We start from the raw sequence: 55,100 nt of genomic DNA on the forward strand, positions 1-55,100 counted from the left end.
GAAGCGCCGCCAGTTGGCCCAGAGGCCACTGCCGCGGCGGAAAATCGGCCCGGCGAATGGCAGCAGCAAGATAAACGCAATTGCCCAGCGCAGGAAGTTGAGCAGGATCGGCGGCACGTCGTGTGCCACCAGGCGCCCGACGATCGCATTCCCTGCCCAAAGCAGTGGCGGTATGGTCAGGAGTATCGCTGTGCGGGCTTTCATTGTGCCCGCAAGGATACGCTATTTCTGAACTAACCGCGCTTGGCCTTCTGTTTTGCCCCGCCACCCGCGCCCTCGTCGCTACCGGCCTTGGTGCGGGACTGCTCGTTCTTCGTGTTGCGCTTGGCGGTGTTCCTGTTGCCCGTCTGGTCGGACTCGACGTTCTGCACCGCTTGGCGGTTCTGTTTGCTGAGTTGTTTGCTCTGGGTCATGGCGGTCTCCTTTGCCGAATCGAGCCGTCACTGTCGCTTGCGCACAGTTGCAAGTCTGTGCGCTGGCAAACCGGCGCGTGGTTCCGCGCCCACGCCCGGGGAAGATTCACTTGTCGGCGGACTGGGCAGCAGTGACAATGGGGGCGCAGCACGAGGCCTAAACAACAATATTAAGAAGGTATCCATGAAACGACTGCTCCCAGCCATCACCCTCATCCTTCCCTTCGCCGCTTCGGCGCAAACCCAGGTCACGATCTACGGCGTGGTCGACGCCTTCGCCGGCCGCACCGCGACTGCCAGCGCGCCGCAGGCCGTGAACGCGGTCAACAGCGGCGGCATGATCACCTCCTATTACGGCTTTTCCGGCACGGAAGCGCTGGGCGGCGGCCTGAAAGCCCAGTTCCAGATCGAAGGCTTCTTCCGCGGCGATACAGGCGAGGCAGGCCGCTTCCCCGGCGAGGCAATATTTGCACGTAATGCCAACGTCGGCCTGGCCGGCGATTTTGGTCTGGTGCGCCTGGGGCGCATTGCCAACCCCCTGTTTGTCGCCGCCGGCCAGATCAACCCGTTCGGGCCCTCGACCCGCTTTTCGCCGCTGATCAACCAGATTTATACCGCGGTCGGCGGCAACGCGACCCTGGGCGATACCGGCTGGAGCAACTCGATCCAATATGCTTCCAACCCGGTATATGACACTACGTTCGTCGCCCAGTACTCGCTTGGCGAACAGCCCGGTGCCCATAACAACAACTGGGCGGCAGTCGCCAAACATGCCGGCAAGGAACTGGCTGTGACGGTGGGTGCAGTGAACGTGCGCTTTGGACCAGGCCTGAGCGCTGCAGTGCCGGAACAACGGACCTACCTGGCCGCGGCTTCCTATGACTTCAAGGCAATCAAGCTGTTCGCTTCCTATTCCGACCACCAGGCCAAGGTCAGCGAACGCGACGCCCATTCGGTGCACGCCGGCTTCACCATCCCAACCCATGGCGGCGCGGGACGCTGGATGGTGGCCTGGTCACGCCTGACGGAGAAAGCCAAAGTCGTGCCGGAATTCCACCGCGACACCGGCGCCGCCGGCTACGATTACAACGTTTCGCCGCGCACCGACCTGTATGCGGTGCTGATGTACGACAAGATTAGCAACGCTAGCAAGGGAAATACCTACGTAGCTGGCATCCGGCATCGTTTCTGACGAGAAAAGACGGTAAAATGTCCGTTGCTGAACCCAGTTATTTTCACAATATGAAATTCCTCAAGCAGAATCACAAATACGAGTCCGACCATACCTTGTTCATCAAGGACCTGAAGGCCAAGAACCCGCAAATGGAAGCTGGCCAGCAAGCCGGCCGCGCCATCCTGTGGGACAAGCCAATGACTTCGCTGGACGAACAGGCCCGTAACAAGGCTTCGACCGTCAAGCAACAGGCTTACGTGTACCAGAACAAGGTATAAGAGCCGGGACGGCACACAGCATGTCGCCAAAAGACGCGGTGGACGAACAGGCCGAACAGGCAGAACTGGCCGTCGCCGCGGATTTGCCGCCTGATGCAGGCGGACCAGGCAGCGGCGCGGACGACGCGCCACCCGACGCGAGCGCCCCGGCGGAAGCCGAAGGCGCCGCATTTGCACGCCTGTACGGCGAGCCGGTGCTCAAACTGCCGAACGACCTCTACATCCCGCCCGATGCGCTGGAAGTCATCCTCGAAGCGTTTGAAGGCCCGCTGGACTTGCTGCTGTACCTGATCCGCAAGCAGAACTTCAACATCCTCGACATCCCGATGGCCCAGGTAACGCTGCAATACCTGAGCTACGTGGAGGAAATCCGCAAGTCGAACCTGGAGCTGGCCGCCGAATACCTGCTGATGGCGGCCATGCTGATCGAGATCAAGTCGCGCATGCTGCTACCGCAGCGCCAGCACGACCTCGACGTGGAGGCGGAAGACCCGCGTGCGGAACTGGTGCGCCGCCTGCTCGAATACGAACAGATCAAGCTGGCCGCCTACGACCTGAACACCCTGCCCCAGGTCGGCCGCGACTTCGTGCGCACCCAGATCTTCATCGAACAAAGCCTGGTGCCCACCTGGCCGGAAGTGGCCGTGGTCGACTTGCAGGACGCCTGGCGCACGCTGATGAAGCGCGCCACGCTGAAGCAGCACCACAAGATCACCCGCGAAGAGCTATCGGTGCGCGAGCACATGACCTCCATCCTGCGCAAGCTCCAATCGAGCCGCTTCATCGAATTTACCGAGTTGTTCAACCCGGAATCGCCGCCGCCGGTGGTGGTGGTGAACTTCGTGGCGATGCTGGAGCTGGCCAAGGAAACCCTGATTGAAATTACCCAGGCGGAGCCGTTCGCACCGATTTACGTGCGCCTTGCTTATTCGCCTGCCTGAAAAAAACTATGAAAATCATCTCCAATATCGAAGAACTGCGCGACCAGCTGAGTGGCCAGTTACGTACCGCTTTCGTGCCAACCATGGGCAACCTGCATGAAGGCCACCTGTCGCTGATGCGCCTGGCGCGCAAGCACGGCGACCCGGTGGTGGCTTCCATTTTCGTGAACCGCCTGCAGTTCGGCCCGAACGAAGACTTCGACAAGTATCCGCGCACCTTCCAGGCCGACGTGGAAAAGCTGGAGAAGGAAGGCGTGTACGTGCTGTTCGCGCCAACCGAAAAGGATATGTATCCGGAACCGCAGGAGTACCGCGTACAGCCGCCAGACGGCCTGGGCAATACGCTGGAAGGCGAGTTCCGCCCGGGATTCTTCGGTGGCGTGTGCACCGTGGTGACCAAGCTGTTCTCCTGCGTGCAGCCAAAAGTGGCTGTGTTCGGCAAGAAGGACTACCAGCAACTCATGATCGTCCGTAACATGGCACGCCAGCTTGGCATGCCGACCGAGATCGTCGCTGCCGAGACCTACCGCGCCGACGACGGCCTGGCCCTGTCCTCGCGCAATATGTACCTGTCGGCCGACGAACGCGCCGAAGCGCCTGCGCTGTACCGCGCGCTGAACCAGGTGGCAGATGAAGTACGCGGCGGCCACCTCGACGTGTTCCAGCTGGAGCACAAGGCGATGGACGAACTGGCAGCGCGCGGCTGGAAGCCTGACTACATCTCGATCCGCAAGCGCAACGACTTGCAGCCGCCAAACGCCGGCGACCTGGCGCAAGGCGAAAAGCTGGTGGTGCTTGCCGCAGCCAAACTCGGCACCACCCGCCTGATCGACAACCTCGAAATCTGAACCGGCACCGCCGGTCAGCGCAAGGCTTCGGCGACCTGGTCGCCGAATTCCACTCCGCGCAACTGCGAAGCGAGCTGGACTGTGCGCAGCGCGCATAGTTCGGCCGCAGGCAAACCAGGCTGCTGCATGCAGCGCGCCTGATGCAGTGCTGCAAACTCATCGGCCTGGGCATTGCTGCCATGGGCCGATGCCAGCGCCGCAAGCAGCGCGATGCCAATTGCCATTTGCACCTTGAGTGGCAAGGTCCAGCAGTAACGGATGAAGAACATGGCCCCCCCCTCAAAGCTAGCCTGTTCTTGATGCTACGCAGACAATATTTCCGCTTAATGACTTTGAATGTTGATTTGACGCAACTGGCCGCCTAGCGACTTCACTCACCCCTATCAGAAAATTCCCACAATAGCTTGCTTTATTGTACGATGCTCCACTTGTGAATTTTCACTTGCAGACTGAACTTCAGTAATAGGAAAGAACAGGATGGAATTCCGGTTGGGCGCTAGCGCCATTACCACGGGCGACAGCAGCCACGACCGAAGCAGCAACGCATCCCTTTATGCAAAGGTGTTGTGCGTCGCCATCCTGGTCATTGCCGCCGGCGTCGAGGCGAGGCGCTGGTTCAATGCACGCCCTGCCAACCCGGCCATGCTGGTCGCGCCGCCCCAGCACGGTAATGTCAGCTTCATTCCCCGCAGCGCCACACTGCTTCCCACCCCACCCAACGCGCCGATGGCGCATTCCAGCGCGATGACGCCACTGCCCGGCGGCCGCATGGCTGCCTTCTGGTGGGCCGGCAGCCGCGAAAGCGGGCCGGACGTGAAGGTCTATGCTTCGCACTGGAACGGCCATACATGGGCCCAGCCGTGGGAAGTGGCGAGCCGCGAGTCCCTCTCGGCCGCCCTCGGCTACGGCGTGCGCCGCGTCGGCAATCCGGTGGCCTGGGCCTCGCCGGAAGGGCATATCAACCTGTTTGTGGTGGCTACTGGCCTTGGCGGATGGGCCGCATCGCGTGTGGTCCAGATGGTGTCCGATGACCTGGGCAAGAGCTTCACGGTCAAGCGCGTGCTGCCGATGTCGCCACTGTTCAATACCAGCATGCTGGTCCGCACGACACCGGTCGGCCTGGCCGACGGCGGCTGGCTGCTGCCTGCCTATTTCGAGATGGGCATCAAATACCCGCTGATGCTGGCCTTTGACTCAAACGGCGACCCGCGCTGGATTTCGCGCATCGGCAGCCGCATCACGACGCTGCAGCCAACCATTGTTCCCTTCTCCTCGTCCGAAGTGCACGCCTGGATGCGCGATGCGAGCCGCGAGCAGCGGGTGCAGCATGCGCGCAGCAGCGACGGCGGCGTCAGCTGGGACGACCTGCCTGCGCTGTCGCTGCCGAACCAGAGCACCTCCCTCAGCGCGCTGCGCCTTAGCAACGGCAGTATCGCCCTGTTGCATAACCACGTGCTGCCCGGTGGCTCCGACCGCAATGTGCTGCGCCTGTCGACCACGAAGGACGGCCGCCATTGGACTCAGGTGACCGACATTGCCCACGGCAGCGCCGGGGAAGAGTTTTCCTATCCCGACCTGCACCAGGTCGGCGATGAACTGCACATCACCTACACCTCGCGCCGCGAAGCAATTGCCCACCATGTGATCGAGCTGGATTTCGATGGGGGTTCTGAATGACCCTTCCCGACCTGCTCCTGCAGAACGCTTATGGCAAGCTGGCTTGGGGGATCGTGCTCGCAGCCCTGGTTGCTGCGTTGATCCCCGCTTCCCGCCAGCTGTCGCGCCGCGCCTCGGCCCTGCTCCTGGGCTGCATGGTGATCCTGACGCTGCTGCCCGGGCAGTTATCGCCCGCTTACTGGATTGCCCTTGCGCTGCAGTGGCCGAGCGGCTTGCTGGCTGGTCTTTGCCTGGTGCGGCTGGCCCACCCCTGGTGGCCAGCTCCGGCCCAGGGCGTCTTGCCGCCTGTTCTCGCCAGCGTCATCGCGCTCCTTGGTACAATCCTCTATCTCGACGCGCTGGGCCTGGTCTCGCTCGGCATGTATTTCTGGGGCTTCGGCCCGCGCGCGGCACCACTGTGTGCGCTGGCTGCAATGGCGCTCTGCGTGGCCTGGATCATCCAGGGCCGTTCGCGTCCGCAAGCCTTTGCTGCGTTGGGCGCCCTCGCCCTTTTCACCTTGTTGCGCCTGCCCACCGGGAACCTGTGGGATGCGCTGCTCGATCCCATGCTGTGGATCTGGGCCGTGCTGACGCTCGCGATGCGGGCCTGGCGCAAGCGGGAACGCAATTCTGCATCAGACAAAATCAATGAAGGAGTAGTTCAGTGGTAAATCGTAAATGGTATTCGCATCCGGTCCTGTTGACCGGCATCGCCATCAATCTTTTCGCACTGATACTGGCTGTGTCGGTAAAGGGATCGCCGGAACAACTGATGCGCGTACTGACTGAAGACGGCATCGTCGAATGGCTGCAGTTCCTGTGCTTCGCCATGACTGCGGGCCTGCTGGTATTTGCCGGCGTCGAACGCTGGAAACGCAGCGGCTTTGACCTGGCCACCCTCGGCATGCTTGGCCTGGGCCTGCTGGTGGCGGCCGCGGCAATGGAAGAGATCAGCTGGTTCCAGCGCATCCTGCACGTTCAGTCTTCCGAGTTCTTCGCCCACAACAACCGCCAGGGCGAAACCAACCTGCATAACCTGGCCATCGGCAAAAGCGGCAGCATCCACAAGACCATCATGCTGAAGATGATCCTGCTGGCCGGCCTGACCCATAACGTGATCCTGCCGCTGCTGGCACGCACCCGCCCTGCCGTGCGCAACTTCGTGGAAAAATTCGGCGTGTACCTGCCGCCGCTGCCGGTCTCCCTGGTTTACCTGGTGCTGGTGGCCCTGTCGCATGTGCTGATCGACCATCCGCGCAAGGGCGAACTGGGCGAACTGTTCGGCGCCGTGCACTACATGTCCACCATCTTTGCCGCCTATTTCCTCGGCTTCGGCTACAACCAGCCTGCAGTGTTCCAGCAGACCGCGGAAGCGCGCCTGGTGGACAAGCTGTTCAGCTGCGTGATGGTATTCCTGCTGCTGACCGCCTGGCTGCTCAGCGCCGGCGCCGGCGCCATGATGGGCTAAGAATATGAACCGGACTGCAGCCCGCCTCGCGCGCCTGACCCAATGGGCAGGTCCTTACGCCACCCTGGTGCAGATGGTGTTCGCCGGCCTGGTGATCCTGTCGCTGTCGCGCATTGGCCTGGTGGCCTGGCAGTGGGAGCGCGTCAGCGCCACCGGCATCCTGGGCGAAATCCTGGTGCAAGGCGTGCGCGCCGACCTGATCCTGCTCGGCTACCTGCTGGCGCTGCCAGTCGTGCTGGCGCCCTTCCTGGCCCAGCGCTATTCGGCGCGCGCGTGGCAGCTGTTCAGCGTCACCTGGGCCGGCCTGGCGCTGCTGTTCATCATCTTCATGGAACTGTCCACGCCGCAGTTCATCATGCAGTACGATTTCAGGCCCAACCGCCTGTTCATCGAATACCTGTCCTATCCAAAGGAAGTCGCCGCCACCCTGTGGAACGGCTTCCGCCTGGCGGTCATTCTTGGCATCGGCGGTACCGCCCTGCTGACCGTGCTGGTATTCCGCATGCTGAAGTCGGCTTCCGCCGGCACCGGAATGTGGTCGCCCAAGCTGGTGCTGCTGACCTGGCCGCTGCTGGTGCTGCTGGTGGGCTTCCAGATCCGCTCCACCACGGAGCACCGCCCCGCCAATCCGGCCACGTTCGCGCTGACCGGCGACGCCATGGTGAACTCGCTGATCATCAACTCGCCGTGGTCGGTGATCGATGCGATCACCTCGATGCGCAAGGAAGCCAACTCATCGGAAATCTACGGCAAATTCCCGCGCGAGAAGGTCTTCCCGATCGTGACGTCCGCACCATGGCTGCACGACTACCAGTTCACGCAGCCGGAGCTGCCCACCCTGCATGCGCAGCAAGCCGCCATCCAGCGCGCCAAGCCGCTCAACCTGGTGATCGTGCTGGAGGAAAGCCTGGGCGCCACCTTCGTGCAATCGCTGGGCGGCCTGCCCGTCACGCCGGAGTTGGAAAAACTGAAGAATGAAGGCTGGTGGTTCGAGCAGCTGTACGCCACCGGCACCCGTTCCGTGCGCGGCATCGAGGCGGTGGTCGCGGGCTATGCGCCGACGCCGGCGCGCAGCGTCGTCAAGCTCTCGCTGGCGCAGCAGAACTTCTATACCCTGGCGCTGGGCCTGGGCAAGCAGGGCTACCACACCGAATTCGTGTATGGCGGCGAAGCGCACTTCGACAATATGCGCAGCTTCTTCACCGGCAACGGCTTCCAGAACGTGGTGGACCGCAGCGAAATGCAGCCCAAGTTCGTCGGCAGCTGGGGCGCATCCGATGAAGACCTGTTCGACAAATCACTGGAGCGGCTCAAGCACCTGCACGCGCAGAACAAGCCGTTCTTCAGCCTGATCTTCAGCTCCTCCAACCACGAGCCATTTGAATTCCCGGATGGGAAGATCGAGCTGCACGACCCGGCCAAGCAAACCGTCAACAACGCCGTCAAATACGCCGACTACGCACTGGGCAAATTCATTGCGGAGGCGAAGAAGCAGGACTACTGGAAAGATACGGTGTTCCTGATCGTGGCCGACCATGACAACCGCGTGTACGGCAACAGCCTGATGCCGATCAAGAAGTTCCACATCCCGGGCCTGATCCTGGGCGCGGACGTGGCGCCAAAGCGCATCACCACCCTGGCCAGCCAGATCGACCTGGGCCCTACCCTGCTGTCGATGATCGGCGTCTCGAGCACCCACCCGATGATCGGGCGCGACTTCGTCAAGGACAGCACCACGCCGGGCCGCGCGATCATGCAGTTCGATAATTACTTCACCTGGCTCGAAGGCGATACCGCGACCATCCTGCGTCCGAGCCAGGAGCCGCTGATTGGCCGTTACGACTTTGCCAAAGGCGAGTTGCAGCTGAACGAGACCAGGCCGACGCAAGCCCAATTCGAGCAGGCAATGGCGCACGTGATCGCACCTTCGCTGCTCTACCGCGAACAGCGCTACCGCCTGGCTAAATAAGCACAAACAGGTAGCAAGCAAGACAACGAGGGGCAAGCAACAGCTTGCCCCTCGTTGCATGGATCGTATCGAGGGACGCGCCCGCCAGCGGGCGCCGGGATGATCAGGTGGTGACGTTCTGGGTCCAGGCCAGGGCCGACAGGTGGGCCTTGTTGACGTCTTCCGGCGACAGGGAGAGCGAATCGGCCAGCGAGCTGACCAGGTTCGAATTCAGTTCGCAGGCCTCGGCCAACGCCAGGAACGGGCCGTATTTGCCGCCGCGCGTGAGCAGCGCCTTCACCACTTCGTCATTCAACTGGATCTCTTGCAGCACATCCTTCATCGGGATGCCCAGCAGGCGGTCCAGCAGCGAGAACATGCCGGCCACGAAGATATTCTCCGCATCGGCCTTGCCCAGCGCTTTCTGGCCCAGCAATTCAGCCAGGCGGCCGCGCACCACGGCAGTTTCCAGCAGCACCGGCGAGAAGCCGGAGGTGGAAGCGGTTGCCAGCAGCAGGGTCAGCCAGCGGTACATCGGCTGGTAGCCCAGCAGCTGGATGGCCTGTTTCAGCGACTGCACTTCACGCCCGGCGCCGAAGCCGGCCGAGTTGATGTACTTCAGCAGCTTGTACGACAGGGCAGCATCGCGCTTCAACACGCTTTCCAGCTGCGCCACGTCGGCATTGGCGTTCACCATCTGCATCAGCTGCAGGATGATGGTTTGCGAGGGATTCAGCCCCTGCCCTTCGCTGCCCGGACGCGGCGTCAGGTGCAGCTTGCCGACAAAGGCGTCCAGCCCGAGGGCGGCGCAGGCGTCGAAATCGGCCCAGGTGGTGACCGGACGGCCCACCATGCGGATACTGGATGTCTTCAGCAGCGAATAGGCGCGCGCCTGCGCGGCCACATCGGCCCCGGTAAAGCGTACTTCGACGTACGAACAAATGGTGCCCAGGCGGCTGCCCACGCGCGCCAGGTCGGCTTCGCGCAGCAGGATGCCGACGCCGCCGGCACGCAAGCCCTGCACCGCAGCCAGCGTGGTCGGATTGGCCAGTTCGGAAGTTTTCAGCGACAGCACGGTGTGCTCGGGCGGCAGGTCGAACATCGAATCGGTCGACAGCATGCCGGGCACAGCTTGCAGGAACAGGGTTTTCTGCTTGAGCAGCCAGCCGTGTTCAGGGTGGTTCACCTGGCTGGCGACGAAGCCGACCAGGCCTTCGAGCTCTTCCAGGGTGGGGACATGGGCAGCAGCTTCCTGCTGCCATGTAAGTTCGTAGCCGACCACGCGCTGCTCGGGATCGAGCAGGGGTTCACGAACCAGGAAATGTGTCTGATGCATACGTGGTCTTATGCTTGACTCAGGAGGGAACGGCGACGGCCAGGGCCGCCGCCGCGCATTACTTGTAAAGCTGCGATCAAGCGCCGAGCTTTTCGAAAATCTTGTTCAGCTTTTCATCCAGGGTGGCGGCGGTGAATGGCTTCACCACGTAGCCGTTGGCGCCTGCCTGCGCAGCCGCGATGATGTTTTCCTTTTTGGCTTCGGCGGTCACCATCAGCACCGGCAGCTTGGCCAATGCGGGGTCGGCACGGATGTTCTGCAGCATGGTCAGGCCATCCATGTTCGGCATATTCCAGTCGGACACCACGAAGTCGAATTGCTCCGCGCGCAGTTTAGCCAGCGCCATCACGCCGTCTTCTGCCTCGTCCACGTTGGCATAACCCAGTTCCTTCAAGAGATTTCGCACGATGCGACGCATCGTGGAGAAATCGTCAACAACCAAAAATTTCATCTTTGGATCAGCCATGAATTGCTCCGTTGTTTCTACTTACGCGGTTATTAATTAAAGTGGTGTACCCAGCAAGTTGTAGGATAGCATTTTCGTTGCTCCAAGGCGAACTAACTACCCCAAAACTGTCAATCACGTGTCAAACGCGCAATGCACGCGAGCCATGCTGCGCAAGATAACCCAATACCATGCCGGGCAGCGCCTGCAAGGCTCCGACTTCGTGCGTTGCACCAACGGCAATCGCTTCGCGCGGCATGCCGAACACCACGCAGCTAGCTTCGTCCTGCGCGAAATTATACGCTCCGGCGTTCTTCATCTCCAGCATGCCTGCCGCGCCGTCCTTGCCCATGCCCGTCAGGATCACGCCGACCGCGTTCTTGCCCGCGTTCTGGGCCGCCGAGCGGAACAGTACGTCGACCGAAGGGCGATGGCGGTTGACCGGCTCACCCTGGTCCAGCCTGGTCATGTAATTGGCGCCGGAGCGGGTCAGCAGCAGGTGCGAGTGGCCGGGCGCGATGTAGGCATGGCCCGGCAGTACGCGCTCGTTGCCCTGCGCTTCCATCACGGAGATCTTGCACAGCGAATCGAGGCGCTTGGCAAACGATTTGGTGAAGCCTTCCGGCATGTGCTGGGTGATCAGGATGCCCGGGCAGTCCGACGGCATCTGCATCAGGAACTCGCGGATGGCTTCCGTGCCGCCGGTCGATGCGCCGACAATGATCAGTTTTTCCGAAGACATCAGTGGGTTCCGTAGTTGCGGCAGCGGCGTGCCGCCCTCGCCTGCCGTACCGGCGGCCGGCAGGGTGCGGGCGCGTACCCGGGCCTTGGAGGCGGCGCGGATCTTCTCTGAGATCAGGTCGGCGTATTCGCGCATGCCGGACTGGATCGAGATCTTGGGCTTGGTGACGAAATCCACGGCGCCCAGTTCCAGCGCGCGCAAGGTGATTTCGGAGCCGCGTTCGGTCAGCGAGGAGACCATCACCACCGGCATCGGGCGCAGGCGCATCAGGCGTTCGAGGAAGTCGAGGCCGTCCATCTTCGGCATTTCGACGTCCAGCGTCAGCACGTCCGGGTTGGTCTGCTTGATCAGCTCGCGCGCCACCAGCGGATCGGGCGCCACGCCCACCACTTCCATGTCCGGCTGGCCCTTGATGATCTCGCTCATCACACTGCGGATCAGCGCCGAGTCGTCGCAAATCAGGACTTTGATCTTGTTCATTTTTATATCTCTCAGAACAGCTCGACCTCGCCCGCCACCGGTTTCGACTTGAGGCGGTTGGCGTAATCGTTCTCACGCTGCGCCAGGGTGTCGTTATGGGTTTGCATCAGTTTCTTGACCAGCACCTTGCCGGTCTTGGGGAAGAAGTACACCTTGCGCGGATAAATGTCCAACAGGTCCTCGGCCACGATGCGGATCTTCTCGTTTTTCAGGAAGCTTTGCACGAAGGCGGCATTGCGTTCGCCGACGTTGATCGCCGTGAAGCCTTTCAGCACGGCGCCGCCGCCAAACACCTTGGCTTCCATGTTCTCGCGCCGCGCACCGGACTTGAGCAGGTCGTTGATCAGCACTTCCATCGCATACGTGCCATAGCGGGCCGAGGCCGACACCGGGCTGCTCTGGTCGGCGCCGCCATCCGGCAGCATGAAGTGGTTCATGCCGCCCAGGCCCGTCAGGCGGTCGCGGATGCAGGCCGACACGCAGGAGCCGAGCACGGTCACGATCAGCATGTCCTTGTTGGTGTAGTAGTACTCGCCCGGCAGGATCTTGGCCGCGTCGCAGTCGAAGGTCCTGTCGTAATAGACATTGGTCGCGAATTGTTCTTTATCCATGTCATGCCCTCTTGCGCTCATCGAGCTCGTAGACAGTCTTGCCGCGCAACTTCAAAGCGTCCGACACGTAAAGGAAGTTCTCGGAATGGCCGGCAAACAGCAGGGCATCCGGCTTCATCAGGGGAACAAAGCGCGACAGGATCTTGCGCTGGGTCGCCTTGTCGAAGTAAATCATCACGTTGCGGCAGAAAATCACGTCGAAACCGGGACGGATATCCCATTTTTCGTCCAGCAGGTTGACTTGCCGGTAGGTGATCAGCGAGCGCAGTTCCTGGCGCACGCGCGCCATGCCTTCGTTGGCGCCGCGCCCTTTCAGGAAAAAACGGCGCTGCTGCTCGGGCGACAGCTTGTCGATGCGTTCCATCGGATAGACGCCGTTGGCGGCCGTGGCCAGCACGTTGGTGTCGATATCGGTGGCCAGGATGTGCACCGGCGGCGTCAGCGTATTGAACGCTTCGCAGCAGGTGATGGCAATCGAATACGGTTCTTCGCCGGTGGAGCTGGCGGAGCACCAGATATTGATCGTCTCCCCGCGCTTGGCCTTCACGTGCTCGGCCAGCAGGGGGAAGTGGTGCGCTTCGCGGAAGAACGACGTCAGGTTGGTGGTCAGCGCATTGGTGAACGCTTCCCACTCGCCGTTGCCCAGGCGACCTGCTTCCAGGTCGTCCAGGTAGCGCACGAAACTGTTGATGCCGGTGGCGCGCAAGCGCCGCGCCAGGCGGCTGTACACCATCTCCTGCTTGGAGTCGGCCAGCGCAATGCCGGCCCGCTTGTAGATCATTGCGCGGACCCGTTCAAAATCCTTGCCGTTGAAATCAAACTCTTTCACGGTCTCTTTGGTCAGCGCCATTTTTGCTGTTCTCCGCGGTTACATGGACATTAAAACTCTTCCCAGTCGTCGCCGGATGGGGCGGCCGCAGCAAGTTTCTTCTTCGGCGCCTGCGCGGCCGGGGCGGCCGGCACGACCGCCGTGCTGCGTGGCGGCGCCGCCGGCTTGGCCTTGCGCGGCGCCGCGGCCGCGCGCTTGGCGAATTCGTCGCCTGCCAGCTTGAAGATCGACACCGCCTGCGCCAGGTTGTTGGCCTGGTCCTGCATCGATTCGGCGGCGGCGGCCGCTTCTTCCACCAGCGCGGCATTCTGCTGCGTCATTTCGTCCATCTGGCCGATGGCGGCATTGACTTCCTCGATGCCGTGGCTCTGCTCCAGGGTGGCGGCGGTGATCTCGCCCATGATGTCGGCCACCTGCTTGATCGAGGTCACGATCAGGCCCATGGTCTGGCCGGCTTCATCGACCAGGCGTCCGCCCGCGTCGACCTTGTCGACCGAGTCGTCGATCAGGGCCTTGATTTCCTTGGCTGCCGCGGCCGAGCGTTGCGCCAGGTTGCGCACTTCCGATGCCACCACGGCAAAGCCGCGCCCCTGTTCGCCGGCGCGCGCCGCTTCCACGGCGGCGTTCAGCGCCAGGATATTGGTCTGGAACGCAATGCCGTCGATCACGCCGATGATGTCCACGATCTTGGTCGACGATTGCTTGATCGAGCCCATGGTGTCGACCACCTGCGACACCACCTGGCCGCCCTTCTCCGCCACCGACGATGCCGACACCGCCAGCTGGTTGGCCTGGCGTGCATTGTCGGCGTTCTGCTTCACGGTGGAAGTCAGGTTTTCCATCGATGCCGCGGTTTCCTCCAGCGAGGAGGCCTGCGATTCGGTGCGGGCCGACAGGTCGGCATTGCCGGTCGCGATTTCCTGCGAGGCGGTTGTGATGGTTTCGGTCGAAGCGCGCACCTGGCCAACCGTCTTGGCCAGGCTTTCGTTCATGTCCTTCAGCGCCTGCAGCAGTTCCGAGGTTTCATCCTTGCCTTCCACCGTCACTTGCGAAGTCAGTTCGCCGGCGGCCACTTTCTGCGCCACTTCCACCGCGCCCGACAGCGGACGGGTAATTGACTTGGTAATCACCAGTGCGCACAGGATGCCCACGCCAACGGCCACCGCCGCCAGCACCACCATCCACATCGTCAGGTTGCGATCGGCCTTGTTGGAGCTTTCCTTGAAGTCGGCTACCGCCGCCTGCTGCAGGTCCACCAGCTTGTTCAGCGAGGCCAGGGTCTGCTGCTGCAGCGGGTCGATGCGGCCGGCAATCACTTTCGCCGCGCCTTCGGCGTTGAAGGCCATGATCTGGCCCATGGCTTCCTTGAAGGCTGCGTCGACGTCAGTCTGCAAGGCGGAGATGTCGTTCACCACCTTCTTCTCGGCGTCGTTCAGGCCAAGGCTTTGCAGCTTGGTGCGCGCCGCATCGTAGCGGGCGCGGTTGGCCTTGACCTTCTCTTCTTCCTTCTGCATCAGGCTGACGTCCGACTGCAGGCCGATATTGCGCATGGCGATGCCGGTTTCCAGCATCGCGCTCTTCATCGACTGCGCCTGCGATTCCTTGGCGCCAGCCAGGTCCAGGCCCGTCATCAGGGCCGACTTGTTACGGTAGTTCAGCACATTGGTCAGCAGCACGGTGCCCACCAGGATCAGCAAAATGATCCCGAAACCGAAACCAAGCCGTGTCCCTATCTTGTATTCGCGCACATTCATTTTTCTCTCTCCCCTCGTGTCCTTTTGGATCTGTATTTTTATGCTTTACGCCGCGAGCTTTTCGCTCAAGCCCATTTCAGGGCTGGACATCAGGCGCTGGATGTCCACCAGGATCAGCATGCGCTCGTCGATAGTGCCAAGGCCAATCATGTATTCCGAGCTGAAGGCGGTGCCCATGTCCGGTGCAGGCTTGATCTGTTCTTCCGTCAGCGACGTCACGTCCGATACCGAATCGACCACCATGCCTACCACGCGGCCATTGATGTTCAGGATGATGACCACGGTGAACTGGTCGTACACCGGCTCGCCCAGCCTGAATTTGATGCGCATGTCCACCACCGGAATGATGATGCCGCGCAGGTTGATCACGCCCTTGATGAACTCGGGCGCATTGGCGATGCGGGTCACCGCTTCGTAGCCGCGGATTTCCTGCACTTTCAGGATATCGATGCCGTATTCTTCGGAGCCCAGCTTGAAAGCCAGGAACTCCTGGACGGCTGTACCGGCGCTTGCTGCGTCGTTCATGGTTCTTCCTTCACAAAGTTTGATTCGTCAACCAGCTGGCGCGACGAACGGACCAGCGCCGTCACGTCCAGGATCAGCGACACGCCTCCGTCGCCGAGGATGGTGGCACCGGAAATTCCGGTCACCTTGCGGTAATTCGATTCCAGGTTCTTAACCACGACCTGCTGCTGCCCCACCAGTTCGTCCACGAACAGGCAGGCTTTCTTGCCTTCGGTTTCCACGATCACCAGGATGCCCTGGGTCGGATCGGTAAAGCGCGGTGCAATGTCGAAAATCTGGTACAGCGGGATCAGGGGAAGGTATTCGCCGCGCACCTTGATGACGCGGCCCTTGCCGCTGATTTCCTTCACGTCTTCCGGCGCCGGCTGCAGCGATTCGAGCACGAAGCCGAGCGGCAGGATGTACACCTCGTCGCCGGTCTGGATCAGCATGCCGTCCAGGATGGCCAGCGTCAGCGGCAGGGAAATCGAGATGGTGGTGCCGAAGCCCTTGGCCGAGCGGATGTCGACGGTGCCGCCCATGGCGGTGATATTGCGCTTGACCACGTCCATGCCGACGCCGCGGCCCGACACGTCGGTCACGGTTTCTGCGGTCGAGAAGCCCGGCGCGAAGATCAGCTGCCACACGTCGGCGTCGCTCATGTTATCGGACAGCGGCAAGCCGTTCTGGCGGGCTTTTGCCAGGATCCTGTCGCGGTTCAAACCGCCGCCATCGTCCGACACTTCAATGATGATGCTGCCGCCCTGGTGCGAGGCGGACAGGAACAGGCGTCCCGTCTCGGACTTGCCGGCCGCCTTGCGCACGTCCGGCATTTCAATGCCGTGGTCGATCGAGTTGCGCACCAGGTGGGTCAGCGGGTCGACGATGCGTTCGATCAGGCCCTTGTCCAGTTCCGTGGCGGCGCCGCTGGTGACGAATTCCACTTTCTTGCCAAGCTTGGTGGCCAGGTCGCGCACCATGCGCGGGAAGCGCGAGAACACGAAGTCCATCGGCATCATGCGGATCGACATCACCGATTCCTGCAGGTCGCGCGTGTTGCGGGTGAGCTGGGAAATGCCGCTCATCAGTTTTTCATGCAGCACCGGATCCAGCGAGCCGGCGCGCTGCTCGATCATCGCTTGCGTGATCACCAGTTCGCCGACCAGGTTGATCAGCTGGTCGACCTTTTCCACCGACACGCGGATCGAGGACGATTCGCCGCCGGCCGGCGCGTGGGCCTGCTTTTCCGCTTCCTTGCGGGCGGCTTTCTTTTCCTGTTCTTCGCTCGGCTTGGCCGCTTCGGCCGGGGCGTCCTTGATGCCGGCCTGGGCGCGGATCACTTCCAGCGGCTGGAAGAAGCCATAGCCGCGCGCGTCGTCGGCGGCGCCGGAGGCGTTGGAGCGGATTTCATCGAGCGGCTGGAAGAAGCCATAGCCTTCGCCCTCGGCCGACGGCGCGGCGGCGCCAGCAGCCGGCAGCGGGTCGAAGAAACCGTAGCCCTGCTCCGCCTCCTTGCGTTCGCGTTCGGCCTGCTCACGCGCCGACTGGGTCGGGCTCAGGGCCGGCAGCTCGCTGACCTTCATCTGGTCGGCATCGATCACGAAGGAGCAGATGGCGACAATATCGTCCAGCGATTCGTGGGTGGTGACGATCATGGCATGGCGCTCGGCATCGAGCGGCGTCAGCTCCACATGGCCCATCAGGCCAAGTTCGGCTGCCAGCGCCTCCACTTCCCGGTGCACCATCGGCGGCAGTTCAAGGCGGAAGCGCTTGCCGCCGCTATGGTCCACCGCCTGCGATTCCTGCGCATTGAAGGCCGGCGCCACCGGCGCCATCGCCTCGATGTGCACGTCCTGCGCCAGCTCCTGCAGCATCATGCGCACGTCGCCCACGGCTTCCTGGTCGACAGCCGTGCCGAGGCGGTGCCCGTCCAGCTGCATCTTCAGGATGTCCTTGGCGGCCAGGAAGGCGTCGACGTGGGTCGACGTCAAGGCCATCTCGCCCTTGCGGATGCGGTCCAGCAGCGTCTCCAGCACGTGCGTGACTTCGGTCATGTCGGTCACGCCGAACGTCGACGCGCCGCCCTTCACCGAGTGCGCGGTACGGAAAATCGCGTTCAAGTCCTCTTCGCTGGGCGACTCGACGTCCACGCCCAGCAGCAGACGCTCCATTTCAGCCAGCAGTTCTTCCGCTTCATCGAAGAAGACCTGGTAGAACTGGCTAATATCGATGGTCATGCCACACCCCTTAATTAGCCAATGACCTTCTTCACTACCTCAATCAAGCGTTGCGGGTCGAAAGGCTTGACCAGCCAGCCATTCGCGCCGGCGGCGCGGCCCTTGGCCTTCATTTCGTCGGACGATTCGGTGGTCAGCATCAGGATGGGAACCTTGGCATAGGACGGCTGCTCGCGCAGCAGCTTGATCAGTTGCAGGCCATCCATGCGCGGCATGTTCTGGTCGGTCAGCACCAGGTCCACGGTTTGCAGCTTGGCCTTTTCCAGGCCATCCTGTCCGTCGACTGCTTCCACCACCTGGTAGCCCGCTGCCTTCAGGCTGAATGCCACCATCTGGCGCAGCGAGGAGGAGTCGTCGACTGCAAGAATTGTTTTAGCCATCTTTTTTTCTCACTTGGTTAAATTTTTGTATTCGTATCTATATTCAGAACAGTTCGATGTCGCCGCTTTCCAGGTGCTTCTGGCTGACCGCCTTGCGCAGCACGCTGCGCAGCTCCAGGCTCTGGATCGCCAGCGCCATGCTGACCTTGCTAAGCAGGTCCACGATCTCGTCGCTGCCCGATTCCGGCACCACTTCGGCGCCGTGCGCACCCAGCGTTCCAAGGAATTCGCGCAAGCCGGTGACACGCTTCAGGGTGCGGTCGATCAGCTGGCTGGTCATGTCCTGGAACTGCATGCTGGTAATGGCTGCATTGACGTAGCCGCTTACCTGTTCGTTCATTTCCTTCAGGCGCGCCTTGTCTTCCGCCGAAGGATCGCCGCCTTGCAGCAGCAGCTCGATGGTCGCCTGCTGTGCGCTCACCGCCTCATGGATCGCCATGAAGTTGCGCGTCAGCTTGTCGATCGCCTCCTCCAGCAGCAGGTTGGTCTGCAGCAGGTCGGTCTCGACTTCGGTCAGGTGGCGCCGGCCATGGTCCGACACGCCGGACAGCAGCCGTTTCACATGCGAGCCAAGGATTTTCTTTCTTGTCATAAAGCCCCTATTTCTTCCCCGCCGGCGCTGCCGCTGCCGGTGCCGCTGCCGCTGCGGCTTGCGTAGCTTCCGTATCGAGGCCGACTTGCAATTTGCCGCCGTCACGCAGCACATTCTCCTCGGTCCTCTTGTTCATCACAATGATGCTGATGCGGCGATTGATCGGGTTGAAAGGATCGGCGCGGTCCAGGTGGGCGGCGCTGGCCAGCCCCACCACGCGCAGGATCTTATTGTCGGCCAGTCCGCCATGCAGCAGCGCGCGGCGCGAAGCATTGGCACGATCGGCCGACAGTTCCCAGTTACTGTACCCCGTTTCGGTGAAATACGGCGTGGAGTCGGTGTGGCCGGACAGGCCGATCTTGTTCGGCACGTCGTTCAGGGCCGGCGCGATGGCTTCCAGGATCTCGCGCGCATACGGCTGCAAGTCGGCCTTGCCGGCATTGAACATGGGGCGGTTCTGCAAGTCGACGATCTGGATGCGCAAGCCTTCGCTGGTGAAGTCCAGCAACAGTTGCTCTTTGAACTTCTTGAGCTCGGCGTTGGTATCGATGGTCATTTCGATACGGGCACGCAAGGCCTGCAGGCGCGAACGCTCTTCCGCCTCGAGCGCCTTCTTGGCGGCATCCAGGTTGTAAGTCTTGCTCTGGGCCGGATCGTCGGTCATCTTGACCTGGCCGGTACGGCGCGACAGGTCCGAGCCGCCGCCCTGGATCACCGAGGAACTGTCGCCGCTGCCCGAGCCGCCCTGCATGGCGACCTTCAGCGGCGTCTTGAAGTATTCGGAAATACCGTTCAGGTCGCCCTTGGTCGTCGAGCCGAGCAGCCACATCAGCAGGAAGAACGCCATCATCGCCGTCACGAAGTCGGCGTAAGCGATCTTCCAGGCGCCGCCGTGGTGGCCGCCACCGCCTTTCTTGATCTTCTTGACGACAATGGGCCGCAGGCCTTCTTCAGCCATGGCAGGTCCTCGCTTCCATTACTTCGACTTCGATTTCTTGATATGTTCTTCCAGCTCGGAGAAGCTTGGGCGCTCGGTAGAGTACAGTACCTTGCGGCCAAATTCCACAGCCAGGGCCGGGGCATAACCATTCAGGCTGGCCAGCAGCGTGACCTTTACGCACTGGAACATCTTGGTCGACTCTTCCAGCTTCTGCTCCAGCAGGCTGGCCAGCGGGCCGACGAAACCGTAGGCCAGCAAGATACCGAGGAAAGTACCGACCAGCGCGTGCGCGATCAGCATGCCCAGCTCGGACGGCGGGATGCCCACCGATTCCATCGTGTGCACCACGCCCATCACCGCCGCCACGATACCGAATGCCGGCAGGCCGTCGCCCAGCTTGGCGATGCAATGGGCCGGCACATGGCCCTCCTGGTGGTGGGTGTCGATCTCGTTGTCCATCAGGTTCTCGATCTGGAAAGCATCCATATTCCCCGACACCATCAGGCGCAGATAGTCGGTCATGAACTCGATGATATGGTGGTCTTCCAGCACTGCCGGGTATTTGCTGAACAGCGGGCTGTCTTCCGGCTTGTCGATATCGCCTTCAATCGACATCAGGCCTTCCTTGCGCACCTTGGACAGCACGTCGAACAGGAGCGACATCAGCTCCATGTACAAGTCCTTGGTATAGCGCGAACCCTTGAACAGCGTCGGCAGCGCGGCCAGCGTAGCCTTGATGGACTTGCCGTTATTGCCAACAAAGAAAGCGCCCGCAGCAGCGCCGCCAATCATCAGCAGTTCCAGAGGTTGGAACAGGGCCGCCAGATGGCCGCCGGACAGCGCGAAACCACCAAAAACGGAGCCAAGGACGATGAGGTAACCGACAATGACTAACAAGCGCGCGAACTCCCCGATAGCTAGTTAAAAGCAATAATATTCCACAGTGGAACTACAATAACGTGAAGACGCCTCTGCGGCAAGGAAAACTGCCTCTAAAATGCTCTTATATAAAGGAGCGGACCACCCTCTGTGGTGCGAATGGTCTTGATGCCGTTTGCAGCTGGAATTTCAAATTCATAACTGGCAAGCAAACTACCGGCCCGCATCTCCCGCTGGGCCTTGCGCCACAAGGCCGGCATGGCGGCCGGCGACAGGTAAGCGAACACCAGGTCGTATTCTGCAAAGTTTAACTGTTCATAGTCGCCACGCACGAAGCGCGCGCGGCTGCCGGCCAACGCGGCCCGCAAACGCGACACCAGCCACGGAACCGGCGCCAGTTCAATTCCCACAACTTCCGATTCGGGCCGCGCAACGGCCAGGTGCAAGGCGAAGCCGCCGAGGCCGCTACCGATATCGATCATGCGCAGCACCCTGCCCTGCGGCAGCTCAGCCAGCACGGCGCGCCACACTGCCGGATTCGATGGATAGTAAGGGACCTGGGTGCGGTAAGTGGACCAATACCAGCCCAGCAGGACCAGGAAGGCGGCAGCGGCCAGCCACGGCGGCAGATGCAATGCCAGCCCGGCCAATAAAGCGATGGGAAACAATAGCTGGATCAGCAGCCACCAGCGCGCCAGCCCGATCTTCCAACTGATGCCGGCAGCCAGCAAACCTTGCAGCAGCGCGGCTTGCAGCAAGGTCAACCCATGGCCGAGCGCATCAAGGGCAACCGCCAGCGCGACGCACGGCAGCAGCGCGCCGGCCTGGACCAGCAACGCATGGAAGGCGGGAACTCTAAAATTCATTGCGGGAGTATACCCGGGCCAGCGTCGTTGGCACTGCAGTGCCTGACCCTGCGGGTCAGGCACTGGTTTACCGGTTTTGTGTGCGTATGCACCGAAACCCAAACCGGCAACCCGTTGTCAGACCCACGGGGTCTGACACCATCCCAATCAAGCAGCGACCGCTTCGGCAGCATCCTTGGCCTTGCGGGTCTTGCCGGCACGCGAAGGCATATGGCACAGGCCGCACTTATAGTCGCGGTTCAGGTCCATGGCGTCGACTACGAACTTGCCTTTGCAGCAAGTGCAGGGCTTGAGCTGCAGCATATTGCTGCCAGCGAACTTGACCAGGGTCCAGGCGCGGGTCAGCGAGAGCAGCGGCTCTTCGCCGGCAGCCGGCGGCATCTGCTCCAGGTAGAGCTGGTAAGCCTTCATCACGGCATGGATGCCGGTGGCGCCCGCGTGCTCGACCAGGAAGTTATGGATGTTCATGAACAGCGACGAGTGGATGTTCGGCTGCCAGGTCAGGAACCAGTCGGTCGAGAAAGGCAGCATGCCCTTCGGCGGCGACACGCCCTTCAGCTCCTTGTACAGCTTGAGCAGGCGTTCGCGCGACAGCGACACTTCGGTTTCCAGCAGTTGCAGGCGGGCCCCCAGGTTGATCAGCTCGATGGCCAGCTGGATTTCCTGCGCTTCGGTCACCACACTCTTCTTGCTCATGGCGTCGCTCCTTAAGCGATTTCTTCAACAGCCTGGCCGGCCATCAGGATGGCGGCGTGGGACTGGGCCAGGGAACGGTCCTTGTTGTAGTTGGTCAGCATGCCGAGAATGGCGCTGTCGTCGAAGCGGAAGCGAGCCAGCATCATGTTGCCGCCAGCCAGCTTCAGGATCTGGGCATTGCTCATGCCTTCGATCAGGTCGGCGATGTCGGCGGAAATGCCCAGGCGGAAGATCGCGGTGACTTTGTCGGCGCGGATCATCTGCTGCGCCAGCATCAGGTAGCTCAGGTTCGCATCGCGGATTTCAGCCATCATGTCGTTTGCGGTCATGTCCATCTCCAGTCAGTTTCAGCTTGCAACGCAATTTTCGTTGCTGTTGAGATACATTCTGCTGGAGACGCGATAAAGCGCAAAGAGGCGGCACTCTGTATTTTGGGTCGGGAATAGACGAAGTCGCCCCGTAGGATTTTGTCCTACAGAGGGCTGCCCATAGAGGGGCAACGCCAGTATTGGCGTGGGTTTGCGGGGCGTTCGGTCTCGCTCAAAACGCAGGAGCCGAAGGTAAAAATGCGATGTCGACGTGGTGCTTTTTTGCGACATCTGAACTGGTAACGGCAGGGTTTTGGAGAACTTTAGGGTTCCGAGCAAAAAATTTTAAGATTTTTTCACTCATTCCAAAATGCCGAACAGCAAGCCTTTTACCGGGCTTCTAAAAACGGTAACGGCAGGGGTTTGGGGAACTTTAGGTTTTTTTGAAAAAAATTTTGAAAATTTTTTGGTTCCTTTGAAATCAATGGCTTAGCTTGCAAAACCGGCGAAGCAGTGCCTGACCCACAGGGTCAGGCACTGGCCAGCGGCCGCCGCGTATCGGTGTCAGACCCTGCGGGTCTGACACCGGTTTACCGGTTTTGGCCAAGAAAAGGTTGCTACAATCTCACTTTGTTTAAGTCTCAAGGAAAATGCCCTCATGATTTCCCGTTCCGACTGCCTGGCGCGCGACGCCGCGGACACCCTGGCGCCCCTGCGCGAGCAGTTCGACCTGCCTGCCGGCGTGATCTACCTGGATGGCAACTCCCTGGGCGCGCGCCCCAAAGCCGCCCTCACCCGCGCCACCGAAGTGATCGCCAGGGAATGGGGCAAGGACCTGATCACCAGCTGGAACACCGCCGGCTGGTTCGACATGCCGAAGCGCTTGGGCGACAAGCTGGCCCCGCTGGTCGGCGCCAAGGCCGGTGAAGTGGTGGTTACCGACACCACCTCGATCAACCTGTTCAAAGCCCTGGCCGCCGCCCTGCACGCGCAGGCGCATACCGGCCGCAAGATCATCATCAGCGAGCGCTCGAATTTTCCGACCGATATCTATATGGCCCAGGGCCTGACGTCCTGGCTCGACCGCGGCTATGAAGTGCGCCTGGTCGACAGTCCGGACCAGCTTCCTGCCGCCATCACCGCCGACGTCGCCGTGGTCATGCTGACCCACGTGAACTACCGCACCGGCTACCAGCACGACATGGCCGCCACCAGCGCCCTCGCCCACCAGCATGGCGCAATGGTCGTATGGGACCTGTGCCACTCAGTCGGCGCGGTACCGCTCGACCTGCACGCCGATGGCGCCGACTTCGCCGTCGGCTGCACTTATAAATACCTGAACGGCGGCCCGGGCTCGCCGGCCTTCATCTGGGTCCCCGAGTGCAACCAGGACAAATTCAGCCACCCGCTGTCCGGCTGGTGGGGCCACGCCAATCCGTTCGCCATGGCACCCGACTTCGCGCCGACCAAGGGCATTGGCCGCGCGCTGTGCGGCACCCAGCCGGTGGCTTCGCTGGCCATGGTGGAATGCGGCCTGGACGTCTTCGCGCAAACCACCATGGATGCGGTGCGCGCCAAGTCACTGGCCCTGACCGACCTGTTCATCGCCCTGGTGGAGCAGCGCTGCCCCAACCATCCACTGGGCCTGGTCACGCCGCGCGAGCATGTGCGGCGCGGCTCCCAGGTCAGCTTCACCCACCCGCACGGCTACGCGGTGATGCAGGCCCTGATCGCGCGCGGCGTGATCGGCGATTACCGCGAGCCGGAAATCATGCGCTTCGGCTTCACGCCGCTATACACCAGCTTTGCCGACGTGTGGGATGCTGTGGAAATCCTGAAGCAGATCCTGGACGATAAGGCCTACGACATCACTGCCGCCCGCGGCGCCGTCACCTGAGACACGACACAATATGACCGAAGAAAAGAAAGACGCCGCCTGGCACGGGGCGCAAATGGACTTCTCCAAGTCCATGAGCTATGGCGACTACCTGGGCCTGGAAAAGATCCTGAACGCGCAGCACCCGCTCTCGCCCAACCACAATGAGATGCTGTTCATCGTGCAGCACCAGACCAGCGAATTGTGGATGAAGCTGATGCTGCACGAGCTGCACGCCGTGGTCGACCATATACGCCGCGACGACCTGCCGCCGGCCTTCAAGATGCTGGCCCGCGTGGCGCGCATCATGGACCAGCTGGTGCACGCCTGGGACGTGCTGGCCACCATGACCCCGCCCGAATACACCGCGATTCGCCCTTACCTGGCCTCCTCGTCCGGCTTCCAGTCACACCAGTACCGCGAAATCGAATTCATCCTCGGCAACAAAAACGCGAACATGCTGGCGGTGCACCAGCAGGCGCCGGAAGCGCATGCCCTGCTCGACGCGGCGCTGCATGCGCCGTCGCTGTACGACGAAGCGATCCGCCTGCTGGCGCGCAATGGCCTGCAGATCGACGCCGGGCGGCTGGACGGCGACTGGACCCAGCCGACCGTGGCCAACGAGTCGGTACAGAAAGCCTGGCTCGAGGTATATCGCGACACCACACGATACTGGGCCCTGTACGAGCTGGCGGAAAAGCTGGTCGACATGGAGACCGCCTTCCGCTTCTGGCGCTTCCGCCATGTCACCACGGTCGAACGGGTGATCGGCTTCAAGACCGGCACGGGCGGCACGGCCGGCGTGTCCTATCTCAGGAAGATGCTCGATGTGGTACTGTTCCCGGAATTGTTCGCTTTAAGGACCGCTTTGTGAAACGCTTGCTCGCTGCCTTGCTGGCCGCGGCGTGTGCGCTGCCGGCAATGGCACGCGACGACCGCCCCGGTGTTTTCGATTACTACGTGATGTCGCTGTCCTGGTCGCCCGAGTATTGCGCCGGCCGTGGCGGCGGCGACCCGGTGCAGTGCGCCACCGGCCGCCAGCTCGGCTTTGTGCTGCACGGCCTGTGGCCGCAATTCGAGCGCGGCTATCCCGAAAGCTGCGGCCGCGTCAGGATTTCGAACAGCCTGCGCGAGCAATACGAGTCGCTCTACCCTTCGCCCAAACTGCTGTTCCATGAATGGAACAAACACGGTTCCTGCTCCGGCCTGCAACCCCAGGATTACCTGGCGTTGAGCGCCAGGCTGCGCGACAGCCTGAAGATCCCGGCCGATTTCGCGCGCCCGCAGCAGCCGGTGCGCGTCACGCCCGGCCAGTTCGAGGCCAAATTCCACCAGGCCAATCCATGGCTGGCCAAAGACGCCGTGCTGCCCGTCTGCGGCTCCGGCGGCCGTTTCCTGCGCGAAGCACGCGCATGTTTCAGCAAGGACGGCAAATCGCGCAGCTGCTCGCAAGAAGCCATCGCCTACTCGCAGAAGAGCTGCGGCCAATCCACTTTCCTGATGAAAAATGTGAAGTGATGGCGCTAAGCGTGCGCCGCCCAAGGCACGCTTGCAGCGACAATAAGCGCGCTGTACTGCGCGCCTGCTTGCCATACCACGGGGGGAACCGTTATCGCGGGCTCGCGAACTTTGAGGAGCCACCGAATGGGAACTCATCTGAAAAAGGGGCTGGCGACGCTGGCCTTGATTGCCGCTTGCGGAGCAGCGCAAGCTGATCCACTTGTCTTCAACGCCTCACTCAGCGGCGCGGCGGAATCCCCGCCAAACGCATCGGCAGCCACGGGCGATGTGACCGTGCTGTTCGATATCGACAACCACTACATGACCATTGCAGCCAGCTTTACCGACCTGGAAGGCCTGAGCGGCGCTGCCCACATCCATTGCTGCACCGCCGTGGCCGGCGACGGCACCGCCGGTGTCGCCACCATGCTGCCGACCCTGACCGGCTTCCCGGAGAACGAAACCAGCGGCAGTTATGCCTCGTTCTTCAGCACGTCGCAGGAATCGTTCTGGAACCCGACCTTCCTGGCCAATAACGGCGGCACCACGGCCGGCGCCGAGGCCGCACTGCTGGCCGGGCTCAATGCCGGCGCCGCGTATTTCAACATCCACTCGAACGTCTACCCGAGCGGTGAAATCCGCGGCTTCCTGGCGGCGCCGATTCCCGAGCCGGCACAGATCCTCATGCTGCTGGCCGGCCTGCCCTTGCTGTTACTGCGCAAGCGGGAAAACTAGCGAGGAATCGGGTTGCGTGACGCCACGTTCAGCATGTTCCAGGAACGGATGACCGCAACCACGAAGCCCAGTTCCGCGATCTCTTCGTCGGAGAAATGCTCCTTGACACGGGCGAAAGCTGCGTCGTCGGGATCGCGGACTGGAATTGCATTGATCAACTCCGACCATTCCAGCGCAGCGCGTTCGCGCTCGCTGAAGAATGGCGCCTCGCGCCAGCCCGCCACCGCATTCACATGGCGCGGGTCGACGTCCATCTTCAGCAAGTCCTGGTAATGCATGTCAATGCAGAAGCCGCAGCCATTGATTTGCGATACGCGCAGCAGGACCAGGTCCACCAGCTTCTTGCCCAGCAGTTCACGGTTCAGGCCATTCGACAGCGCCAGCAGGTTCTGGAACGATTTCTGGGACAGTTGGAAGTAGTTGTAACGCAGGGTGCTCATGGAAAATCCTTTCGGTCTGATGGTAAAGGCCACGCTGTGCGGCCTTCTCAACCATTAGACGGAGCAGCCTGCCGGTTTGTGACAGCCCGGCTAAAAATTTTTTCCAGGCTGGGCGGGGAAGGTGCACACCCGGTCGCGGCCGGCCCGCTTGGCCGCATACAGGGCGGCATCGGCCCGCTGCAGGAGTTCGCCCAGCGTCTCGCCCGGCTGGTGCGCGGCCACGCCGGCGCTGATGGAGAGTTCGATCCCCGACAGGGCGCCGTCGAAACGCTGGGCGCGCACTTCGCTGCGCACCCGCTCGGCAAACTGCAGGCTGTGTTCGAGGTCGAGCTTGGGCAGGAAGACGGCAAACTCGTCGCCGCCATTGCGTACCGCGATGTCGATGCGGCGCGTATGGCTGTTCAAGACTCCGCCGATGCGTTGCAGCACCACGTCGCCGGCCAGGTGGCCGAAATTGTCATTGATTTGCTTGAAACGGTCGATGTCGAACACCAGCAGGCCAACACGTTCGGCCGGATCGCGCTCGTGCTGCTGCAGCAGGCGGGCCGCGGCATCTTCCATGTAATGGCGCGTGTACAGGCCCGTCACGGCGTCGCGCACTGCCAGCTGGTAGTATTTGGAGCGGTCCTTTTCCAGCGCGCTGTTGTCCAGTTGGGCGAGCCGCAGGTCTTCATAGGCCGACAGCAGCTTCCGGTGCGCCTGCTCCAGCTCCTGCTGCTGGCGCGCCTCGGTGGTGACGTCCTCATAGATGGTGACGAAACCCATGACCCGTCCCTGTTCATCGCTCATGGGGCGGCCGGTCACTTGCAGGACCGTGCCATTGGCGCGCGTGCGCCGGAAACGGTGCGGCACGAACTGGCGCGCCAGGTTGATGCGCTCGCGCACCTGGGCCTCCGGATCGCCGGGCCCGAATTCCCCGCGCAGGGCGTTGAAGCGGAACAGATCCTCCAGCAGCACGCCAGGCTGCATCAGGCTATCGGGGAAATCCAGGCATTGGCAAAACGTCTCGTTCCAGAACCTGAACTGCAGGTCGCGGTCGATGATGGACATGCCAACCGGCAGGTACTGCATGGCGCGCAGCAGGTCCGCCTGCCCGATTTGCATGCCGCGCTCGCGGGTTTCGCTCAACATGTCAGGGCCTCCTCTGCTTGCGTGCCAGCCAACCTCAGTTAACGATGTGCGCCAGTTTATCGGGGTTGCGCACCACATAGATGCCGGTGATGCGCTGGCCGTCGGTGGCAAAGCCCTGCGCCGATTCCAGCTTGCCGTCCACGAAGCGCAGCAAACCCGGCTCGCCATTGACCATGGCGGCGCGGTATTCGATGGCGCCCAGCTTGTGCATGCCGGCGTACAACGCAGCGATCTTGTCCGGATCGGTGATGACGATGCCGAAGGACTTGACCTTGCCGCCGCCATCGCCCACCAGTTCCAGGTCTTCCGCCAGCAGGGCGCGGACCGCCGCCTTGTCGCCGCTGGCCGAGGCCTCCACGAAACGCTGCAAGAGCTGGCGGTGGGTGTCGGCCGGGATATCAAAGCGCGACTGGCCTTGCTGCACACGGTCGCCGGCGCGGCTCACCATCTGGCGGCACGCCGCTTCCGACTTGCCAAGCTGCTCGGCCACCTCGTTGTAGTCGTAATCGAACACCTGGCGCAGCAGGAAGGCGGCGCGCTCCTCGGGACCTAGCCGCTGCAGCAGCCACATATAGGCCAGCGACAGGGCGCTGGCCCGCTCGGCCTGCGCCTCCGGCGTCTCCTCGTCGACCGCCACCAGCGGTTCCGGCAGCCACAGGCCCTCGTAGACTTCGCGTTCGGCAATGGCGGCGCGCAGGCGGTCGATGGAAAGGCGGGTCACCACCGTCACCAGCCAGGCCTCGGCCGATTGCACGCCGCTGGTATCGGCGCCCTGCCAACGAATCCAGGCATCCTGCACCACGTCTTCTGCATCGGCGCGCACGCCCAGCATGCGATAGGCGATGGCAAACAACCGCGCACGGTGCGCGGCAAAGTCGATTGGATCATTCATGATGCAGGACTATAGCCGACCTTGTGCACTTTCAGCAGCACTTCGCGCAATTCGCGCACGCGCGGCGGCTTGCTCAGCACTTCATCGACGCTGGCCGGCTTGGCGTCCACGTCGCCCTCCGGAATCAGGCGCTGGCCCCAGCCGGTAACCAGGATCACCGGCGTGGCCGGCGACAGCTCCTTGATGCAGCCGGCCACCTTGCGGCCATCGACGTGCGGCATGCCAAGGTCGCTGAATACCGCGTCGAAAGGCTGGCTGGATACCATCGAAGCGCGGAATTGCTCGATGCCGGCGGCGCCGCCATTGGCCGCCACCACGGTGTGGCCGTCGCGCTGCAGGATGGTGGTCATGGACGCCAGCACGGCCGGATCGTCGTCAATCACCAGCAGGCGCATGGGTTCTGCCACCGCCACAGTCGTGGCAGGCGCTTCCAGCGGCGGCATGGCGGGATGCGCCTGCGGCAGCGGGAAGGCCAGCGACACGGTGGTGCCCTGCCCGATCATCGATTCCACCTGCACCACCGCGCTGTGGCGTTCGGCCATCGAATTGACGGTGGCCAGCCCCAGGCCGCTGCCGCGCTCGCCCTTGGTGGTGAAGAACGGGTCCAGGCAGTGGCGGCGCGTCGACTCGTCCATGCCGACGCCGCTGTCCACCACGTCGACAATGGCATGCTCGCCGGTGCTGCGGGTGCGCAGGATCAGGGCGCCGCCTTCCGGCATCGCATCGACCGCATTGAACACCAGGTTGGTCAGGGCTTCACGGATTTCCGGCTCGGAGCCCATCACGGACGGCAGCCCCGGCGCCAGCTCCAGCTTCATATTGATCACCACGCCGCGCTGCTGCGGCATATCGCTCCAGCGCGCCCGCGTCAGGTCGGCCACCTGCTGCGCCAGCACGTTCAGGCTGACGCTGGTGAGCTCCATCTGCGGCTCGCGGCGGCGGTACAGCTCGCGCATGCGCGCCACCGTCGCCGCCACGTCGTCGATGGCGCGCGCTATCACCTGCAGGTTGCTGCGGCCGCTGGCGCTCAGGCCCGTTTCGGTTTCCAGCAGGGTTTCGGTGTACAGCGCCACCGGCGAGATGGCGTTGTTGATGTCGTGCGCGATGCCGCTCGCCATCTGGCCCAGGGCTCGCAAGCGCTCCTCGCGGGTGACCGACTGCTGCGTCGCATGCAGGGTGTGGTAAGCCTGCTGCAGCGCCCCATACAACTGCGCCTGGCGTGCCGCCAGCGCCGCGTGCTCGCTCAACTGGCGCAGGAATTCGCATTCGCCGCTGGAGAAGGCATTCGGAATGGTGCGCGCCACGGCCAACACGCCGAAGACCACGCTCTCGGCCTGCAGCGGCGCCAGCACCAGGGAATTCAGGCCGCCGCGCGCCAGCCGGTGCGGGAACGGGAATTCACTGCCGCTGATGTCCGGTTCGTACACCAGTTGCCCCTTCACGCAGCGCGACAGGCCATTGTTGTCGATCGAAACCTGGGCGCCTTCCTTCAGCGACGCGTCGCCCGGCAGCATGGCATTGCCCAGGCCGACGCAGCTCGCTTCCAGCACGCCCTCCTGCAGCAGGAACACGCAGGCAAAGTCCACCGGCAACTGGTCTTCCAGGTTGCGCACCAGGACTTGGAGGATGCTGCGCAAGTCCTGCCGCTCGCCGATCGAGCGCGTCATCTGGTGCAACAGGCTGAGCCGGCCAAGCTGGGCCTGCACCTTCAACTCGGCGCCATGGCGCACCTCCATCTCATCGTGCAGGGCGGCATTGACGGCAACCAGTTCGTCGCGCGAGACCGTGGTGGCGCGCAGGCGTTCGGTCATGGCATCGAAAGCACGCGCCAGGTCCCCCACTTCGTCAACGGCATTCATGTTCATGCGGAAGTCCAGCTTGCCCGAGCCCACCAGTTCGGCGCCACGCCGCAGTCGCTCCAGCGGATGGGCCACGCTGCGGATCGTCAAGGCCAGTGCGCCCAGCACGGTCAGCGCCAGCAGCAGGCCAAGCCCGGCCGCCACGGCGGAAGCATTCTGCTGCGCCTGCAGCACGCCCTGGCGGCTGCGGCGCGCCAGTTCTTCCGCATCCCGTATCATGTCCTGCGTGCGCGACATCAACTGGCCGAACAGCCGCGCTTCCAGCAGGTGCAGCACCTCCGCCCGTTCAGGGGTGGCGCGCAATTCCTGCCGCACCAGCAGCAGTTCGGAGAAATGCCGTGCCAGCAGGGGCAGGTTTTCCTGCAGGTCGTGCAGCAGCTGCGCCTCCTCCGCTTGCCGGAACAGTTCATCGCGCAGCAGCAGCCCTTGCAAGGAATCCTTGCGCAACTGCCACTGCACATGGGAGCGCCGCTCCTGGGTTTGCGCAAATTCGAGCGAAAGGTAGCGCAGCGCCACCACGCCGCTGACGATCTCCCCGGCACGCTCGTTGCGCTGCAGCTCCTGCCTGACCTGGCGCGTGGCGCCGATCATCAGCAGCACGGCCAGCGTCACGCCGGCCACGCACAGCCACTGGGCCCACTTCAGGCGAGTGATAATTTTCATGGTCGCTTAGTGGATGACGGTAACGGCAGTCGGCCGCACCTCGCCCAATCCTTCCAGGTACACGTTGTCGAGGAAATTCGGCACTTCGCGCGAGTTGGCCAGGCGGTTGCGGATGGCCCAGCGGGCGCGGTCCTCAAAGGCCAGCAAAAGCGACTGGTCCAGCTCCAGGCCGAAGTGGTAAGTCGGCCAGGCCGCCACCACTTCATCGCGATTCAGCTTGGCGGTTGCCGGCAGCAGGGGCTGCGCCTCCCGCGGCGACTTTTCGCACCAGGCCGAGCCCTGCTCGATGGCCTGCAACAGGCGCGGGACGACGTCCGCCCGCTCGCCGGTAAAGCGCTGCAGTGAAACCAGGTTGTAGATGCTCTCGTACGCCTGCTCGCCGGAAAAGCTCACCGCCGTATCGCCGAGCTGCTTGCGCATGGCCCCGAGGAAGGGTTCCCAGCCGGCCACCGCGTCGACATCGCCGCGCTGCAGCGCCTGGCCCAGTTCTTCCGGCTTGTAGTTGACCATGGTGACTTCGCTGCCATCCATGCGTTGCCAGTTCAGGAAAACGTCCAGCGTAAACTGGCCCGAGGTTCCCTGCGTGACGCCGATGCGCTTGCCCTTCAGGCTGGCCGGGGTCAGCACGCCGTGGTCGCGGCGGCCGATGATGCCGTGGTCCTTGCCGGTGCGGAAAAACGTCGCCAGCACCTTGACCGGCACACCGTCCATGGCGGCAAACACGATCGGGATATCGGCCACGGTGCCGACATCGGCCTTGCCGTCGACCACCGCCTGCATCGATGCCTTGCCGCTCGAATAAGGCAGCACCTTGACCTGCAAGCCCTGTTCGGTGAAATAGCCGCGCTGCTGGGCGGCCACCACGGCACAGGTGCCGACATATTCGGTGTTGGCCGCGATCACCAGCGACTGCGCCGGCCGCGCCGGCTGCCGCTGCTGCTGCCACAGCCAGGCCACGCCCAGCGCCAGCACGATGAACAACACGGCAAGGACCTGCATGGTTCGGCTACGCATGTTGCACCTGTTGGGTAGTTTCCGGCGCCAGCGGCAGTTCCACCCAGAAGGTGCTGCCCTGGCCCGGCTGGCTCTCGACGCCGATGGCGCCTTGCATGGCCTCGACCACGCGCCGGGTGAGCGCAAGGCCAAGGCCGCTGCCCTCCTCCTCCTCGTCGCGGCCGAGGCGGTGGAAAGGCTGGAAGATGTGCTGCACCTGCTCCGGCTCCAGGCCAGGGCCGGTGTCGCTGACGGAAATGCGCAGGCGGCTGCCTTCCGCTGCGGTGCAGGCCACGGCAACGCGGCCCTGGTCGTGGTTGTACTTGATGGCGTTGGACAGCAGGTTGATCAGCACCTGCACCAGGCGCGTGCGATCGGCGCGCAGGCGCTTCTCCGGCACTTCGCCGAAACCGAGGCTGATGTCGCGCTTGGCGGCCAGCGGCGTCACCATCATGCGGCATTCCTGCAGGACGGTCGGCAGGTCCACGGCTTCCATCGCCAGCGGCACCTTGCCCGCTTCGATGCGCGCCAGGTCGAGAATTTCGTTGACCAGCTTGAGCAGGTGCTGGCCTGACTGCACGATATTGCGCGCAAAGCGCTGCTTCTCTAGCTGGGTGGCCGGCAGCTTGTCGGCCGCCAGGATTTGCGCGAAGCCGAGGATGCCGTTGAGCGGGGTGCGCAGCTCGTGGCTCATGTTCGACAGGAAGCGCGACTTTTCAGCATTGGCATGCTCGGCGGCAGTGCGCGCCTGCTCCAGGCGGTGATTGGCTTCCGCCAGTTCCATCACGTTCTGGCGTAGCTGGCGTTCCAGCTCGGCGTTGGCCAGCCGCAGGGCGCGCGTGGCCTGGGCCCGCGCCAGCACCGGCAGCAAGGAAGACGCCTTGAAAGGCTTGACGATGTAATCGAGGGCGCCGCCCTGCATCGCGCGCACGGCGGTGGCAATGCTGCCCTCCCCGGTCATGATGATGCAGGCCAGGTCCGGGTCGTGCTGCAGGGCTTCCTTGACCAGGCCGATGCCGTCCATCCCCGGCATGTTCAGGTCCGACAGCATCAGATCGAAAGACTGGTTGCGCAAGAGCTCCAGCGCTGACTCGGCGCTGGAACAGCCTTCGGCGTCAAACTGGTACTGGCGCAATACGTCGCACAACGCCACGGTGTGGACGCTCTGGTCGTCAACGATGAGAATGCGCTGCTTGCGAACTTCCGTCATGCAATCCTCGCGAAGGCGGGCTTGCTTTGATTATGCCGGTTGACAAGGAGGTAAAGTCTCACCAAATCTAACTAGCATATAAATCCTTGCGGCTTTGGCGCCACAGTTGGGCCAGCACCCACTGTGGCGCGCAAGAGGCACTTCTCCGCCAGCTTACTTCGACAGCAGCATTTCGTTCATGCGCTTGACGAAGGAGGCCGGGTCGGCCAGCGACCCGCCTTCGGCCAGCAAGGCTTGGTCGAACAGGATGTGGGCCCAGTCCTTGAACTTCTCGCCGCTTGCGTCTTCATACTTCAGGCGCGTCACCAGCGGGTGCTGCGGGTTGATTTCCAGGATAGGCTTGGATTCCGGCGCGGACTGGCCGGCTGCCTTCAGCATGCGCAGCAGGTTGCCCGACAGTTCGTGCTCGTCGGCCACCAGGCAGGCTGGCGAATCGGTCAGGCGGAAAGTGACGCGCACTTCCTTGGCCTTGTCGGCCAGCGCTTCCTTCATCTTGCCGACCAGTTCCTGGTACTGGGTTTCGGTCTCGGCGTGTTCCTTCTTCTCCGCCTCGTCTTCCAGCTTGCCCAGGTCCAGGCCGCCCTTGGCCACGGAATGCAGTTCCTTGCCTTCGAAGTCGTTCAGGAAGGACAGCATCCATTCGTCGACGCGGTCGGTCAGCAGCAGCACTTCAACACCCTTCTTGCGGAAGATTTCCAGGTGCGGCGAGTTCTTGGCGGCGGTGTAGCTGTCGGCGGTGACGTAGAAGATCTTGTCCTGGCCTTCCTTCATGCGGCCGACGTAGGCTTCCAGCGATACGTCCTGCACATCGCTGTCGTTGTGGGTCGAGGCAAAGCGCAGCAGCTTGGCCAGGCGTTCCTTGTTGGCGAAGTCTTCGCCGATACCCTCTTTCAGCACCTGGCCGAATTCGGTCCAGAAGGTGGTGTACTTGTCCTTCTTTTCCTGCTCGTCGGCGTTGGCCAGTTCTTCCAGCATGCCCAGCACGCGCTTGGTCGAGCCTTCGCGGATCACTTTCACGTCGCGCGATTCCTGCAGGATTTCACGCGATACGTTCAGCGGCAGGTCGGCCGAGTCGATCACGCCTTTCACGAAGCGCAGGTAGGTCGGCATCAGCTGCTCGGCGTCGTCCATGATGAACACGCGCTTGACGTACAGCTTGATGCCGCCGCGCTTGTTGCGGTCCCACAGGTCGAAGGGAGCCTTGGCCGGGATGTACAGTAGCTGGGTGTATTCGCTGCGGCCTTCTACGCGGTTGTGGGTGTAGGCCAGCGGCGCGCCGAAGTCGTGCGACACGTGCTTGTAGAACTCTTCGTACTGTTCCTGCGTGATCTCGCTCTTGGAGCGGGCCCACAGGGCGCTGGCCTGGTTGATGGTTTCCAGCTCGTCCTTCAGCACGGTTTCCTTCTTCTCCTCGTCCCACTCTTCCTTCTGCATCTGGATCGGCAGCGAGATGTGGTCGGAGTACTTGCGGATGATGGACTTCAGTTTCCAGCTCGACAACAGTTCATCCTCTCCTTCGCGCAGGTGCAGGATGATGTCGGTGCCGCGGCCGGCCTTTTCGATCTGCTCGATCGAGTAATCGCCCTCGCCCGCCGATTCCCAGCGCACGCCTTCTTCCGCCGCCAGCCCGGCGCGGCGCGATTCGACGGTGATCTTGTCGGCCACGATGAAGCCGGAGTAGAAGCCGACGCCGAACTGGCCGATCAGGGCCGCGTCCTTCTGCTGGTCGCCGGACAGCTTGCCGAAGAATTCCTTGGTGCCCGACTTGGCGATGGTGCCGAGGTGGGAAATCGCCTCGTCGCGGCTCATGCCGATGCCGTTGTCGGAAATGGTGATGGTGCGCGCTGCCTTGTCGAAGCTGACGCGGATCTTCAGTTCGTGGTCGTTGCCGTACAGTGCATCGTTGTTGATCGCTTCAAAACGCAGCTTGTCGGCCGCATCGGAGGCATTCGAGACCAGCTCGCGCAAGAAGATTTCCTTGTTCGAGTACAGCGAGTGGATCATCAGCTGCAGAAGCTGTTTGACTTCTGCCTGGAACCCCATGGTTTGCTTGTTTTCTGCCATTTTTACCTCAATAGTCTTATACGGAACTTCGGAATCGCCCACATGGGGCCGTTTGCGCCGATTTCAAGCCCCTGGCAACGTTTCAAAAATACAACCTTGTTGTGGACAACGACAAGTGGTTCTCTTAGCATGGTAACAACGACGCGCCGGAGACACCGTGATCAACGAAGGCCTGCTGCATGCGACCCTGCCGAAGGACACTTCGGACGCTTCCATGGTGCGCTGGATGCGCCTGGTCCTGGCCGTAGCCTGCCTGTTTACCCTCCTGGTCGAGCCGTCCGGCCGTGCCGACCCCTTGTCGCTGGGCGTCTTCCTGGCCTACCTGCTGCAAAGCGTAACCCTGCTCTTGCTGGCCAACCGCTCGATCCTGGTGCGCAGCAAGCTGGTGTACTGGCTTGACGTAGGCTGGTTCACGCTGATGGTCTACGTTACCGGCGGCGATGCCAGTTTTTACTTCCTGCTGTTTTTCTTCGCCATCCTGACCTCGGCCTTCAGCCACGGCTTCGAGGAAGGTGCCCGCATCACCATGGCCGCCTCGCTGGCCTTTGCGCTGACCTCCCTGTACACCCACAGCCAGGCTGAAATGGCGGTGGTGATGCTGCGCGCCACCTTCCTGCTGGCCCTGGGCTACATGATCGCGCACTGGGGCGGCATGGCGATGATCCAGCGCCAGCGCATGGCCTTGCTGCATGCGGTGAGCCAGATGTCCAATCCGCGCTTCGGGGTCGACCGCACCATCAGTTCCGTGCTGGAGCAGACGCGCCAGTTCTACGGCGCCCATAGCTGCATCCTGCTGATGCACGACAACGGCGCGGCAAGCTGGACCTTGCGCGCGGCCAGTTCGGCCAATGCCGGGCGTCCGATCCATGCCAGCAACCTGGCGCCGGACGCCGCTGCGCCATTGCTGGTATGCGGTGAAGACGCCATCCTGCTGATGCGCCAGCCGCGCGGTCCCTGGCTGCGGCGCCGGCTGCAAATCAAGAGCTATGACAGCGCACACCAGCGCTGGGTAGAAGAAGACGCCGAGGCCGGCGAAACCCTGGCCGAATTGCTCGACGCGCTGTCGCTGATCGCGGTGCCGCTGCCGCTGCGGCGCGGTTCCGGGCGCCTGATCGTGGTGTCGCAGCGCCACCACTTCCACAAGTCGGACGCGCTGTTCCTGTTGCAGATCGCGGCCCAGGCCTTCCCCGTGATCGAGAATATCGAACTGCTGGACCGCATGGCATCGGAAGCGGTGTTGCGTGAGCGTGAGCGTATCGCCCGCGACTTGCATGACACCACGATCCAGCCTTATATCGGCCTGCGCCACGGCGTATCGGGCATCCGCCTGAAGGCCGACCCCGGCAATCCGCTGGTGCCCGACCTGGACAACCTGCTCGACGTCACTTCGCAAGTGGTGCGCGACTTGCGCAACTACGCCAAGAGCCTGCGCGGCGGGCTGGAAATGAAGGAACCGGAATTGCTCATTGCCCTGCGCCGCCAGGCCGCGCAGCTGCGCCAGTTCTACGACGTCCACATCAATGTCGACACCAAGGGTGAATTGCACATGAGCGACCGCCTGGCGGCCGAAGTGTTCCAGATCGTCAACGAGGGCATGAGCAATATCTGCAAGCATACGACGGCGCGCAACGGCTATATCGAACTGGCATGCACCGCTGGCCAGCTGACTGTGCGCATCGAGAATGAATGTTCGGGCCAGCCGGTGCTAGACTTTACACCGAGCTCAATCGCTGAACGCGCCGCCGCGCTGGGCGGCGAAGCGCGCGTGCAGCGCGGCCGCCAGAACAACACTGCGGTACAGATTGTGATTCCGGTGTGAGGTGAGTATGGGGCAAGCCGACAAACGAATCCGCATCATGCTGGTCGATGACCACAAGACCCTGCTATGGGGCCTGGGCAAGCTGATCGAAAGCGAAGCGCTGAACATGCTGGTGGTCGGCACCGCGCGCGACTGCGACAGCGCGCTGGCCATGGCGCCCGAAGTGCTGCCCGACGTGATCCTGCTGGACATCGACCTGGGCGGCACCTGTTCGCTGGACATCATGCCGCGCCTGCTGGCCGGCTGCAACGGCGCGCGCGTGCTGGTGCTGTCGGGCACGCGCGACCGCGAGTTGCTCGATCGCGCCGTGATGCTGGGCGCACGCGGCGTGGTCAGCAAGGACGAGCCGGCCGAGGTGGTCCTGAAAGCCATCGAGAAAGTCCACGGCGGCGAGCTGTGGCTCGATGGCATCATGCTCAGCCGCGTGTTCGAAGCCATGCGCAATCCGCAATCGACACGACGGCAAGATCCCGAACTGGACAAGATCGCCCAGCTCACTGCCAAGGAAAGACGCATTTGCAGCTTAATCGCAACAGGTGGTGGTGCGGTTAACAAGGCTTTGGCGCAACAGTTGTTTATTTCCGAGCACACTTTGCGCAACCATTTGACCGCCATCTACCACAAGCTGGGCGTGTCAAACCGCCTGGACCTTTACGTGTTTGCCACCAAGCACAGGCTCGACCAGGCCGACCTGTAGCGCCTCCTCGCCCCCCGCCCACTACCGGCAGGGGTGCCGAAAATATTTCCTCCAATATATCTTCGTTGAACCGGGACAAATGTCCCGATTCCTGCTGGAAAAAAAGGACTTCTGTCACGCATAGAAAAGGACAGATGTTTGATGGAAGTCAAAACGCATGCGCCTAAAGTGAACTCATCAGCACGGCAGACATGTCGGCTGAGACTAGAACCAGGCAAGGCCAACACAACCATGTCCGGAGTACAGAATGCGTAACCGACTCATGCCGCCACGAATCGCAAGCTTCATCGCCGAGGAAGACGGCCGGGCCTTTTACGAATATGTGCTTGTAGCCTCACTGACAGTTGTCGTCGGCATCATTGTGCTTCTAGCGCTTGGAAAAGGCAGGTGAAGCGGGCTTGTTCCGTGAAGCTGCAAACACTTTGGTGCAGTTATTAAACGTCCTGAAAGGAATCATCATGAAAGCCATCCAAAAATTCATCCGCGACGAACAAGGCGTGACCGCAATCGAATACGGCCTGATCGCTGCCCTGATCGCTGTCGTGATCATCGCTGCCGTCAAGCTGATCGGCACCCAGCTGGATAAGACCTTCGACAAGATCGGCACGGCGCTGACCACCGCCAACGGCTAAATCTTGCGCCTGCGTCCGGCCAGGCATTCCCCCGCCTCGCCGGACGACTTTCTTACCTGGAGGTCGATCGTGAAAGAACAATTCCTACGCTTCCTCCGCAACGACACAGGCGTCTCGGCAATCGAGTACGCATTGCTGGCCGGCTTGATCGCAGTGGTCATCGTCGTCAGCGTCGGCAAGGCCGGCACCCAGCTCCTCGCATTGTTCACCTTCGTCAAATCACAAGTCCTGTTGGCCACATCATGAGCGCTGTCCTTACCCCACGCATCGCGACCCGCCCCAGCCTGCCACGCGCCCTGCTGCGCGAGCACGGCCTGCTGCTTGCCATCGTCGGCGTGGAGCTGGCGGCCGCCCTCGCGCTGTGCGCCGCCTACCCGGCCAAATACCGCCACAACCTGCAGCTGGAAGGCTATCTCGCGACCCTGGCGATGGGCCTGGTGTTTGCACTGTGCGGCTATACGATCTACGTCATGATCTTCAAGCGCCCCGAGCACCTGGTGCGCTACCTGAAACAACACCTGGCCGCCTACCTGACGCGCGAACGCCTGCTGTTTTCGGCGCCGGTGCTGGCCATGTTCCCCCTGTTTGCCGCCAGCTTCACCGTGCTGAAAGCCGCCGTGCCGCTGGTGCAGCCCTATGCCTGGGATGCCCGCATGGCCGCCGCCGACGCCTGGCTGCATGGCGGCGTGCAGCCCTGGCAGCTGCTGCAGCCCGTCTTCGGCCACCCGCTGATGACCGCCATCCTGAATTTCAATTACCACCTGTGGTTCTTCATCGTACTGTCCACCGTGTACTGGCTGGCCTTCAACCTGGAACGCCGCCAGCTGCGCATGCAATTCATGCTGAGCTTTGTGCTGAGCTGGGCGCTGCTGGGCAATGTGATGGCCATGCTGTTCTCTTCCGTCGGCCCTTGCTACTACCACTTTGCTGTGGCGGACGCCGATCCCTTCGCCGGCCTGATGCATTACCTGCGCGATGCCGACAAGGTGATCCCCGTAATGGCCCTGCAGGTGCAGGACACGCTGTGGCAAGACTACGCGCAGCATAGCGGCACCAACGCCCTCAGCATTTCCGCCATGCCCAGCATGCACGTGGCCAGTTCCGTGCTGCTGGCCCTGCTCGGCTGGCGCCTGAACCGCGCCGCCGGCATCGCCCTCACCGCGTTTGCCGTGCTGATCCAGGTCGGCTCGGTACACCTGGGCTGGCATTACGCGATCGACGGCTACGCCGGTGCGCTGGGCGCCTGGCTGATCTGGACCCTGTGCGGCAAGCTGGTGCAAAGGAGCGCGCCATGAGCTTCGATACTCGCGCCCTGCTGCCGATCGTGCTGCTGGCCTGCCTGCTGGCATGGGCCGTGGCCAGCGATGTGCGCAGCCGCCGCATCCCGAACAAGCTGGTGGTGCTGGGCTTGCTGGCCGGGCTCACGCTGCAAGCGACCGTGACGCCGGGCGCCGGCCTGTTCAGCGAACCGTTCGGTGCGCTGGGCCTGCTGAAAGCCAGTGCCGGCATGGTGCTCGGCCTGGTGCTGCTGTTGCCGATGTATGCGCTGGGCGCGATGGGCGCCGGCGACGTCAAGCTGATGGCGATGCTGGGCGCCTTCCTGGGGCCGCTCGACATCCTGGGCGCCGGCCTGTCCAGCGTGCTGGCCGGCGGCGTGCTGGCCCTGCTGGTGGCCCTGTTCCAGGGCAGCCTGCGCAAGGTCGGCGCCAACGTCAAGGTGATGGTGCTGGGCAGCGTGCTGCGCGGCATGTCCGGCGGCAGCGCCCGCATCGATGCCCCGCTGGCTGCCACCGGCCAGTTGCCCTATGCCGTGGCCATCGCCGCCGGCACCGTGAGTTACCTGTTGCTGACCCGTTACTTCGGCTGGAGCCTGCTATGAACGCCCCCCCCATCCTCGCCTCGCGCACCGTCAGCGTGCTGGCCACGGCCGCACTGGCCAGCGTCTGGCTGCTGTTCTCGGTGGCCCACGCGCGCGCCTTCAATGCCACCGGCGACTGGGCCTACCTGCTGTTCGTGGCCTCGGAAACCCTGGTGGCGGCGCTGTTCATGCTGCGCTCGGAGCCGGCTGCCGTGTCGCACTCCCCGCTGGACTGGGCGCTGGCCATCGCCTCCACCGGCGCCCCCTTCTTCTTCGCGCCAAGCGGCGAAGGCCTGCTGCCCGCGGCGCGCGCCCTGATCGTGGCCGGCGTGCTGCTGCAGATCTGCGGCCTGCTGTCGCTGAATCGCAGCTTCGGCCTGGTGGCCGCGCGGCGCCAGATCAAGACTACCGGACTGTACCGCTGGATCCGCCATCCGCTGTATGCCAGCTACCTGCTCAGCTATGTGGGCTATGTCCTGTCGAACAGCAGCCTTGGCAATGCCGTCACCTGCCTGCTTGCCTCCATGCTGCTGCTGGCCCGCCTGGTGCGCGAAGAACGCTTCCTGTCGCGCGACAGCGAGTATCTGTTGTACATGCGCCGCGTCAAGTACCGCATCCTGCCAATGGTGTTTTGAGAGAGGTCCGCCATGCCTGCCGATTTTGAAGAACCAAGCAAGCGCCCCTGGGCTGACGACCCGCTGCGCGTTCCCGCACCGCGCACGGTGGAAGAAACCGGGCTGCCCTTCCTGCTGCTGGTGGAGCTGGCCAGCAAGGTGCTGTACCAGCGCGGCCAGGTCAAGCTCAACGAGCTGGCCGCCCACCTGAAGCTGCCGCCATCGGTGCTGGACCCGGTGCTGGGCTTCATGCGCACGGAAAAGCTGATGGAGATGATGCGCCGCGGCGTCAGCAACACCGATGCCGACATCGTCTACAACCTGACCGATACGGGCCGCGCCCGCGCCGCCGAATTCGTGCGCCGCGATGCCTATGCCGGCGCCGCTCCGGTAACCTTTAGCGACTATGCCGAACGCGTGCGCGCCCATAGCGTGGCGCAGATGCACGTCAAGCGCGAGCACATCCGCAAAACGTTCGATGGCATTGTCGCCAGCCCTGCAGTGCTTGACCAGTTGGGCGCGGCCATGAACAGTGGCCGCGCCATCTTTATCCATGGTCCGGCCGGCAGCGGAAAAACCTACCTGGCAGAGCGCCTGAACGGCCTGCTGCAAGGGCAGATCGCCGTGCCGCATGCGCTGCTGGTCGACGGCGACATCATCCCAGTCTATGACCCGGTGCTGCATACCATTATTGAGGACACGCCGCCGCCGGGCATGCTGTTCGACCGCCGCACCCCGCGCGACCAGCGCTGGGTGCGCAGCCAGCGACCCGCCGTGATCACCGGCGGCGAGCTGACCCTGGAAGCGCTGGACTTGCGCTTCGATCCGGCCACCCGGCTGTACCAGGCGCCGCCGCACCTGAAGGCCAACGGCGGCATCTTCATCATCGACGACCTGGGGCGCCAGCGCTGCTCGCCGGTGGAACTGATGAACCGCTGGATCGTGCCGATGGACCGCCAGGTCGACTACCTGTCGCTGCAGAACGGCTACAAGTTCCCGGTGCCGTTCGACGTGGTGGTGATCTTTTCCTCCAATATGCCGCCCGATGCGCTGGCCGACGGTTCCTTCCTGCGCCGCCTGGGCTACAAGATCCATGTCGGCCCGCAGACGCCGGAACAGTACGAGACCGTGTTCCGCCAGGTGTGCCAACGCTATTCGGTGCCGTTCGAGGCCGAGACTTTCGCCTGGCTGATGCGCCAGCACCACACGCACGAACGGCCGCTGATGGCCTGTTACCCGCGCGACCTGGTTTCGCAATTGCGCGACCTGGCCGCCTATGAAGGACGCCTGCCCACGCTGGACATCGCCTCGCTTGAGTGGGCCTGGAATAACTATTTTGCCGCGGTTTGAAGCCAAGGACGCAAGGGGATAATCATGAGGAACACACGAGCAATGATCATGATGGTGGTAGCCATCGCCCTGGCCTTCGTGGCCGTTGTGGTGGCAGCGCGCTGGATCAACGCGCAGGCCAGCGGCACCACGGCCAAGGTGGCCGTGGCGCAGGTGGACATCAGCCTGGGCGCACGCATCACGCCCGACATGGTGCGCCTGGTCGACTGGCCGGCATCGGTGCAGCCGCCGGGCGCCATCAAGGACGACAAGGCGCTGGAGTCGCGCGTCACCCGCACCAGCATCATGCGCGGCGAGCCGATCCTGGAAGCCAAGCTGGCGCCGCCCGGCACCCAGGGCGGGCTGTCGGCGGTGGTGGCCGAGGGCAAGCGCGCCATGACCGTGCGGGTCAACGACGTGGTGGGCGTGGCCGGCTTCGCCCTGCCCGGCAATTACGTCGACATCCTGGTCAACACCCAGGAAGAAGGCCAGCGCACCCAGACCAAGGACCCGACCATTTCCAAGATCGTGCTGGAGCGCATCCTGGTGCTGGCGGTGGCGCAGGAATCCTCGCGCGACGAGACCAAGCCGAAAGTGGTGAATGCGGTGACGCTGGAGCTGACCCCGGAACAGGTGGAAAAACTCGACCTGGCACGCAGCGTAGGCAGCCTGTCGCTGGTGCTGCGCAACCAGGTCGACCCGAATCCCGCGCTGACCACCGGCGCCACCAAGACCACCCTGCTGGGCGCCGCAACACCCGCGCCGGCACCGAAAGCGGCGCCCGTCGCCGCCCCGGCACCGAAGCCCGTGCCGGTGCGCAAAGTGGCCACCGTGCCGCCGCCGGGCGTGCATGTGGAAATGATCAAGGGCCTGGACCGCAGCAGCCAACAATTCTGATACGGAGCTACTCATGAAAAGGATAAGCACCGCTGTACCGAGCATCCTGGGCGCCCTGTTGGCCCTGCCCGCCCTGCTCACGCCTGCCGCCGCCCAGGTGGGCGCCGAAGCAGCCGTCGTTGCGCAGCAGCCTAAAATGAAGGCCAAGGGCGGCGCCATGCCCGGCAAGAAGGCGGAAGCCGCGCTGCCGGCTGCGCTGCCGGAAGGCCGCACCGAACTGGCGCCGGCCATGCAGCTGGCCGAAGGCAAGTCCAGCATCGTGCGCCTGCAGCATCCTGCAGCACGGGTGGCGGTGGGCGACGCCCGCGTGGCCGACGTGATCCTGCTCAATCCGCGCGAAGTATACATGCTGGGCCGCACCGTCGGCACCACCAACCTGATCGTGTGGCAGAAGACCGGCGACACCGTGATTGCCGACCTGACCGTCAGCGCCGACACGGCCACCCTGCAGGCGGGCATCGACAAGCTGACCGGCCAGGCCGGCATGGTCAAGGTGACGGCGGCCGCCGACTCCCTCATGCTGAGCGGCACCGTACCGGACGTGGTGATGGCCGAGCATGTGCTGCAGATGGCCAATGCCTTCGTCACGCGCCAGCGCCCGACCAGCAGCGGCGGCCCGGGCAGCGGCGCCTCGGCGCCGGCCGGCGCCAGCACGCAGGCCATCGCGCCAGTCGAAGGCAGCCTGTCGCTCAAGATCATCAATATGCTGACCGTCGCCGCGCCGCAGCAGGTGATGCTGGAAGTGAAGGTGGCCGAAGTGTCCAAGACCCTGGTCGACCAGCTGGGCGCCAGCATCGGTCTCAATCACACCATCGGCAACTGGACCTATACCCTGCTGTCCAACCTGTTGAGCGGCAACCCTTCGCTGGCCAATGCCTTCAAGAGCACCAACGGCAACTCCTTCACCATCGATGCGCAAAAGCGCGACGGGCTGGTGAAGATGCTGGCCGAGCCGAACCTGATGGCCATCAGCGGCCAGGAAGCCAGCTTCCTGGCCGGCGGCAAGATCTTCATCCCGGTGGCCTCCACCCCGGACGGCGGCGGCTTTACCCGCATCACGCTGGAAGAGAAGGAATTCGGCGTGGCGGTGCGCTTCACCCCGACCGTGCTGGGTGACGGCCGCATCAACCTGAAGGTGGCGCCCGAAGTCTCGGAATTGAACAAGGAAGGCGTGGGCATTTCAGCGGCCGGCGTCAACGGCACCGCCATCCTCCCTTCGTTCACCACGCGGCGCGCCGCCACCACGGTGCAGCTGTTCGACGGCCAGAGCTTCGCCATCGGCGGCTTGATCAAGAACAACTCGACCAACAACATCAAGGCCGTGCCGGGCCTGGGCGAAATCCCGGTGCTGGGCGCCCTGTTCCGTTCCAACGATTTCCAGACCGACCGCACCGAGCTGGTGTTCGTCATCACGCCGCGCCTGGTCAAGCCGCTGCCGCCCGACCTGGCCAATGCCCTGCCCACCTCCAACGTGACCGATCCGAGCCGCGCCCAGCGCATCTTCACCGGCCAGATGGAAGGCACCCCGCCGCAAGACAAAACCCAGAAGCAGCCTGGCAAGCAAGCCGGCGGTTTCGACCTGAACTAGGAGGCCAGCATGAAATCGTCATTCCTGCGCTGCACCGGCACTGCCCTGCTGCCTTTGAGCCTGGCGGCCTGCATGTCGACCACGCCCTACGTCGACCAGCACCTGGGCGAAGCCGCCACCGACCTGCGCCAGGCGCAGATCATGAACCCCGCCGCCGAGCGCAACATGGCGGTGCCCCTGGGGCTGGACGGCCCGGCCGCCAAGGCCGGCTACGACCAGTACGTGAAATCGTTCAAGGCGCCGGAAAAGAACGCCAATTCCTTCCTGATCGGCGTCGGCCGCTAGGAGACAGCCATGGTCCAGCGCATTCCCAAGCACCACCAGCAGCGCGGCGCCGTGGCCGTGATGACTGGCCTGCTGCTGATGCTCGTCCTGATCCCCGTGGCAGGCCTGGTGCTGGACCTTGGCCACTTATACATCGTCAAGACCGAGCTGCAGAACCTGGCCGATGCCTCGGCCCTGGCTGCCGGCAAGGACCTCGACAACTCGGACGCGGGCCTGAACAAGGCCGTCGCTTCCGGCAAGGCGCTGGCGCTGAAGAACCGCTACAACTTCGGCAGCACGCTGACGCTGCAGGACGCCAACTTCCGCTTTGCCGCCAGTCCGGACGGCCCCTGGTACACCCTGGCGCAAAGCCTGGGCAACGCCACCGGCCGCACGTTCGTGGAGGTCGACACCCGGGATGGCGGCAACGGCGGCACTGCGCAGTCGATCAATACCTGGCTGATGCGCATTGCCGGCGACAACAGCACCTCGACCTACGGCTGGGCGGTGGCGGGGCGCTACGTCAACACCGTGACCCCGGTCGGCGTCTGCGCCATCGACCCGACCCGCCGCACGGCCAGCTACAGCTACGGCAGCTTCACTGAAATCGTCGAATACGGCTTCCGCCGCGGCATGTCGTACAACGTGTTCGAACTGGGCTCCCTGGGCGGCGCCGCCTCCGACCCGTACCAGATCAACCCGGTCAATTCGCCGCCCAACGCCTGCGTCTCGTCCAACTCGTCGACCAATGTCACCGCCCCCTTCATCTGCGTCGGCAACAGCGCCGTGGTGCCGACCGGGGTGGGCCAGGTCTACACCAATACCGGCGTGTCGGGGACGCTGGAAAAAGCGTTCAACTCGCGCTTCAACGATTATTCCGGCGGCTCGCAGTGCGACCCGGCCACCGCGCCGCCCGACATCAACGTCAAGGAATACCTGCCCGGCTCCGGCGAAGCACCGGCTGGATGGCAAGACGCCGGCAGCACCAACCTGCCCAGCCAGCAATCGGTCACGACCGACGGCACCCCGCAGCTGCCGAAGTACACGCTGCCCTTTGAGGCCACCACCAATATCTGGCCCAGCACGCCCAGCACCCGCGTCCCGACGCAGGCCAGCTATGCGGAACACGGCGTGCTGTGGTCCTACACGCCGGCGGTCCAGTCCGACGGTACGACGGCCGTTACGCCAGCCGAGGCCAATGGCACCAGCGCAACCAGCAAGATGTACGGCACGGGCGCCACCACCAACTATATCGACCCCGCCAATTACCCGACCACGGTCGGCGCCGGCTTCACCTCGCAGTTTGCGGCGCCGTATAACCAGGCCAGCGGCCCGACCTTCCTGGCCCCGGCCGGCCGCACCGGCGTGGAGAACCGCCGCATCCTGAACATCGTGCTGATCGACTGCCGCACCCCGCCGGTGGGCAGCGGCGCCTGCGGCGTCATGAACGTGGTCGGCATCGGCAAGTTCTTCATGCAGAAGAAGGCCGACCTCAGCGGCTCGCCGAAGAAGCTGAACGTGGAATTCACCGGCCTGGTAGAACCAGTGCCCTCGTCCGAAGTCAAACTGTACAAGTGATCACCATGCGCCTTCCACCATTACGCAAGCAATCCGGCGCCGCCCTGGTCGAATTCGGGCTGGTGGCCAGCATCCTGTTCCTGCTGCTGGCAGGGGTGTGGGAGTTCGGCCGCGCCTTCGCCTATTACGATGCGCTCAGCAAGGGTACCCGCGACGGCGCCCGCTACATGAGCGTGGCGAAAAAAGCCAACATCAACTCGAGCGCCGTCGGCACTGCCAAGAGCATCGTGGTGGCCGCCGCCAACGCGGCCAAGGTACCCGGCTTCGCCAGCAGCAACGTGGTGGTCACTTGCCTGGATGCCTCCTACAACGACAGCTCCTGCATTGACGGCACCGCGCCCGGCGGCGTACGCGTCGAGATCACCGGCTACGCTGTCAACATCGGCCAGACCATTCCGCTGATCGGCAATGCGGTGCGCACCATCAACCTGACCCCGCGCACCACCATGCGCTACATGCAGTGAGGATGCCATGAAGAACCGGGCCTGCCGTCCCAGCCTGAAGCGCCAGAGCGGCGCCGCGATCGTGGAATTTGCCATCATCGGCGGCCTGCTGCTGGCCTTCATCTATGCCATCTTCGAGTTCGGCCGCATGATGTTCGTCTACAACACCATGCAGGAAATCAGCCGCCGCGGCGCACGCGAGGCAGCCGTGCGCTGGATGAGCGATGCCGACCAGACCGACATCAGGAAGTATGCGGTGTTCGGTGCCACGAGGCTCCCTGGCAGCATGGAAATCACTGATGAAAATGTCAAAATCCGCTACCTGCAGGCAAATGGCGTCGATCCGGTCATCAACCCGCCAGCGGATGCGGGCGACAATATGGCCGCCTGCAACGATGTGCTGCGCACTGCATCTTGTGTCATGTACGTCGAAGTCAAAGTCAAGGATGTCGTATTTACTCCGCTGATTTTCAAGCCCGGATCGGTCACCGTTTCCAAGCCGGCCAACACCATGCCGGAAGCCACCACTGTCGTCTACGCCGAAAGCCTCGGCTTCACCAACTGAGCGATGCCATGAAGATCACCGCCATCTCCAGCAACGATAAGCAACTGTTCGAAATCGCCCGCATCCTGCGCGAGCGCAGCCCGACCGACCAGGTCGACGTGCTGCCAGGCCTGCTCGACAAGCTGCCGCGCTTTGACGGCATGGCACCCGACCTGCTGCTGGTGGCGCAGCCGCTGCTGAACGGCGAGGACATGGACCGCCTCGAAACGCTCAGCGTGCAACACCCCGACATGGCCATCATCGTGGCCTGCACCCAGCAGACGCCCGACTTCCTGATGCAGGCCATGCGCGCCGGCGTGCGAGAAGTGCTGCCCGCGCCGATCGACGGCGCCGCGCTGCAGGCGGCGGTGCGCCGGCTGGACGAAAAGCGCAATTTCAGCGCCCGTTCGCTGGGCAAGGTGCTGGCGTTCATCTCCTGCAAGGGCGGCAGCGGGGCCACCTTCCTGGCCGCCAACCTCGGCTACGCCCTGGCTGCCGCCGAAGGCAAGAAAGTAGCGCTGTTCGACCTCAACCTGCAGTTCGGCGACGCCTCGCTGTTCGTCTCCGACCAGCGCCCGGCCGCCAGCGTGGCCAGCGTGGCGCAGCAGATGCACCGCCTGGATGCCACCCTGCTGTTCTCCAGCATGGTGCAGGTGACGCCGAACTTCCACGTGCTGGCGGCGCCGGAAGACCCGACCCAGGCCAATGACGTGCATCCCGAGCATATCGACGCCCTGCTGCGGCTGGCGCGCCAGCATTACGATTTCGTCCTGCTCGACATCGGGCGCAGCCTGGACGCCGTCTCGGTGCGCGCCCTCGACCAGGCCGACATGATCTTCCCCATCCTGCAGGCCACGCTGCCGTATATCCGCGACGGCAAGCGGCTGCTGCAGGTATTCCGTTCGCTTGACTATCGGAAGGACAAAATCCACCTGATCGTCAACCGCCATTCGAACAACGGCGACATCCGCCTGCGCGATTGCGAGCAAGCCTACGGCATGGAAATGTTCCGCACCATCCCGAACCACTACGAAGCTGCCGCCGCCTCGGTCAACCAGGGCGTGCCGATCCTGCAGCTGCAGCGCGCCAGCCCGATTTCCAAGGCTTTGCAGGACCTGGCGCGTACCCTGGCCGGCGACAGCAGTACCGAGTCGCGCGGCTGGCTGTCCCGAATCCTCCAGCGCGCATAGCGCCCCCAGACCAGCCCATGGAGCCGATCATGCAGATCCCAGCCCAGAACCTCCGCAATCGCCTTGGCGCCGCGCCAGCCAACGGCAACGTCGCCGCCCTGCGCACTTCCGAGGCAATCGACAACCGCGCCTACCAGCAGCTCAAGCACCGCATCCACCAGACCCTGCTCGACCGGGTCGACCTGGAGAGCATGCAGCGCCTGACCCAGGACCAGATCCGCGACGAGCTGAAGATCCTGGTCGAGCGCCTGCTCGAAGAGAACATGGTGGTGATCAACGACAGCGAGCGGCGCAACCTGACGCGCGACATCCAGTACGAGGTGCTGGGCTTCGGGCCGCTGGAGCCGCTGCTGGCCGACCCCAATGTGTCCGACATCCTGGTCAACGGGGCGCGCCAGGTGTACGTGGAGCGCAAAGGCTGCCTGGAACTGACTTCGGTCACCTTCAACGATGATGCGCACCTGATGAAGATCATCGACAAGATCGTGTCGCGCGTGGGACGCCGCATCGACGAATCGAGCCCGATGGTCGACGCCCGCCTGCCGGACGGTTCGCGCGTCAACGCCATCATCCCACCGCTGGCCATCGACGGCCCGGTGCTCTCGATCCGCCGCTTCTCGGCCGATCCGCTGGGCATGGCGGAGCTGATCAGCTTCAACTCGATGACCGAGGCCATGGCCACCATCCTGCAGGCGCTGGGCAAGAGCAAGGTGAACATCCTGATCTCGGGCGGCACCGGCTCCGGCAAGACCACCATGCTGAACGCCATTTCCGGCTATATCAGCCACAGCGAGCGCATCGTGACCATCGAAGATGCGGCCGAACTGCAGCTGCAGCAGCCGCATATCGTGCGCCTGGAAACGCGTCCGCCGAACATTGAGAACAAGGGCGAGGTAACGCAGCGCGCCCTGGTGCGCAATGCGCTGCGCATGCGCCCCGACCGCATCATCCTGGGCGAGGTGCGCGGCGCCGAAGCGCTGGACATGCTGCAGGCCATGAATACCGGCCATGAAGGCTCGATGGCCACCATCCACGCCAACACGCCGCGCGATGCACTGACCCGGCTGGAAAACATGATCAGCATGGGCGCCGCCGGCCTGCCGGTGAAGGCCATGCGCCAACAGATCTCTTCCGCCATCGGCGTGGTGGTGCAGGTGGCGCGCCTGACCGACGGCAAGCGCAAGCTGATGTCGATCCAGGAAATCACCGGCATGGAAGGCGAAATGATCACCATGCAGGAGATCTTCTGCTTCAAGCAGACCAGCGTCGGCACCGACGGCTCGGTGCAAGGCTACTTCAGCGCCACCGGCGTGCGGCCGCGCTTCGGCGAACGGCTGCGCACCTTCGGCGTCACCCTGGCCGACGACATGTTCGACCCCACCGTGCAAAAGAGGATGTAAGCCATGGACTACCTCTATTACGCCACCGGCATCCTGGTCTTCCTGGCCGTGGTGCTGCTGATCGAAGGCATGTACCTGACCTGGAATTCGGCCAAGGGGCCGGAAGCGGAACGGGTGGCGCGCCGCTTGCGCATGATGTCGGCCGGCGCCCATGCCGGCGGCGAAAGCGCTTCCATGATCAAAAAGCGCCTGCTCAGCGAAAGCCCGGTATTCCAGCGCCTGCTGCTGCAGATGCCGCGCGTCAGCCAGCTGGACCGCCTGCTGGAGCAGTCGGGCATGTCGTGGACGGTGTCGGACCTGATCGTGCTGTCGCTGATCTGCCCCGTGCTGGTAGGCGGCGCGGCACTGTTCCTGCGGGTGCCGCTGCTGCTAGTGCTGCCGCTGATGCTGGTCTCGCTCAGCTTCCCCCTGCTGCTGGTGCTGCGCGCCAAGGGCAAGCGGCTGGCCAAGGTGGACCAGCAACTGCCCGACGCGCTGGACCTGATCGGCCGAGCCCTTCGCGCCGGCCATGCCTTCCCGACCGCCATGAAGATGGTGGGCGACGAAATGAACGCGCCGATCGCCGACGAATTCAAGGCAACCTTCGACGAGGTCAATTTCGGCATCTCGATGAACGATGCGCTGATGAACCTGGCCACGCGCGTGCCCAGTACCGACCTGCGCTACTTCGTCATCGCCGTGATGATCCAGCGCGAGACGGGCGGCAACCTGGCCGAACTGCTCGACAACATCAGCAGGATCGTGCGCGAGCGCATCAAGCTGCTGGGCCAGATCCGCGTGCTGTCGGCCGAGGGCAAGATGTCGGCCTGGGTGCTCGGCCTGCTGCCCTTTGCCGCGGCTGGGATGATCCAGCTGACCAATCCCAGCTTCCTGGCCGTGCTGTACACCGACCCGGCCGGGCGCAAGATGGTTGCTGGCGCGATCACCATGATGATCGTTGGTGTCTTCGCGATGCGCAAGATTATCCGGATTCGTGTTTAGCGGGAGATTGACATGAGCGTCCTTCAAATGGCCTTCCTGGCCCTGGTGTTCCTGCTGGTGTTCGGCACCGCCTACGTGGTCATGCTGAGTTTCAGCGCCAACCCCGTGCACGGGCGGCTGCAGCAGGTGAGCGAGCTGCCCGGCAAATCGCGGCGGCGCGAACGCATCAACCCCAACCTGCTGGCGCGCATTGCGGCCTGGCTGGCGCCGGTGGCCAAGCTGTCCGGCGGCGAAACCGAAGAATGGGAGAAGTCGACGCTGCGCCTGCGCTTCATGAATGCGGGGCTGCGCCATGCTTCCATGGGGCCGCTGTACTTCGCCGCCAAGACGGCGCTGGCGATCATGCTGCCGCTGGCGCTCTATGCTTCGCTCGTGCTGTCCGGTTCAAAGCTGTCCGGCAATGGCCTGATGTTCTGGCTGCTGCTGGCGGCGGGCCTCGGCTACTACCTGCCGAACTTCCTGCTGCGCTGGGCCATCAGCCGCCGCCAGCTCGAAATCTTCGAATCCTTCCCCGATGCGCTGGACCTGATGACCGTGTGCGTGGAAGCGGGCCTGGCGATGGATGCCGCGCTACTGCGGGTGGCCGACGAAATCGGCATCAAGAGCCCGATCCTGGCCGATGAACTGCACCTGGTGACGCTGGAGCTGCGCGCCGGCCTGTCCAAGGAGCGCGCCCTGCGCAACCTGGCGCTGCGCACCGGCGTCGAGGATGTCGATGCGCTGGTGGCTATGCTGATCCAGGCCGAACGCTTCGGCACCAGCATCGCCGATTCGCTGCGCGTGCAGTCGGAACAACTGCGCACCCGCCGTCGCCAGCGCGCCGAAGAAGCTGCTGCAAAGATTGCCCTGAAACTGCTGTTCCCGTTGATCTTCTTCATCTTCCCATCGCTGCTGGTGGTGTTGATGGGGCCTGCGTTTATCTCGATTTACCGCGTCCTGCTGCCCACCATGGGCGGCGCCGACGCCGGCTAGAAAGGAATTGCCATGATCAAGCTCAAGCCAATCGCATTGGCCGCAATGGGTTGCGGCCTTCTCACGGCATGCAGTGCTCCTCCGGCATCGCATCAACTGGCCTTGCAGCCCGTCGTGCGCGGCGACATGCCGGGCAACCAGGCGGCAAGCTGGAACCGGCTGGCGCGCTTCCACCACGAGCGCGGCCAACTGGCTTTGGCTCTGGGTGCCTACGCGCAATCGCTTGCCCTCGATGCCAACCAGCTTGAGGCGCGCAACGCGGTGGCCGTGATCGAAGCGCAACGCGGCGACCTGGAACTGGCGCGCAAGGCCCTGGTGGCGCTGGTCAAGGACTATCCGGGCGAGGCGCAGCCGCATACCAACCTTGGCTATGTGCTGTACCTGATGGGCGATAACGCCGGTGCCGCGCAGAACCTGCGCCGGGCCATGGCGCTCGGTGCAGGGAAGAAGGCCTTCGAGAACCTGCAGATGGCCGAAGCCGCGATGGGCAAGCAGTCCGGCGCCGACGCGCCGCAGCTGGCCGCCGCCAGCGCCGCCGATGCCGACGCGCCATCGGTCGCTGCGCAGCCTGTCATCGCGCCTTCAGTGGTGGCACCGTCCGTCGCCGCTCCATCCGTCGTTGCCGAACCGGCTGCTGCGCCGTCCATCGTTGTACCCGCCGCAAGCGCACCGCCAATCGCAACGCCGATCGTGGCCGCAGCTGCCGCCGCCCCGGTTGTCCCAGCGCAAGACGCCTCCGCACCAAACATGGCATTGCTCTCCGAGGACCCCGTCGCGCCAGCGCCGGCCCAGGCGCCGCGCAAGGAAGCGCAGCCACTGGGCGTGCTGCCCGCCACCACGGCGAGCGAAATCGCCAGCCATATGGAACTGATCAAAGTCGTCGGCTACGTCTACGAGCTGAAAGCCCGCGTCGCCGCCGAGCCGGCAGCCGCGCCGGTTGCCACCGCGGCACCAACATCCGCCGCCGTGCAGGCCGCAGCCCAGGCCGACCGCGTCCGCGTGGCACGCCTGGAAGTCTCGAACGGAAACGGCGTCGCCGGCATGGCACGCCGCTTCCGCAACCTGCTGGGCCAGATGGGCATTCCGGTCAATCGCCTGAGCAACGACAAGCCGTACAGGCAGGTTGCCACCATCATCCAGTACAGCCCAGGCTTCGAAAAGCAGGCCGCCAGCCTGCAAAAAGCCCTGCAAGGAAAGGTGCAGCTCACCAGCAAGCAGCTGGCCTCCTGCGACGTCCGCCTGTTATTGGGCAGGGACGCACAGGTGAGCATGGCAGCCGTCACGGAGGCGATCGCAGTGTCCCAAGTTGCCATGCACGACGAAAACTAGTTCGCAAGCTCGCGCTGCAGGAAACGCCAGATTTCCGGCGCCTGCAGCGCAGCGATGTTCAGCCGCATGAACTGCGACGGCAGCTGGCTCGGCGAGAACAGGCTGCCCGGCGCCAGCAGCAAGCCCTGCCCCATGGCCTTTTCGGTCAGCACATTGGTGTCGCGTCCGGCATCAACCCATACGAACATGCCCGCCGGCGGCGCGCTGGCGATGCGCATTCCCGTTTTTTCCAGCTGGCGCACGGTGCGCGCCCGCAGGCCGTCCAGGCGCGTGCGGATGCGCTCCGTGTGCTTGCGGTAGCTGCCTTCGGACAGCACCTTGTGCACGACGCGCTCGCCGATATCGCTGGTGGTCAGCGTTTGCAGCATCTTGCGATCGGCCAGGCGCAGCGCCATTTCTTCCGACGTGGCGATGAAGCCGACGCGCAAGTTGGCGGCCATGGTCTTGGAAAAGCCGCCGAGGTAAATCACGCGCTTCAGCTGGTCGAGCGCCGCCATGCGGGTGGCTGGCTGCACGCTGCTGCCCGGGTGCAGGTCGCAGTAGATATCGTCTTCCACGATGGTGATGCCGTGTTCTTCGGCGATGCGCAGGATCTGGAAGGCCTTGGCTGCCGACAGCGAAGTCGAACTGGGGTTGTGCAGCACGGAGTTGATCACATACAGCTTGGGCTTGTGGATTGCAGCCAGCTCGGCCAGTTGTGCAATATCGGGGCCGTCGGCCAGGCGCGGTATTCCCACCACCCGCGCACCCAGCGCGGCAAAGGAGCCGAACATCAGGAACCAGGCCGGATCGTCGACAAACACGGTATCGCCGGGGCGGGTGAATTCGCGCGCCACCATGTCGATTGCCTGGGTAACGCCGGCGGTGGTGACGATCTGCTCCGGCGCGGCGCCGATTTCGAGCTCCGCCAGCTTGTGCTGCAAATGCTGGCGTAGCGGCAGGTAGCCCTGCGGCACGCCGTAATTCAAGAGGATGCTGCTGTGCTGGCGGCTGATGGCGCGCAGGGCGTTGCCGATCGCCACCCCATCCAGCCAATCTGCTGGCAGCACGCCCGTGCCGGGCATGTACTGGTGCGGCACGGTGCGGAACATATTGCGCACCAGCCAGACCACGTCGAGACCCTGCGTGCCTTCCGGCTGCGCCAGGCCCGGCTCGCGCGCGGGGGGCTGGGGCGCCTGCAGCGGAGCGCGGTCGCGGATATAGAAGCCGGCGCCGCGCCTTGATTCCAGGTAGCCGCGCGCGACCAGCTTGTCGTAGGCGCCGACCACGGTGAAGGG

57 protein-coding genes (2 of these 57 running past the window's edge) are annotated in these 55,100 nt (G+C 63.5%); 31 read left to right on the forward strand and 26 right to left on the reverse strand.

Annotation, left to right across the window (positions count from 1 at the left end; all coding sequences use genetic code 11):
* Together ACN9MW_RS21420 and ACN9MW_RS21425 are read right to left on the reverse strand one after the other, a co-directional pair.
* On the reverse strand, window positions 1–204 hold the 5' portion of the coding sequence (locus ACN9MW_RS21420) for a DMT family transporter (protein WP_426162542.1). It extends 699 nt beyond the left edge of the window; the window shows 204 of its 903 coding nt (coding positions 1–204); its start codon is at window positions 202–204; its stop codon lies off the left edge, out of view.
* 29 nt (window positions 205–233) lie between these two features.
* Entirely contained in the window at window positions 234–413 is a 180-nt protein-coding gene (locus ACN9MW_RS21425) for a hypothetical protein (protein ID WP_426162543.1), read from the reverse strand.
* 184 nt (window positions 414–597) lie between these two features.
* On the opposite strand from ACN9MW_RS21425, the gene ACN9MW_RS21430 reads away from it, so the two are divergent.
* From ACN9MW_RS21430 to panC, 4 genes are read left to right on the forward strand one after another with little or no spacing between them, the layout of a single operon-like run.
* Complete coding sequence (locus tag ACN9MW_RS21430; RefSeq protein WP_426162544.1) at window positions 598–1,605, forward strand: porin; 1,008 nt, start codon at window positions 598–600, stop codon at window positions 1,603–1,605.
* A gap of 50 nt (window positions 1,606–1,655) precedes the next feature.
* Window positions 1,656–1,865 (forward strand): DUF3460 family protein, encoded by a 210-nt coding sequence (locus tag ACN9MW_RS21435; RefSeq protein ID WP_426162545.1) that lies wholly within the window; start codon window positions 1,656–1,658, stop codon window positions 1,863–1,865.
* A 20-nt stretch (window positions 1,866–1,885) separates the two neighbouring features.
* Complete coding sequence (locus ACN9MW_RS21440) at window positions 1,886–2,806, forward strand: segregation and condensation protein A (RefSeq protein ID WP_426162546.1); 921 nt, start codon at window positions 1,886–1,888, stop codon at window positions 2,804–2,806.
* 8 nt (window positions 2,807–2,814) lie between these two features.
* On the forward strand, window positions 2,815–3,654 hold the full coding sequence (gene panC, locus ACN9MW_RS21445; protein WP_426162547.1) for a pantoate--beta-alanine ligase: 840 nt from the start codon (window positions 2,815–2,817) through the stop codon (window positions 3,652–3,654).
* A gap of 14 nt (window positions 3,655–3,668) precedes the next feature.
* On the opposite strand, the gene ACN9MW_RS21450 is transcribed toward panC, so the two are convergent.
* Window positions 3,669–3,923 carry a hypothetical protein gene (locus ACN9MW_RS21450; RefSeq protein WP_426162548.1) on the reverse strand — a complete coding sequence of 85 codons (255 nt, stop codon included), beginning with the start codon at window positions 3,921–3,923 and terminating at the stop codon, window positions 3,669–3,671.
* A gap of 208 nt (window positions 3,924–4,131) precedes the next feature.
* Between ACN9MW_RS21450 and ACN9MW_RS21455 the strand changes: the two genes are divergently transcribed.
* From ACN9MW_RS21455 to ACN9MW_RS21470, 4 genes are read left to right on the forward strand one after another with little or no spacing between them, the layout of a single operon-like run.
* Complete coding sequence (locus ACN9MW_RS21455) at window positions 4,132–5,331, forward strand: exo-alpha-sialidase (protein ID WP_426162549.1); 1,200 nt, start codon at window positions 4,132–4,134, stop codon at window positions 5,329–5,331.
* On the forward strand, window positions 5,328–5,981 hold the full coding sequence (locus tag ACN9MW_RS21460; protein WP_426162550.1) for a hypothetical protein: 654 nt from the start codon (window positions 5,328–5,330) through the stop codon (window positions 5,979–5,981). Before ACN9MW_RS21455 ends, ACN9MW_RS21460 begins: the two co-directional genes overlap by 4 nt.
* The gene (locus ACN9MW_RS21465) at window positions 5,975–6,778 is read left to right on the forward strand and encodes a hypothetical protein (protein WP_426162551.1); all 804 of its coding nucleotides are present in this window, start codon (window positions 5,975–5,977) and stop codon (window positions 6,776–6,778) included. Before ACN9MW_RS21460 ends, ACN9MW_RS21465 begins: the two co-directional genes overlap by 7 nt.
* Window positions 6,779–6,782: 4 nt before the next feature.
* Entirely contained in the window at window positions 6,783–8,747 is a 1,965-nt protein-coding gene (locus tag ACN9MW_RS21470; RefSeq protein ID WP_426162552.1) for an LTA synthase family protein, read from the forward strand.
* A gap of 103 nt (window positions 8,748–8,850) precedes the next feature.
* On the opposite strand, the gene ACN9MW_RS21475 is transcribed toward ACN9MW_RS21470, so the two are convergent.
* The 15 genes from ACN9MW_RS21475 to flhD all read right to left on the reverse strand — a co-directional run bounded on the left by ACN9MW_RS21475 (window position 8,851) and on the right by flhD (window position 22,346).
* Window positions 8,851–10,062, reverse strand: coding sequence for an EAL and HDOD domain-containing protein (locus ACN9MW_RS21475; RefSeq protein ID WP_426162553.1), 1,212 nt, complete (start codon window positions 10,060–10,062; stop codon window positions 8,851–8,853).
* Between the two features lie 76 nt (window positions 10,063–10,138).
* On the reverse strand, window positions 10,139–10,528 hold the full coding sequence (gene cheY / locus ACN9MW_RS21480; protein WP_028104141.1) for a chemotaxis response regulator CheY: 390 nt from the start codon (window positions 10,526–10,528) through the stop codon (window positions 10,139–10,141).
* 121 nt (window positions 10,529–10,649) lie between these two features.
* Complete coding sequence (locus ACN9MW_RS21485; RefSeq protein ID WP_426162554.1) at window positions 10,650–11,729, reverse strand: protein-glutamate methylesterase/protein-glutamine glutaminase; 1,080 nt, start codon at window positions 11,727–11,729, stop codon at window positions 10,650–10,652.
* 11 nt (window positions 11,730–11,740) lie between these two features.
* Window positions 11,741–12,361, reverse strand: a complete 621-nt coding sequence (cheD, locus tag ACN9MW_RS21490) for a chemoreceptor glutamine deamidase CheD (RefSeq protein ID WP_426162555.1) — start codon at window positions 12,359–12,361, stop codon at window positions 11,741–11,743.
* Window positions 12,342–13,190, reverse strand: a complete 849-nt coding sequence (locus tag ACN9MW_RS21495; protein ID WP_426162556.1) for a CheR family methyltransferase — start codon at window positions 13,188–13,190, stop codon at window positions 12,342–12,344. The genes cheD and ACN9MW_RS21495 overlap by 20 nt, the downstream gene beginning before the upstream one ends.
* Before the next feature lie 29 nt (window positions 13,191–13,219).
* Window positions 13,220–14,923 (reverse strand): methyl-accepting chemotaxis protein, encoded by a 1,704-nt coding sequence (locus ACN9MW_RS21500; protein ID WP_426162557.1) that lies wholly within the window; start codon window positions 14,921–14,923, stop codon window positions 13,220–13,222.
* A 45-nt stretch (window positions 14,924–14,968) separates the two neighbouring features.
* On the reverse strand, window positions 14,969–15,448 hold the full coding sequence (locus tag ACN9MW_RS21505; RefSeq protein ID WP_426162558.1) for a chemotaxis protein CheW: 480 nt from the start codon (window positions 15,446–15,448) through the stop codon (window positions 14,969–14,971).
* Window positions 15,445–17,664: a chemotaxis protein CheA gene (cheA, locus tag ACN9MW_RS21510; RefSeq protein WP_426162559.1), complete on the reverse strand. Its 2,220-nt coding sequence runs from the start codon at window positions 17,662–17,664 to the stop codon at window positions 15,445–15,447. Before cheA ends, ACN9MW_RS21505 begins: the two co-directional genes overlap by 4 nt.
* Before the next feature lie 14 nt (window positions 17,665–17,678).
* Window positions 17,679–18,044: a response regulator gene (locus tag ACN9MW_RS21515; RefSeq protein WP_055936079.1), complete on the reverse strand. Its 366-nt coding sequence runs from the start codon at window positions 18,042–18,044 to the stop codon at window positions 17,679–17,681.
* A gap of 43 nt (window positions 18,045–18,087) precedes the next feature.
* Window positions 18,088–18,636 carry a chemotaxis protein gene (locus ACN9MW_RS21520; protein WP_130311381.1) on the reverse strand — a complete coding sequence of 183 codons (549 nt, stop codon included), beginning with the start codon at window positions 18,634–18,636 and terminating at the stop codon, window positions 18,088–18,090.
* 7 nt (window positions 18,637–18,643) lie between these two features.
* Window positions 18,644–19,594, reverse strand: coding sequence for a flagellar motor protein MotB (gene motB / locus ACN9MW_RS21525; RefSeq protein WP_426162560.1), 951 nt, complete (start codon window positions 19,592–19,594; stop codon window positions 18,644–18,646).
* A gap of 18 nt (window positions 19,595–19,612) precedes the next feature.
* Window positions 19,613–20,473 (reverse strand): flagellar motor stator protein MotA, encoded by an 861-nt coding sequence (motA, locus tag ACN9MW_RS21530; RefSeq protein ID WP_055936071.1) that lies wholly within the window; start codon window positions 20,471–20,473, stop codon window positions 19,613–19,615.
* Window positions 20,474–20,568: 95 nt separating this feature from the next.
* A complete protein-coding gene (locus ACN9MW_RS21535) occupies window positions 20,569–21,321 on the reverse strand; it encodes a class I SAM-dependent methyltransferase (RefSeq protein ID WP_426162561.1) in 753 nt (250 codons plus the stop codon).
* Between the two features lie 147 nt (window positions 21,322–21,468).
* Window positions 21,469–22,017 carry a flagellar transcriptional regulator FlhC gene (gene flhC / locus ACN9MW_RS21540; protein WP_426162562.1) on the reverse strand — a complete coding sequence of 183 codons (549 nt, stop codon included), beginning with the start codon at window positions 22,015–22,017 and terminating at the stop codon, window positions 21,469–21,471.
* Window positions 22,018–22,028: 11 nt separating this feature from the next.
* Complete coding sequence (gene flhD, locus ACN9MW_RS21545; protein WP_055936061.1) at window positions 22,029–22,346, reverse strand: flagellar transcriptional regulator FlhD; 318 nt, start codon at window positions 22,344–22,346, stop codon at window positions 22,029–22,031.
* Window positions 22,347–22,983: 637 nt separating this feature from the next.
* On the opposite strand from flhD, the gene kynU reads away from it, so the two are divergent.
* The 4 genes from kynU (at window position 22,984) to ACN9MW_RS21565 (ending at window position 26,436) form a co-directional block, all read left to right on the forward strand.
* Window positions 22,984–24,222, forward strand: a complete 1,239-nt coding sequence (kynU, locus tag ACN9MW_RS21550) for a kynureninase (RefSeq protein WP_426162563.1) — start codon at window positions 22,984–22,986, stop codon at window positions 24,220–24,222.
* Window positions 24,223–24,235: 13 nt separating this feature from the next.
* Window positions 24,236–25,075 (forward strand): tryptophan 2,3-dioxygenase, encoded by an 840-nt coding sequence (gene kynA, locus ACN9MW_RS21555; RefSeq protein WP_426162564.1) that lies wholly within the window; start codon window positions 24,236–24,238, stop codon window positions 25,073–25,075.
* Entirely contained in the window at window positions 25,072–25,719 is a 648-nt protein-coding gene (locus ACN9MW_RS21560) for a ribonuclease T2 family protein (RefSeq protein ID WP_426162566.1), read from the forward strand. Before kynA ends, ACN9MW_RS21560 begins: the two co-directional genes overlap by 4 nt.
* A 126-nt stretch (window positions 25,720–25,845) precedes the next feature.
* Window positions 25,846–26,436, forward strand: coding sequence for a CHRD domain-containing protein (locus ACN9MW_RS21565; RefSeq protein WP_426162567.1), 591 nt, complete (start codon window positions 25,846–25,848; stop codon window positions 26,434–26,436).
* On the opposite strand, the gene ACN9MW_RS21570 is transcribed toward ACN9MW_RS21565, so the two are convergent.
* The 7 genes from ACN9MW_RS21570 to htpG all read right to left on the reverse strand — a co-directional run bounded on the left by ACN9MW_RS21570 (window position 26,433) and on the right by htpG (window position 35,688).
* Window positions 26,433–26,876 carry a carboxymuconolactone decarboxylase family protein gene (locus ACN9MW_RS21570; protein ID WP_426162569.1) on the reverse strand — a complete coding sequence of 148 codons (444 nt, stop codon included), beginning with the start codon at window positions 26,874–26,876 and terminating at the stop codon, window positions 26,433–26,435. The genes ACN9MW_RS21565 and ACN9MW_RS21570 overlap by 4 nt on opposite strands.
* A gap of 90 nt (window positions 26,877–26,966) precedes the next feature.
* Window positions 26,967–28,007, reverse strand: a complete 1,041-nt coding sequence (locus ACN9MW_RS21575; protein WP_426162570.1) for a diguanylate cyclase — start codon at window positions 28,005–28,007, stop codon at window positions 26,967–26,969.
* A 34-nt stretch (window positions 28,008–28,041) separates the two neighbouring features.
* On the reverse strand, window positions 28,042–28,899 hold the full coding sequence (locus ACN9MW_RS21580; protein ID WP_426162571.1) for an RNA polymerase sigma-70 factor: 858 nt from the start codon (window positions 28,897–28,899) through the stop codon (window positions 28,042–28,044).
* Entirely contained in the window at window positions 28,896–31,421 is a 2,526-nt protein-coding gene (locus ACN9MW_RS21585) for an ATP-binding protein (protein ID WP_426162572.1), read from the reverse strand. Before ACN9MW_RS21585 ends, ACN9MW_RS21580 begins: the two co-directional genes overlap by 4 nt.
* A 6-nt stretch (window positions 31,422–31,427) precedes the next feature.
* Window positions 31,428–32,435, reverse strand: a complete 1,008-nt coding sequence (locus tag ACN9MW_RS21590) for an ABC transporter substrate-binding protein (RefSeq protein WP_426162573.1) — start codon at window positions 32,433–32,435, stop codon at window positions 31,428–31,430.
* Entirely contained in the window at window positions 32,428–33,624 is a 1,197-nt protein-coding gene (locus tag ACN9MW_RS21595; protein WP_426162574.1) for an ATP-binding protein, read from the reverse strand. The genes ACN9MW_RS21590 and ACN9MW_RS21595 overlap by 8 nt, the downstream gene beginning before the upstream one ends.
* 153 nt (window positions 33,625–33,777) lie before the next feature.
* A complete protein-coding gene (htpG, locus tag ACN9MW_RS21600) occupies window positions 33,778–35,688 on the reverse strand; it encodes a molecular chaperone HtpG (protein ID WP_426162576.1) in 1,911 nt (636 codons plus the stop codon).
* A gap of 157 nt (window positions 35,689–35,845) precedes the next feature.
* Here htpG and ACN9MW_RS21605 point away from each other — a divergent pair, with 157 nt between their 5' ends.
* The 19 genes from ACN9MW_RS21605 to ACN9MW_RS21695 all read left to right on the forward strand — a co-directional run bounded on the left by ACN9MW_RS21605 (window position 35,846) and on the right by ACN9MW_RS21695 (window position 53,823).
* On the forward strand, window positions 35,846–37,507 hold the full coding sequence (locus ACN9MW_RS21605; protein ID WP_426162578.1) for a sensor histidine kinase: 1,662 nt from the start codon (window positions 35,846–35,848) through the stop codon (window positions 37,505–37,507).
* 7 nt (window positions 37,508–37,514) lie between these two features.
* A complete protein-coding gene (locus ACN9MW_RS21610) occupies window positions 37,515–38,204 on the forward strand; it encodes a response regulator (protein WP_426162580.1) in 690 nt (229 codons plus the stop codon).
* 458 nt (window positions 38,205–38,662) lie between these two features.
* Window positions 38,663–38,836, forward strand: a complete 174-nt coding sequence (locus tag ACN9MW_RS21615; RefSeq protein ID WP_426162581.1) for a Flp family type IVb pilin — start codon at window positions 38,663–38,665, stop codon at window positions 38,834–38,836.
* Window positions 38,837–38,905: 69 nt separating this feature from the next.
* Window positions 38,906–39,082: a Flp family type IVb pilin gene (locus ACN9MW_RS21620; RefSeq protein ID WP_426162582.1), complete on the forward strand. Its 177-nt coding sequence runs from the start codon at window positions 38,906–38,908 to the stop codon at window positions 39,080–39,082.
* Window positions 39,079–40,131 (forward strand): phosphatase PAP2 family protein, encoded by a 1,053-nt coding sequence (locus ACN9MW_RS21625; protein ID WP_426162584.1) that lies wholly within the window; start codon window positions 39,079–39,081, stop codon window positions 40,129–40,131. Before ACN9MW_RS21620 ends, ACN9MW_RS21625 begins: the two co-directional genes overlap by 4 nt.
* Window positions 40,128–40,715 carry an A24 family peptidase gene (locus tag ACN9MW_RS21630; RefSeq protein ID WP_426162585.1) on the forward strand — a complete coding sequence of 196 codons (588 nt, stop codon included), beginning with the start codon at window positions 40,128–40,130 and terminating at the stop codon, window positions 40,713–40,715. The genes ACN9MW_RS21625 and ACN9MW_RS21630 overlap by 4 nt, the downstream gene beginning before the upstream one ends.
* Window positions 40,712–41,329 (forward strand): methyltransferase family protein, encoded by a 618-nt coding sequence (locus ACN9MW_RS21635; protein ID WP_426162586.1) that lies wholly within the window; start codon window positions 40,712–40,714, stop codon window positions 41,327–41,329. Before ACN9MW_RS21630 ends, ACN9MW_RS21635 begins: the two co-directional genes overlap by 4 nt.
* A 12-nt stretch (window positions 41,330–41,341) precedes the next feature.
* On the forward strand, window positions 41,342–42,658 hold the full coding sequence (locus ACN9MW_RS21640) for an ATP-binding protein (RefSeq protein ID WP_426162587.1): 1,317 nt from the start codon (window positions 41,342–41,344) through the stop codon (window positions 42,656–42,658).
* Window positions 42,659–42,682: 24 nt separating this feature from the next.
* On the forward strand, window positions 42,683–43,534 hold the full coding sequence (gene cpaB / locus ACN9MW_RS21645) for a Flp pilus assembly protein CpaB (RefSeq protein ID WP_426162588.1): 852 nt from the start codon (window positions 42,683–42,685) through the stop codon (window positions 43,532–43,534).
* 13 nt (window positions 43,535–43,547) lie between these two features.
* Window positions 43,548–45,122, forward strand: a complete 1,575-nt coding sequence (locus ACN9MW_RS21650; protein ID WP_426162589.1) for a type II and III secretion system protein family protein — start codon at window positions 43,548–43,550, stop codon at window positions 45,120–45,122.
* Between the two features lie 9 nt (window positions 45,123–45,131).
* On the forward strand, window positions 45,132–45,407 hold the full coding sequence (locus tag ACN9MW_RS21655) for a hypothetical protein (protein ID WP_426162590.1): 276 nt from the start codon (window positions 45,132–45,134) through the stop codon (window positions 45,405–45,407).
* 9 nt (window positions 45,408–45,416) lie between these two features.
* A complete protein-coding gene (locus ACN9MW_RS21660) occupies window positions 45,417–46,964 on the forward strand; it encodes a pilus assembly protein TadG-related protein (RefSeq protein ID WP_426162591.1) in 1,548 nt (515 codons plus the stop codon).
* A gap of 5 nt (window positions 46,965–46,969) precedes the next feature.
* Window positions 46,970–47,428, forward strand: coding sequence for a TadE/TadG family type IV pilus assembly protein (locus ACN9MW_RS21665; protein WP_426162592.1), 459 nt, complete (start codon window positions 46,970–46,972; stop codon window positions 47,426–47,428).
* A 7-nt stretch (window positions 47,429–47,435) separates the two neighbouring features.
* Entirely contained in the window at window positions 47,436–47,972 is a 537-nt protein-coding gene (locus tag ACN9MW_RS21670; protein ID WP_426162593.1) for a TadE/TadG family type IV pilus assembly protein, read from the forward strand.
* An 8-nt stretch (window positions 47,973–47,980) separates the two neighbouring features.
* On the forward strand, window positions 47,981–49,141 hold the full coding sequence (locus ACN9MW_RS21675) for an AAA family ATPase (protein WP_426162595.1): 1,161 nt from the start codon (window positions 47,981–47,983) through the stop codon (window positions 49,139–49,141).
* 29 nt (window positions 49,142–49,170) lie between these two features.
* Window positions 49,171–50,541: a CpaF family protein gene (locus ACN9MW_RS21680; RefSeq protein ID WP_426162596.1), complete on the forward strand. Its 1,371-nt coding sequence runs from the start codon at window positions 49,171–49,173 to the stop codon at window positions 50,539–50,541.
* 3 nt (window positions 50,542–50,544) lie between these two features.
* A complete protein-coding gene (locus ACN9MW_RS21685; protein ID WP_426162597.1) occupies window positions 50,545–51,522 on the forward strand; it encodes a type II secretion system F family protein in 978 nt (325 codons plus the stop codon).
* Window positions 51,523–51,534: 12 nt separating this feature from the next.
* Window positions 51,535–52,494 (forward strand): type II secretion system F family protein, encoded by a 960-nt coding sequence (locus tag ACN9MW_RS21690; RefSeq protein WP_426162598.1) that lies wholly within the window; start codon window positions 51,535–51,537, stop codon window positions 52,492–52,494.
* A gap of 12 nt (window positions 52,495–52,506) precedes the next feature.
* The gene (locus tag ACN9MW_RS21695; RefSeq protein WP_426162599.1) at window positions 52,507–53,823 is read left to right on the forward strand and encodes a LytR C-terminal domain-containing protein; all 1,317 of its coding nucleotides are present in this window, start codon (window positions 52,507–52,509) and stop codon (window positions 53,821–53,823) included.
* Here the strand turns inward: ACN9MW_RS21695 and ACN9MW_RS21700 are convergent.
* Window positions 53,820–55,100, reverse strand: the 3' portion of a protein-coding gene (locus ACN9MW_RS21700) for a PLP-dependent aminotransferase family protein (RefSeq protein WP_426162601.1). Its footprint extends 153 nt past the window's final position; only the last 1,281 of its 1,434 coding nucleotides appear in the window; its start codon lies beyond the right edge, outside the window; its stop codon occupies window positions 53,820–53,822. The two genes, ACN9MW_RS21695 and ACN9MW_RS21700, sit on opposite strands and share 4 nt — an antisense overlap.

The sequence above is a fragment of the Pseudoduganella sp. R-34 genome, assembly GCF_049904655.1.
In the GTDB taxonomy this organism is placed as follows: Bacteria; Pseudomonadota; Gammaproteobacteria; order Burkholderiales; family Burkholderiaceae_D; genus Rugamonas.

Excerpts from the sequence above, each read along its gene's own strand:
- ACN9MW_RS21425 (WP_426162543.1), bottom strand. The coding sequence starts at position 413 with ATGACCCAGAGCAAACAACTCAGCAAACAGAACCGCCAAGCGGTGCAG.
- ACN9MW_RS21430 (WP_426162544.1), top strand. The coding sequence starts at position 598 with ATGAAACGACTGCTCCCAGCCATCACCCTCATCCTTCCCTTCGCCGCT.
- ACN9MW_RS21435 (WP_426162545.1), top strand. The coding sequence starts at position 1,656 with ATGAAATTCCTCAAGCAGAATCACAAATACGAGTCCGACCATACCTTG.
- ACN9MW_RS21440 (WP_426162546.1), top strand. The coding sequence starts at position 1,886 with ATGTCGCCAAAAGACGCGGTGGACGAACAGGCCGAACAGGCAGAACTG.
- panC (WP_426162547.1), top strand. The coding sequence starts at position 2,815 with ATGAAAATCATCTCCAATATCGAAGAACTGCGCGACCAGCTGAGTGGC.
- ACN9MW_RS21450 (WP_426162548.1), bottom strand. The coding sequence starts at position 3,923 with ATGTTCTTCATCCGTTACTGCTGGACCTTGCCACTCAAGGTGCAAATG.
- ACN9MW_RS21455 (WP_426162549.1), top strand. The coding sequence starts at position 4,132 with ATGGAATTCCGGTTGGGCGCTAGCGCCATTACCACGGGCGACAGCAGC.
- ACN9MW_RS21460 (WP_426162550.1), top strand. The coding sequence starts at position 5,328 with ATGACCCTTCCCGACCTGCTCCTGCAGAACGCTTATGGCAAGCTGGCT.
- ACN9MW_RS21470 (WP_426162552.1), top strand. The coding sequence starts at position 6,783 with ATGAACCGGACTGCAGCCCGCCTCGCGCGCCTGACCCAATGGGCAGGT.
- ACN9MW_RS21475 (WP_426162553.1), bottom strand. The coding sequence starts at position 10,062 with ATGCATCAGACACATTTCCTGGTTCGTGAACCCCTGCTCGATCCCGAG.
- cheY (WP_028104141.1), bottom strand. The coding sequence starts at position 10,528 with ATGGCTGATCCAAAGATGAAATTTTTGGTTGTTGACGATTTCTCCACG.
- ACN9MW_RS21485 (WP_426162554.1), bottom strand. The coding sequence starts at position 11,729 with ATGAACAAGATCAAAGTCCTGATTTGCGACGACTCGGCGCTGATCCGC.
- cheD (WP_426162555.1), bottom strand. The coding sequence starts at position 12,361 with ATGAGCGCAAGAGGGCATGACATGGATAAAGAACAATTCGCGACCAAT.
- ACN9MW_RS21495 (WP_426162556.1), bottom strand. The coding sequence starts at position 13,190 with ATGGCGCTGACCAAAGAGACCGTGAAAGAGTTTGATTTCAACGGCAAG.
- ACN9MW_RS21500 (WP_426162557.1), bottom strand. The coding sequence starts at position 14,923 with ATGAATGTGCGCGAATACAAGATAGGGACACGGCTTGGTTTCGGTTTC.
- ACN9MW_RS21505 (WP_426162558.1), bottom strand. The coding sequence starts at position 15,448 with ATGAACGACGCAGCAAGCGCCGGTACAGCCGTCCAGGAGTTCCTGGCT.
- cheA (WP_426162559.1), bottom strand. The coding sequence starts at position 17,664 with ATGACCATCGATATTAGCCAGTTCTACCAGGTCTTCTTCGATGAAGCG.
- ACN9MW_RS21515 (WP_055936079.1), bottom strand. The coding sequence starts at position 18,044 with ATGGCTAAAACAATTCTTGCAGTCGACGACTCCTCCTCGCTGCGCCAG.
- ACN9MW_RS21520 (WP_130311381.1), bottom strand. The coding sequence starts at position 18,636 with ATGACAAGAAAGAAAATCCTTGGCTCGCATGTGAAACGGCTGCTGTCC.
- motB (WP_426162560.1), bottom strand. The coding sequence starts at position 19,594 with ATGGCTGAAGAAGGCCTGCGGCCCATTGTCGTCAAGAAGATCAAGAAA.
- ACN9MW_RS21535 (WP_426162561.1), bottom strand. The coding sequence starts at position 21,321 with ATGAATTTTAGAGTTCCCGCCTTCCATGCGTTGCTGGTCCAGGCCGGC.
- flhC (WP_426162562.1), bottom strand. The coding sequence starts at position 22,017 with ATGAGCAAGAAGAGTGTGGTGACCGAAGCGCAGGAAATCCAGCTGGCC.
- flhD (WP_055936061.1), bottom strand. The coding sequence starts at position 22,346 with ATGACCGCAAACGACATGATGGCTGAAATCCGCGATGCGAACCTGAGC.
- kynU (WP_426162563.1), top strand. The coding sequence starts at position 22,984 with ATGATTTCCCGTTCCGACTGCCTGGCGCGCGACGCCGCGGACACCCTG.
- kynA (WP_426162564.1), top strand. The coding sequence starts at position 24,236 with ATGACCGAAGAAAAGAAAGACGCCGCCTGGCACGGGGCGCAAATGGAC.
- ACN9MW_RS21565 (WP_426162567.1), top strand. The coding sequence starts at position 25,846 with ATGGGAACTCATCTGAAAAAGGGGCTGGCGACGCTGGCCTTGATTGCC.
- ACN9MW_RS21570 (WP_426162569.1), bottom strand. The coding sequence starts at position 26,876 with ATGAGCACCCTGCGTTACAACTACTTCCAACTGTCCCAGAAATCGTTC.
- ACN9MW_RS21575 (WP_426162570.1), bottom strand. The coding sequence starts at position 28,007 with ATGTTGAGCGAAACCCGCGAGCGCGGCATGCAAATCGGGCAGGCGGAC.
- ACN9MW_RS21580 (WP_426162571.1), bottom strand. The coding sequence starts at position 28,899 with ATGAATGATCCAATCGACTTTGCCGCGCACCGTGCGCGGTTGTTTGCC.
- ACN9MW_RS21585 (WP_426162572.1), bottom strand. The coding sequence starts at position 31,421 with ATGAAAATTATCACTCGCCTGAAGTGGGCCCAGTGGCTGTGCGTGGCC.
- ACN9MW_RS21590 (WP_426162573.1), bottom strand. The coding sequence starts at position 32,435 with ATGCGTAGCCGAACCATGCAGGTCCTTGCCGTGTTGTTCATCGTGCTG.
- ACN9MW_RS21595 (WP_426162574.1), bottom strand. The coding sequence starts at position 33,624 with ATGACGGAAGTTCGCAAGCAGCGCATTCTCATCGTTGACGACCAGAGC.
- htpG (WP_426162576.1), bottom strand. The coding sequence starts at position 35,688 with ATGGCAGAAAACAAGCAAACCATGGGGTTCCAGGCAGAAGTCAAACAG.
- ACN9MW_RS21610 (WP_426162580.1), top strand. The coding sequence starts at position 37,515 with ATGGGGCAAGCCGACAAACGAATCCGCATCATGCTGGTCGATGACCAC.
- ACN9MW_RS21615 (WP_426162581.1), top strand. The coding sequence starts at position 38,663 with ATGAAAGCCATCCAAAAATTCATCCGCGACGAACAAGGCGTGACCGCA.
- ACN9MW_RS21625 (WP_426162584.1), top strand. The coding sequence starts at position 39,079 with ATGAGCGCTGTCCTTACCCCACGCATCGCGACCCGCCCCAGCCTGCCA.
- ACN9MW_RS21630 (WP_426162585.1), top strand. The coding sequence starts at position 40,128 with ATGAGCTTCGATACTCGCGCCCTGCTGCCGATCGTGCTGCTGGCCTGC.
- ACN9MW_RS21635 (WP_426162586.1), top strand. The coding sequence starts at position 40,712 with ATGAACGCCCCCCCCATCCTCGCCTCGCGCACCGTCAGCGTGCTGGCC.
- ACN9MW_RS21640 (WP_426162587.1), top strand. The coding sequence starts at position 41,342 with ATGCCTGCCGATTTTGAAGAACCAAGCAAGCGCCCCTGGGCTGACGAC.
- cpaB (WP_426162588.1), top strand. The coding sequence starts at position 42,683 with ATGAGGAACACACGAGCAATGATCATGATGGTGGTAGCCATCGCCCTG.
- ACN9MW_RS21650 (WP_426162589.1), top strand. The coding sequence starts at position 43,548 with ATGAAAAGGATAAGCACCGCTGTACCGAGCATCCTGGGCGCCCTGTTG.
- ACN9MW_RS21655 (WP_426162590.1), top strand. The coding sequence starts at position 45,132 with ATGAAATCGTCATTCCTGCGCTGCACCGGCACTGCCCTGCTGCCTTTG.
- ACN9MW_RS21660 (WP_426162591.1), top strand. The coding sequence starts at position 45,417 with ATGGTCCAGCGCATTCCCAAGCACCACCAGCAGCGCGGCGCCGTGGCC.
- ACN9MW_RS21665 (WP_426162592.1), top strand. The coding sequence starts at position 46,970 with ATGCGCCTTCCACCATTACGCAAGCAATCCGGCGCCGCCCTGGTCGAA.
- ACN9MW_RS21670 (WP_426162593.1), top strand. The coding sequence starts at position 47,436 with ATGAAGAACCGGGCCTGCCGTCCCAGCCTGAAGCGCCAGAGCGGCGCC.
- ACN9MW_RS21675 (WP_426162595.1), top strand. The coding sequence starts at position 47,981 with ATGAAGATCACCGCCATCTCCAGCAACGATAAGCAACTGTTCGAAATC.
- ACN9MW_RS21680 (WP_426162596.1), top strand. The coding sequence starts at position 49,171 with ATGCAGATCCCAGCCCAGAACCTCCGCAATCGCCTTGGCGCCGCGCCA.
- ACN9MW_RS21685 (WP_426162597.1), top strand. The coding sequence starts at position 50,545 with ATGGACTACCTCTATTACGCCACCGGCATCCTGGTCTTCCTGGCCGTG.
- ACN9MW_RS21690 (WP_426162598.1), top strand. The coding sequence starts at position 51,535 with ATGAGCGTCCTTCAAATGGCCTTCCTGGCCCTGGTGTTCCTGCTGGTG.
- ACN9MW_RS21695 (WP_426162599.1), top strand. The coding sequence starts at position 52,507 with ATGATCAAGCTCAAGCCAATCGCATTGGCCGCAATGGGTTGCGGCCTT.